This window comes from Caenimonas soli (genome assembly GCF_013155545.1).
Classification (GTDB): Bacteria; Pseudomonadota; Gammaproteobacteria; order Burkholderiales; family Burkholderiaceae_C; genus Ramlibacter; species Ramlibacter soli.
The window spans coordinates 1-57,671 of record NZ_JABJVV010000003.1 but is presented as its reverse complement, the minus strand read 5'-3'; the positions used below and the strand labels follow the sequence as shown (position 1 = coordinate 57,671).

Sequence of the window (57,671 nt, the reverse complement as noted above, 5' to 3'; positions counted from 1 at the left end):
GAGCCGAGCACGGCGAGGGCGGCCACCGCCAGCAGGTTGCCGCCCAGGCTGCCTGCCGACGTATGAACCCAGGCCGAGGTCCAGAGCGTCCAGGGCCGCAGCATCCAGCCCGCCGCGTCCCAGGCCAGCGGATGGGCGGCCAGCGACCGCTCCCCAGCGCCGACCCCCGACACCAACGCCACGGCCGCACTGCCGCCCGCGAGCAGGGCGCAGACGCCCAGCCAGGCTCTCAAGCGGCCTCGCCCTTGGGCTTGGCAGGCATCCCGCGCAGCTTGCGGGCCATGCGCCGGATGAAATGCTCCAGGTCGTCCATGTAGGTGAAAACCACCGGCACCACCAGCAGGCTCAGGACGGTGGAGGTGATGAGCCCGCCGATCACGGCGATCGACATGGGCGAGCGGAAGCTAGGATCGGCGGTGCCGATGCCGACGGCGATGGGCAGCATGCCCGCGCCCATGGCGATCGTCGTCATGATGATGGGGCGGGCGCGCTTGTGGCAGGCATCCAGCAGCGCGTCGAAGCGGCTCAGGCCGTGGTCCCTGCGCGCGACGATGGCGTACTCCACCAGCAGGATGGAGTTCTTGGTCGCGATTCCCATCAGCATGATCAGGCCGATCAGCGAGGGCATGGAGAAACTCTTCTGCGCGATCAGCAAGCCGACGAAGGCGCCACCCAGCGACAGCGGCAGCGCGGCCAGGATGGTGACGGGATGCAGGAAGTCCTTGAACAGCAGCACCAGCACGATGTAGATGCACAGCACGCCGGTGAGCATGGCCAGGCCGAAGCTCGCGAACAGTTCGCCCATCACTTCGGCGTCGCCCACCTCGATCACCTTGACGCCCGGCGGCAGGTTCTTCACCGCCGGCAACTGCTGCACCGCGGCCGCCACGTCGCCCAGCGGCAGGCCCGACAGCTCGATCTCGAAATTGACGTTGCGCGAGCGGTCGTAGCGGTCGATCACGGCCGGCCCGCCGGTCATCTCCAGCGTGGCCACCTGGCCCAGCATCACGGGCCCGCGCGTGCCGGGCACCGCCAGGCGCTCCAGCAGGCTCAGGTCCTTGCGCGCGTCTTGTTCGAGCTTGACCACGATGGGGACCTGCCGCTGCGACAGGTTCAGCTTGGGCAGGGCGATGTCGTAGTCGCCGGCGGTGGCGATGCGCAAGGTCTCGGCAATGGCGGTGCTGGTGACGCCCAGGTCGGCCGCCTTGGCGAAGTCCGGGCGCACCGCGATCTCGGGTCGGATCAGGCTGGCAGTGGATGCGACGCTGCCCAGGCCGGGAATGGTCCGCAGGTCCTTCTCCACGGCCAGTGCCGCCGTTCCCAGGGCCTGCGGATCTTCACCCGTGAGCACCAGGATGTATTTCTCGCCCGAGCCGCCCAGGCCGACCTTGCTGCGCACGCCCGGCAAGGGCTCCAGCGCCGTGCGGATCCTGTTCTCTATCCCCTGCTTGCGCGGCCGGTCGCCCCGGTCGGTCAGCAGGATGGTGAGCGTGGCCTTGCGCGCCTCGGCCGCACCCGAGGGCGCGAACGGATCGGTGCCGGCGCTGCCGCCGCCGATGGTGGTGTAGACGCTTTTCACATGCTCGACCTTGGCGATCATCAGGCGCGCCTGTTCGGCCGTGGCCTTGGTCTGCTCCAGCGTGGCGCCCGGCGGCAGTTCCAGGTACACCTGGGTCTGCGAGTTGTCGTCCGGCGGAATGAAGCCGGTGGGCAGCAGTGGGATCAGCGCCACCGAGCCGAAGAAGAACAGCGCCGACAGGATGAAGGTCGCGAGGCGATGCCGCATGCTCCAGTTGACGCAGCGCATGTAGATCTGCATCCAGCGCGCATCCTTGGCCTCGCCGGTGACGATGGGCTTGAGCATGTAGGCGGCCATCATCGGCGTCAGCACCCGCGCCACCACGAGCGATGCGAACACCGCGAGCGAGGCAGTCCAGCCGAACTGCTTGAAGAACTTGCCGGCGATGCCGCTCATGAAGGCGGTGGGCAGGAACACGGCGATCAGCGTGAAGGTGGTCGCGATCACGGCCAGGCCGATCTCGTCGGCCGCTTCCATCGCGGCCTGGTAGGGCGTCTTGCCCATGCGCAGGTGGCGCACTATGTTTTCCACCTCCACGATGGCGTCGTCGACCAGGATGCCGACCACCAGCGACAACGCCAGCAGCGTGACGACGTTGACCGAGAAGCCCAGCAGGTACATGCCGGTGAAGGCGGGGATCACTGACATCGGCAAGGCGATGGCCGAGACGAAGGTCGCGCGCCAGTCGCGCAGGAACAGCCAGACCACCAGCACCGCCAGGATGGCGCCTTCGTACAGCAGGTGCAGCGAGCCGTGGTATTCCTCTTCCACCGGCGTGACGAAGTCGAAGGCCTGCACCAGCTCGACGTCCGGGCGCTGCGCCTTGAGGTCGGCCAGGGCCTGTTGCACCGCCGCGCCGACGGCGACCTCGCTCTCGCCGCGGCTGCGCGACACCTCGAAACCGACCACCGGCTTGCCGTTGAGCAGGGCGGCGGCGCGCGGCTCGGCCACCGTGTCGCTCACCGTGGCCACCTGGTCCAGCCGGATGCGGCGGCCGTCGGTCAGCGCCAGTTCCAGGGACGCGATCTGCGCCGCCGTCTGGACGGTGGCCAGGGTGCGCACCGGCTGCTCGCTGCCGCCTATGTCGGTTCGGCCGCCCGCGCTCTCGGTCTGCACCTGGCGCAGCTGCCGGGAGATTTCGGCCGCCGTCGCGCCCAGGGCCTGCAGGCGTGCCGGGTCCAGCGCAACCCGGATCTCGCGGGTCACGCCGCCGACCCGATTGACGGCGCCGACGCCGCGCACGGCCAGCAACTTGCGCGAGATGTCGTTGTCGACGAACCAGGACAGGGCCTCTTCGTCCATGCGCGCCGAATACACGGTGAAGGCCAGCACCGGCTGGCTGGCCAGGTCCATCTTGGTGACGATGGGGTCGCGCACGTCGCCGGGCAATTCGCCGCGCACCCGCGAGACGGCCGAGCGGACATCGTCGACGGCCTCCTGCACCGGCTTCTCCAGCCGGAATTCCGCGGTGATGGTGACGGCGCCGTCCTGCACCTTGGTGTAGATGTGCTTGAGGCCCTGCAAGGTGGCGATGGCGTTCTCGATCTTGCGCGCCACGTCGGTTTCCAGCTGGGCCGGCGCCGCGCCCGGCAGCGACGCGCTGACGCTGACCGTCGGCAGGTCGATGTCGGGAAAGTTCTGCACCTTCATGGCGCTGAAGGACAGGAAGCCGGCGAACGTGAGCAGCACGAACAGCATCACGGCCGGGATCGGATTGCGGATCGACCAGGAGGAAACGTTCATCATGTGATGGCGCTCCCGTTAGCGCTTGGCGCCGGACGCGGCCACGGCCGGCGGCGGCTCGACCAGCCTCACCATGTCGCCGTCGTTGAGGAACCCCGCGCCGGCCGCCACCACGCGGGCGTCGGCGGCCAGTCCGCTGACGATCTCCAGCTGGTCCCCCATCAGCCGGCCGGTCTGCACCTTGACCTGGCTCACCCGCGAATCGGGGTTGATGCGATACACGTAGCTGAAACCATCGCGCACCACCACCGCCGCCTGCGGCACCGTGACGGCGGGGGTGGAGCCCAGATCGAACTCGCCACGCGCGAACATCCCGGCACGCGCACTCGCAGCCGTCCCGGGCAAGGGGGCGAGGTCCACGTAAACCAGGGCCGAGCGGGTCTGCGGGTCGACGGTCGGACCTATCATCCGCACCCGCCCCGCCAGCCGCGCGCCGCTGGCGGCCGTGACCTGGGCCGTCGTGCCGGTCGTGATGCGCCCCAGTTCGGCGGAAGTCACCTCGGCGCGCCACTCCAGCCGGCCTTGCCGGATCAGGCGGAACAGCTCGGCGCCATTGCCCACCACGGCACCCACCGTGGCCGTGCGCGCGGAAATGATGCCGCTGTCGGGCGCATACACCTGGGCCTGGGTCAGCCGCACCTGCTGCGCCTGCACCAATGCGCGCGCCGCCTCCACCCGCGCCTGCGCGGTCTTTTCGGCGGTGAGGTACTGGTTGATCTGTGATGCGCTGAGCGCGCCCGTGCCCTGCAAAGTGCGGGCGCGCTGGGCGTTGTTCGCCGCGTCGGCGGCGGCAGCTTCCGCTTCGGCCAGGCTGGCGCGCGACTGCGCCACTTCGGCCCGCAGCGTGTCGCCCCCCAGTGTGGCCAGCACCTGGCCCTTGCGCACGCTATCGCCCACGCCCACGTGCACCTGGGTCAAGCGCAGGCCCGCGGCCTCGGCGCCCACGATGGCTTCCTGCCAGGCCGCGATGTTGCCGTTGGCGGCCAGCTTGACCGGCATGCTGACCTGGCGCGGCGCCACCGCAGTAACGGTGAGCGCGGGCCGCACCAGCGGCTTCTCTTGTTCGGCGGCGCTGGAGCCCATCATCGAATACAGGCCGATCGCGGCGGCAAGGCCCGCCACCGCGATGGCAGTGACCGCGGCCGGTCTGAGATTTATTTTTTTCATGTTTTTGCCTGTCGCAGTTCAGGGCCGGAACGCGGTGGTGGCCGCGGTGGCGTCGGGGCGCGCCCACCCGCCGCCCAGCGCCCGGTACAAGGCGATCCAGGCCGCCACGCGTTCCCGCTGCAGGCCGACCAGCGCGGTCTCCGCCGCCAGCGCCGTGCGCCGCGCGTCCTCCAGCTCGACCAGGCTGGCCAGGCCGCTGCGATAGCGCGCCTCGGTCGCCGAGAACGAAATCCGATAGCCCTCGGCCGCCACCCGGGCGTCCTCGCCGCGCAGCCGGGCGCTTTCCAGGTTCACCAGGGCTTCCTCGACCTCGCGCACGGCCTGCCGCACTCGCGCCGCGTACAGCGCGGCGGCCTCTTCGTAGCGGGCTTGCGCGGCGTCGGCATTGGCAGCGCGGCGGCCACCGTCGAAGATCGGCAGCGTGAGCGCCAGCGGCCCGATCGACCAGGTCTGCAGGTCGGTGCTGACGCCGCCGGTACGGACACTGCCCGCCGCGATCGAACCGGACAGTGACAGCCGCGGGAACCGCTGCGCCCGGGCGCTGCCGACATCGGCGCTGGCCGCGGCGACCTCGCGCTCGGCCTGGAACACGTCGGGGCGCTGCGCCAACACCTGCGCCGGCACTGAATGCACCGTCAAGAGCGTGGCTTGCGAAGGCTCGGCCCAGGCCACGGCCAGCTTCTGCCGCAGCTGCGGCTCGGGCAGGGCACTGAGTGCGACCAGCGCTTTGACCAGGGCATCGCACGCCGCGCGCTGCTGCGTGGCTCGCGCCGAGCCCTCGGCGGCGCTCGCCCGCGCCAGCGCGGCGACGGCCGGCGCGGTGAATCCGGCCTGGGCGCTCAGTTCGGACAAGCGTGCGGTTTCGACGCGCGACTTGACATCGTTGTCGGCCACCACCAGCTGGCGCTCGCAGGTGCGCAGGCTGACATAGCTGTTCGCTGTTTCCGCGGCGACCGAGACCCGCGCCTCGTGCCAGCCGGCCTGCGCCCCGTCGAGCCGGTCCTGGGCGGCCTGAGCCGCCTGCCGGTTGGCGCCGAACAGGTCGATCTCCCAGGCGGACTGCAGGCCCACCTGCACGGTGGTGGCCAGCGGTACCGGTGGCTGGCTGTTGCCGCGTGCTGCCGATCCGACCGCGTCCAGCGAAGGCAGCAGGGCTGCGCCCGCCGCAACGCGGGTCGCGCGGGCCTGGCGGATGCGCGCAGCGGCCGATGCCACGGTGGGGCTGGCCGTTTGCGCCGCTTCAATCAGTTCGACCAGCAAGGGATCGTCGAACTGCTGCCACCATGAGGCGAGGTCGCCGAGCGTCCCGTTGTGCGCCACCGGGGCGTACCACTGGGCCGGTACCGCCGCGGCCGTCGAGCCGGAGGGGCCGGTGCCGGCGCAGCCGGCGAGCCAGAGCGCCGCAGCGACTGCAGTGATGAGTCGGAGTTTCTTCATGGCCTTTTTGCGGCCTTGCCGCGGGATGCAGCCCGCAAGCCTACCATTGCCGCAGGACAACTGCCTTGCGCGGGTTACCGTGTGAAACGGCCGGCTCGATGCGTCAGGAGAAGACCGACTGCCACAGCGCGAGCACGGCCTGCCGTTCGGCAGCGAGAGCCTCGGGCGGCAACTGCGTCGGCTCCTCGTTCAGCCGGGCCTTGTGCTGCACCCGCCGCAGCTCGCGATAGGCGCGCGCCGCGGCTTCGCCCACGCCGGGCGGAAGCAGCCGCGCCGCCTCGGCCCGCTGCAGCAAGGCGATATTGCCCACATTGGGGATCAATTCGGGATGGCTGGCGGCCTGCGACAGCACCAGGAATTGCACGGCGAATTCGGCATCGACCATGCCGCCCGGGCTGTGCTTGACGTCGAAGCGGCCGGCCTTGATCGGATGCGCGGAGCAGACCTTCTCGCGCATCGCGATGATCTCCGCGCGCAGCGCCGCGACGTCGCGCGGTGCCGTGATGACGGCGCGGCGCACGTCGTCGAAGCGCCGCGACAAATCCTCGCCGCCCAAAACGAAGCGCGCGCGCGTCATGGCCTGGTGCTCCCAGGTCCACGCGGTGTTGCTGCCGCGCCGCTGCTGGTAATTGGCGTAGGCCTCGAAGGTGGTGATGAGGAGGCCCGAGCTGCCGTTGGGCCGCAGGGCCGTGTCGATCTCGAACAGGTCGCTTTCGGCGGTCTTGGTGGTCAGCCAGTTGATCAACTTGCGAACGAAGGCGGCGTAGGCCTCCGGGGCCCGTTCGTCGTCGTCCTCGAACACGAAGACGATGTCGAGGTCGCTGCCATAACCCAGCTCCTTGCCGCCGAGTTTGCCGTAGCCGATGATGGCGAATTGCGGCGTTTCGCGGTGGCGGTTCTTCAGCCGCTGCCAGCACCAGCCGGCCGTCACCCGCAGCACGGAGTCGGCCAGTGCGCTCAGCTCGTCGGCCACCTGCTCCACCGTCAGCCGGCCCTCGATGTCCCGCGCCAGCGTACGGAACACTTCCGCATGATGTGCCCGGCGCAGCAGGTTCAAGAGGGCCTCGTCGTCGTCCTCGCCGGTGATCTGCAGCGAGCGGCGCCGGTGTTCCAGTTCGCTCTCGAAGTCTTGGGCTGAAAAGCGCTCCGACAAAAGCTGGTCGCTGGCCAGCTCGTCGATCACGCCGGGGTGCCGCAGCAGGTAGCGGGCCGGCCAGCGCGCCGCACCCAGCAGGCGCAACAGCCTCTCGTGCACGCCCGGCCGCTCGACCAGCAAGGCCAGGTAGCTTTCGCGGCGCAGCAGCGGCTCGATCCAGTCGGCCATGCGCACGGCGGCCTCTTCGGTCACCACGCCCTGCTCCAGCCACTGCACAGTGCGCGCCAGCAGCCGCGAAAGCCGGGCGCGCGCATCGTCGCGCAGCGCCATCACGCGCGGCAGCCCACGCCACAGAGCGACACGTTCGCGCAGCTGCGGCGGCAGCTGCTCCAGCAGCGTCTCGAGGTCCGGCGGCGGTGCTTTGGCGCCCCTGGGGCCGACGCAGGCCTTGCAGTCGCCGCTGCCCGCTCCGCCCAGCAAGGTATCGAACTCCTGCGCCACCAGCTCGCGGTGCGTGTCCAGTTCATGCAGGAAGGGGCAGCAGTCGGCATAGCCCATGGTTTGGGCGATCCAGCCCAGATCGTGGTCGCAGCCCATGAGCACATGGGTCTGCTGGTCGTCCAGGTACTGGATGCGGTGCTCGACCCGGCGCAGGAACTCGTAGGCGCGGGCCATGGCGTCGGCGGTCGCCTGCGACATCAGGCCCGCCGCGGCCACCCGCTGCAGGGCCTGCAGGGTCGGGCGGGTGCGCAGTTCGGGGAACTGGCCGCCGCGCACCACTTGCAGCAGCTGCACGGTGAATTCGATTTCGCGGATGCCGCCGCGCGAGAGCTTGACGTCGTTGGCGCGTTCGGGACGGCCGGCGCTGCGCTTGGCCGCGTGCTCGCGAATCTGCTTGTGCAACACGCGCAGCGAGTCGAATACGCTGTAATCGAGGTAGCGCCGGAACACGAACGGCAGCACCGCGGTGCGCAGGGCCTGGGCCGATCCGCTCTCGATGCAGCTTCGGGGCGCCACCACCCGGCTCTTGAGCCAGGCGAAGCGTTCCCACTCGCGTCCCTGCACCTGGAAGTACTCTTCCAGCGCTCCCAGCGACACCGCGGGCGGTCCCGAGTTGCCGTTGGGCCGCAGGGCCAGGTCCACGCGGAAGACGAACCCATGCTCGGTGGTGTCGCCGATCAGGCCGAAGATGATCTTGACGGCCTTGTCGAAATACTCGTGGTTGGAGATGCGGGCCCGCCCGCCCTCCACACCCGCGGTTTCGCCGTCCTCGTCATAGATGTAGACCAGGTCGATGTCGCTGGAAACGTTGAGTTCGCGCGCACCTAGTTTGCCCATGCCCACCACCCACAGCTCGGCGCGCGTGCCCCCGGGCGCGATGGGCGCGCCAAACTGGACGTCGAGGTCCGACGTTGCCTGCACGCAGGCAACGTCCAGGGCGAACTCGGCCAGTTCGGTCACGGCGCAGGTCACCAGGCCCAGGGGCGCCTGCTGGTCGCAATCGAGCGAGATCAGCCGCTCCATGACCAGCTGGCGCAGGATGCGAAGTGCGGTGCCGGTGTCGTGGCCGCGGCTGCGCAGCACATCGTAGGCGTCCGCCATCGTTTCGCGGGTGGGGGTGCCTGGCGGCAGCAAGGCCAGCTCGCCGGCATAGCGGCGGCGCAGCCGCTGGGCGAACCTCGAGTGGGAAGACAGTGGCGCCTTTTCGGGGACCGTGTCGTCCAGCGACGCCAACGCGCCGTTGTCTGACAACGAGGCGCCGCCTTGCTGCGAACCCAAGCCACCGTCGGGGGTCATAATTCCTGACACATCCAAGTTTTCATGAACGACTCGCCTCCGTCCCCGTCACGTTCGTTGAAGGTCTATGCAGCCTTCGCGCGAACGTTGATGTGGCTGCTTCTGACCGGCTGGCTGGTGCTGGTGCTGGCCTGGGGAGCGCTCCATGGCTGGATTGTGCCCCGAATCGGTGAGCTTCGCCCCGACCTGGAAATCGAAGCCGGGCGCGTCCTGGGGGTACCTGTGCGCATAGGCAGCATCAAGGCGCAGAACGAGGGCCTGATGCCATCCTTCGAGCTCATCGACGTGGTCCTGCTGGACCCGCAGGGGCGGGAAGCCTTGCGCTTGCCCCGCGTGCTGGCGGCGTTGACGCCCCGCTCGCTGTGGAACCTGGGCTTCGAACAGCTTTACATCGATAGGCCCGAGCTCGACATCCGGCGCGCCGCCGACGGCAAGCTCTTCGTCGGCGGCCTGGACTTTTCGCGCAGCAGCGACAACGAAGGGCGCGCCGCCGACTGGTTCTTCAGCCAGACCGAGTTCGTCATCCGTAACGGCACCGTGCGCTGGACCGACGAGATGCGCGGTGCGCCGCCGCTCGCGCTGGAGCAGGTTGATTTCGTGGCGCGCAACGGTGCGAGGCGCCATGCCCTGCGTCTGGACGCCACCCCGCCCGCGGCCTGGGGCGAGCGATTCAGCCTGCGCGGCCTGTTTCGCCAGCCCCTGCTGTCCAACCGCCATGGCAATTGGCAGGGATGGGAGGGGCAGTTGCACGGGGACTTCTCCAGGGTCGACGTTTCGCAGCTGCGGCGCTACGCGAATTTTGGCGTGGAAGTCAACGAAGGGCACGGGGCCGTGCGGGCCTGGGCGGATATTTCACGCGGCCAGCTGACCGGGGGCGCTGCCGACATCGTGCTGGCCGATGTGAGTACCACGCTGGGACCGCGGCTCGCTCCCCTGGCCCTGCAATCCATCTCCGGGCGGTTGGGGGGCAAGCGCCTGGACAGCGGCTTCGAAGTGCAAACCCAGGGCCTGCAGTTCCAGACCCGTGAGGGCCAGCGCTGGCCTGGCGGCAACATATTCCTGCACTGGACGCAGGGCGGGGACGGCAAGGCGGCGCAGGGAGAGCTGCGAGCCGACAAACTGGACCTGTTCGCCCTGAGCCAGATCGCCACCCGGCTGCCGCTGGGCAGTGCGACGCACCAGGCGCTGGCCGCGTATGCGCCCAAGGGGCTGGTGGAAACCTTGAATGCCAAGTGGCAGGGACCGCTCGATGCAATGAACAAGTACGAGGCCCGCGGGCGGGCCGTGGGCCTGGAGATCGCCGCGCAAGCCGGCACGCCCGGTGTTCGCGGAGCGACGGTGGACTTCGATTTCACCCAGGCCGGCGGCAAGGGCCGGGTGCGGCTGCACAACGGCGCGGTGGATGTGCCTGCGGTATTCGAGGAGCCGGTGATTCCGTTCGACGAGCTTTCGGCCGACCTGCAATGGCAGGTCAACGGCGAGGATATCTCGGCCTCGGTCGCCAATCTCAAGTTCAGCAATGCCGACGCCCAAGGCGAGGGGCAGATCGGCTGGCGCACCGGCGACGCCTCGGCACGCTTTCCGGGTGTGCTGGATTTGCAGGCGGGCATCAGCCGCGCCGACGGGGCACGGGTGCATCGCTACCTGCCGCTGGGGGTGTCCAAGGCGGCGCGCCAGTATGTGCGCGAGTCGGTGGTGCAAGGCACGGCCACGGGCGCCAGGTTCCGGGTCAAGGGCGACTTGCGCCACTTCCCTTTCAAGAATCCGCGGCAAGGCGACTTCCGCATCACGGCCGACGTGCGGGACGTGACCTATGCGTTCGTCCCCCCCAGCGTGACCAAGGGAACCGTGAGCTGGCCGGCGCTGACCCAGCTGTCCGGCGAGCTGGTCTTCGAGCGCAACGGCATGCAGGTGAAAAAGGCGGCCGGCCACTTCGCCGGGGCGCCGCACCTGCAGGTCAAGACCGAGGCGCAGATCGCCGATTTCCAGACCACCACGGTGGCGGTCACGGGCGAGGTGCGCGGGCCGCTGGCCGAGGCACTGGGCGTCGTCAGTGGCTCGCCGCTTTCCGCGATGACCGGCCACGCGCTTGCCAAGGCCAGCGGCAGCGGCAACGCCGACGTGCGGCTGAAACTGGAGCTCCCGGTCGCCAACCTCGACAAGTCAAAGCTGCAGGGCAGCGTCACGTTGGCCGGCAACGACATCCGCATCACCCCGGACAGTCCTTTGTTGTCCCGCTCGCGCGGCGCCGTAAATTTCACCGAGCGCGGCTTCAGCCTGGTCGGCACCCAGGCCCGGGCACTGGGCGGCGACGTGCGGGTGGAAGGCGGCAGCCGTGCGGTCAGTGCCGGCCCGGCCGGCAGTTCCGAGGCCACCGTCCTGATCCGGGCCCAGGGCACGGCCACGGCGGAAGGCCTGCGCCAAGCCAAAGAGCTGGGCTTTCTCTCCCGCATGGCCAAGGATGCGAGCGGCGGCGCGGCCTACAACGTCAACCTGAGTTTCCGGCGCGGAACGCCGGAGGTCGCCGTGAGCGCCAACCTGCAAGGGCTGGCGCTGAACCTGCCGGCGCCGCTGGCCAAGGCGGCCGACACGGTGCTGCCGGTGCGCTTTGAGAACACGCTGGTGCGGGAGTCGCTGGCCGCCAGCACAACGCATCTGCAGGACCAGCTCACGCTCGAAATCGGCCGGCTCGCGTCGGTGGTCTACGTGCGCGACCTGTCCGGTGCGGAACCGCGCGTGATCCGTGGCGGCATCGCCGTCGGGCTGGCGGCGGGCGAGTCGGCGCCGCTGCCCGAGCACGGCGTCATGGCCAACATCAACCTGGCCAACGTCAACCTAGATGCCTGGGAGGCCGTGCTGGGCCACGCCGCGGGGCAGGCTCCGGCTTCCGCCGCGCCGGTTGCTCCTTCGCCCGCTTCCGCCGCCGCGAGCAGCGCTGCGATGGGTTATTTGCCCACGGTCATGGCGGTGCGCGCCAAGGAGCTGACCCTGGAGGGCCGGGTGCTGCGCAACGTGGTGGTCGGTGGTTCGCGCGATGGCCAGGTCTGGCGGGCCAACGTCGATGCCGATGAACTCAACGGGTATCTGGAATACCGCCAGCCCACCGGCGCAGGCGCCGGCCGGCTGCATGCCCGGCTCGCGCGGCTGTCGATCGCCGCGTCCGCGGCCAAGGAGGTCGAAACGCTGCTGGAGCAACAGCCCGACAGCCTGCCGGCACTCGACATCGTCGTGGATGACTTCGAGCTGCGCGGCAAGAAGCTGGGACGGCTGGAGATCGACGCGGTCAACCGGGGCGCGGGCACGGTGGCGCGCGAAGGCGGCATCCGCGAATGGCGCCTGAACAAGCTCAACCTCACCATGCCTGAGGCCGCATTCAGCGCCACCGGGAACTGGGCCGCCGTGGGCGCGCAGGCGGCGGCTCCCGGCGGGCCGCGGCTGGGACCGCGCCCGGCCGGCGAGCGGCGCCGCACCGCCATGAAGTTCCGGCTCGACATCGCCGACTCGGGGCAGTTGCTGGCGCGCTTCGGCATGAAAGACGTCGTGCGGCGTGGCAAGGGCCGCATGGAAGGACAGGTGGCCTGGCTGGGCTCGCCGCTGTCGCTGAACTACCCGTCGATGGACGGGGCCTTCTACGTGAATGTCGAGGCCGGGCAATTCCTCAAGGCCGATCCGGGGCTGGCCAAGCTGCTGGGCGTGCTGAGCCTGCAATCGCTGCCGAGGCGGTTGGCGCTGGACTTTCGCGATGTCTTCAGCGATGGCTTCGCTTTCGATTTCGTGCGCGGCGACGTCACCATCGAGGACGGCATAGCCGCCACCAACAACCTGCAGATGAAGGGCGTCAACGCGGCGGTGCTGATGGAGGGCCGGGCCGACATCGCCAAGGAAACGCAGGACCTGAAAGTGGTGGTGGTGCCGGAAATCAACGCAGGCACCGCGTCGCTGGTCGCCACTGTGATCAATCCGGCCATCGGCGTGGGCACCTTCCTCGCGCAGATGTTCCTGCGCCAGCCGCTGATCCGCGCGGCGACCCAGGAGTTCCATATCGATGGCACCTGGACCGACCCGCGCGTGACACGCGTCAACCGCAAGCCCGTGCCCGAGAGCCGCACCGATGCCACGTCGGATACCCAGCGGGTCGGCGGAACCAATTAGGACCCTGCCCATGAAAGTTGCCGCAATCCAGATGGTGTCGGGCGTTTCGCTGGAGGCGAACCTGGTTCAAGCCCGCGATCTGCTGGCGCAGGCCGCCCAGGCCGGCGCGCAGCTGGCGGTGCTGCCCGAATATTTCTGCCTCATGGGCCACCGCGACAGCGACAAGCTCGCGGCGCGCGAGAGCTTCGGCGACGGCGCCGTCCAGCGCTTCCTGGCGCAGACCGCGCGCGAGCTTGGGCTGTGGATCGTCGGCGGCACCTTGCCGCTGGTCGCGGGCGACGATGCCCACGTGCGCAACACCAGCATGGTCTTTTCGCCGGCGGGCGAGCGGGTGGCCCGCTACGACAAGATCCACCTGTTCAAGTTCGACAACGGGCGCGAGCGCTACGACGAGTCACGGGTCATCGAGTGTGGGGCCGAACCCGTCACGTTCGACTTGCCGGACCGCAGCGGGCACAACTGGCGCATCGGCATGAGCGTTTGCTACGACCTGCGGTTCCCCGAGCTGTACCGAAGCCTGAAGGCCGACGTGCTGCTGGTGCCCAGCGCATTCACCTATGTGACCGGGCAGGCGCATTGGGAACTGTTGCTGCGCGCCCGCGCGGTGGAGAACCTGGCCTACGTGATCGCGCCGGCCCAGGGCGGCGTGCACGAGAACGGCCGGCGCACCTGGGGCCACAGCATGGTGGTCGATCCCTGGGGTGTGGTGCTGGCGCAGCAGAGCGAGGGACCGGGTGTCCTGACCGCGGAGCTGGACCCCGCGCGCCAGGCGCAGCTGCGCCTGCAGCTGCCCGCGCTGGAACACCGGGTGTTATGAGCGCGCTGGCGCCCGCAGCGACCGTGTTCGGCCCGCGCCGCGTTTCGGCCCGCCTGCGCTGGTCGCTCTGGGCCTTGCTGGTCGCGCTGGTCGCGGCCTTGCTCGTCACCCTGGTCTGGCTGGCCGGGCGCTATGAAGCCAGCCAGGTCCAGAGCAAGCTGGAACGGGATACGGCCGATGCGCTGAGCGATGTCCGCTCGGCCCTCACGCGCAACGTGCAAAGCCTGCAGGCCCTGCAATCAGGCCATCCCACGCCCGCGTCCTGGCGCGAACAGGCGGGTGTGCTGCTGCGCGAGCACCGCGAGTGGATGCGCATCGAATGGCGCGACAGCCATCTCGACACCCTGGCCGTCGTCGATACACCCTTTCGCGCGCCCGTGTTCGCGCGCCTGGGCCGGGGCAACGCCCAGGGCGATGTCGCTCTGGCCTGCGCCAACGGGCGCCGGGTCAGCGGGCCGGCCTATTCCGGCAGCTATTTCCTGCCGCAGCTGGATGGCCTGGGCCTGGAAGTGATGGAGCTGTGCCTGCCGCAGGTGACGGCCGGCCAGCTCACCGGCTATGTGGTGGCCACCTACTCGCTCGGCGAAATACTGGCCGGGATGATCGGCCCGCAGCTGACGCGCAGCCAGGAAGTCTCGTTCACCGAAGCGGACGGCACCCGGCTGGCCATGCATGGCGCGGCGCGTCGCGGCACCCGGGTGTTCACGTCGCAGCAGCTGCTCGATCTGCCCGGCAACACCATGGTGCTGCGCATGGACAGCTGGCGCGCCGCGCCCGACCTGTTCCCCAATGTGCTGACGGCACTGGTCACCGCCATGTCGATCGCGCTGGTGCTGGTGCTGGTGCTGCTCGGGCGCGACGCGCGCAGGCGCTTGCGCGCCGAAGAAGACCTTGCCGATGCGCTGGCGTTTCGCAAGGCGATGGAGGATTCACTGGTCACCGGCCTGCGCGCGCGGGACCTGCAGGGCCGCATCACCTACGTGAATCCCGCGTTCTGCGACATGGTGGGCTTCACGCCCGAGGAACTGCTGGGGCATGCCACACCCGCGCCCTATTGGCCGCCCGAGCTGGCCGACGAATACCAGAAGCGCCAGGAGATCCGCCTGTCGGGCCAACACGCGCCGCCGCGCGAAGGCTACGAGTCGGTGTTCATGCGCAAGGACGGCTCGCGCTTTCCGGTGCTGATCATCGAAGCACCCCTCATCAACCACGACGGCCTGCAGACCGGATGGATGAGCGCCTTCCTGGACATCAGCGAGCAGCGCCGCGTGGAAGAGCTTTCGCGCGCCAGCCAGGAGCGGCTGCAGGCCACCGCGCGGCTCGCCACGGTCGGCGAAATGGCATCGCTATTGAGCCATGAGCTGAACCAGCCGCTGGCCGCGATCTCCAGCTATGCCACCGGTTCGATGAACCTGCTGAAGTCGCCCGCGGCGCCGGGCGCGCTGCCCGACATCGAGGTCGCCATGCGGCGCATCGCCGAACAGGCGGAGCGGGCCGGCAGGGTGATCAAGAGCGTCCATGACTTCGTGCGCCGGCGCGACAAGGAGCGCGAGCCGGTCGGCGCGCAGGCCTTGCTGGACGCCATCATGCCCCTGGTCAGCCTGCAGGCGCGCAAGCTCGGCGTGCGGGTCGATACGCGGGTGAAAAGGGCCCTGCCCCCCGCGCTATGCGACCGGACCATGGTCGAACAGGTGCTGCTCAATCTCGCGCGCAATGCCATGCAGGCCATGGACCAGGCCGGCGTCGCGGATCCCTCGCTGGTGATCGAGGCGCGGCAAGCGGGCAAGGGCTGGATCGAGTTCTCGGTGACCGATGTGGGCCCGGGCATCGCCGAGGCCGTGAAGCAGCAGCTCTTCACCCCCTTCTTCACCACCAAGTCGGAAGGCATGGGCCTGGGCCTTTCGCTGTGCCGCACCGTCGTGGAGCAGCATGGGGGATTCCTCGGATTCGAGCCCAATCGGCCGCAAGGTACTATTTTCAGGTTCACCCTGCCGGTGGATCCCGCGACATGCAACCCACTCTGAATGCCACCGTCTTTATCGTCGACGACGATGCCAGCGTGCGCGAGGCCCTGGCCTGGCTGCTGCGTTCACGTCATTTGCTCAGCGAGGGCTACGCGGGCGGCGAGGAGTTCGACGCCATGCTGGCGAGCGGCTTTTCGCCCACGCAGCCTTGCTGCCTGCTGCTGGATGTGCGCATGCCCGGTGTGAGCGGCCTGGCCCTGTTCGACAAACTGGTGCAGCGCGGGCTGGTGGAAGTGATGCCCGTGATTTTCCTGACCGGCCACGCCGACGTGCCGACCGCGGTCGATATGGTCAAGCGCGGCGCTTTCGATTTTTGCGAGAAGCCGTTTTCCGACAATGCACTGGTCGACCGGATCGAGCAGGCGATCAGGCAATCGGATCGGGTGCTGGCGGCCCGGCGCGAACAGAAGCTGCTGCAAATGCGCATGGCCGAACTGACCGAGCGCGAACGCGACGTGATGCGGCTGGTGGTCGAGGGATTGCCCAACAAGCTGATCGCCGATCAGCTCGATATCAGCGTGCGCACGGTGGAGGTGCACCGGGCACGCGTGTTCGACAAGATGGAAGTGAAGTCGGCCGTGGAACTGGTCAACGTGCTGCGCAGCCTGTAGCTTCCCGCGGCAGTTTACTTTTCGGGATCTTCCCGCACCGGCTCGCCTTTTTTGCGCCCGGAAAACATCGTCCACCAGACAATCAGCACCAGCAGCACCAACGCCAGCAGCGCTTCAAGCAGAATCAGGAGCATGAGCCGTTTCCTTTGCCTGGCTATTGTAGGAATGCTGGCAGCCTGTGGCAGTGTGCCGCTGCCGCCGGCCGATGAAGTGCGGCCCCCGGTTTCCGCGCTGCCGGTGCCGTTGCCGGCCGATGCAACGCCGCTTCCCCCCGCCATCGTCCAGGGCAAGAGCCGCTGGCAGCCGGTGCGCTGGAGCGAACTGCCGGGCTTTGCCGAGGACACGCTGCATGAGGCCTGGAATGCCTGGCTCAAGAGCTGCGAGCGGCCGGGGCCGGCGTTCTCCGCCCTGTGCCCGGAAGTGCGGCGGCTGTCGATAGGTACGCCCGCTGAGCAGCGCGCCTGGATGGTGCGGCGGTTGCAGCCCTATCGCGTGGAGCCGCTGCAAGGCCCCGCCGAGGGTCTCCTGACGGGCTACTACGAGCCCCTGCTCGACGCCAGCCGCGTGGCGACCGCCACCCACAACGTGCCGCTGTACCGGCCGCCGGGCAACCTCGCCGGGCGCAGGCCCTGGTACACGCGGCAGGAAATCGACACCTTGCCGGAAGCCCGGGCGGCCTTGCGCGGGCGCGAGATCGCCTGGCTGGCCGACCCGCTGGACGCCTTGGTATTGCAGATCCAGGGCTCCGGGCGCGTGCGCATCGCCGAGCCGGACGGCAGCCAGCGGCTGGTCCGGTTGGCCTTTGCCGCCACCAACGAGCAGCCTTACCGCAGCGTCGGCAGCTGGCTGTTGCAGCAGGGGGCCATCCGCGACGCCTCCTGGCCCGGCATCAAGGCCTGGGCCGCGCAGAACCCGCAGCGAGTCAACGAGATGCTGTGGAGCAATCCGCGCACGGTGTTCTTCCGCGAAGAGTCCCTGTCCGATATGGACGCGGGCTTCGGCCCGCGCGGCGCCCAGGGCGTGCCGCTCACCCCGGGCCGCTCGATCGCCGTGGACAAGGACAGCATCCCCTACGGCACCCCCGTATGGCTGGCCTCCAGCGGGCCTGCGGTGAACTTGCAACGGCTGGTGCTGGCCCAGGACACGGGCGGCGCCATCGTCGGGGCGGTGCGGGCGGACTATTTCACAGGCTGGGGCGCCGAGGCGGGCGAGGTGGCGGGCCGGCTCAAGCAGCCGCTGCGGCTGTGGGTGCTGTGGCCGAAGTGACCCAACAGTAGGCAAGCCACACAGAAGGCGGGCCGCGCCCCACAATGGCGGGCATGAAATTTCTCGCACTCGGCCTGCTGGCCACAGGCTCGTTGTTGGGCTGCGTATCGGCGCCGCCCGCCCCGGCCTTGCCTTCCGCCCCGGCTGCGGCGCCTGCGCTTTCCGCGTCCCCTGCCGCCGGCCTGCAGCGTTATCGCTGCGACCAGAACCTCGAATTCAGCGTGCGCTTCATGGACGACTCCGCCGTGATCGACGCCGGGGCGCGCGGGAACGACGTGTTGCTGCGCGATGCCGGTGGCATGACGCCGCAGCAGACCGTCTACAGCAATCCGCGTCTGCGCGCGGAATTCGGCCTGGGCGCGGGCGGCCGCGAAGCCGTACTGCGCTATCTGGCGCCCCAGCTGGTGGTGAACTGCGTGAAGGATTGAGCGGCTTACTTGATCCGCGTTCCCAGGTGCGACAGCGGCAGGCTGCTGCTGGCCTTCACCTCGCCCAGCGAAAAACTGGTGTGCAAGTCCTTCACGTTGGGCAGGTTGATCAGCACCTTGCGCGCGAACTGCGAGAAGGTGTCGAGGTCGCGCGAGACCACCTGCAGCTCGAAGGTGCCGGCCCCGCTGATGTAGTGGCAGGAAACGATCTCGGGAATCTTGCGGATCGCCTCTTCCATCTCGCGCGTCAGCTCGCCGGTGTTGCGGTTGGCGTCCAGACGCACGAAGGCCAACACGCCCAGCCCGATCTTGTGGCGGTCGATCTCCGCGTGGTAGCCCTTGATGAAGCCGGCCTCTTCCAGCGCGCGCACGCGCCGCCAGCACGGCGCCGCCGACAGGCCGACGCGCTGGGCCAGCTCCGCGTTGGTCAGCCGGGCGTCGGCCTGCAGCTCGTTGAGTATTTGGATGTCAAACTTGTCGAGCGTTTCCATAAAGTCGATTTTAGAGCAAGGATCTTTCTCGGAAGGCCGCTATTCGGGCATAGAACGCAAAGACATATCCGGGCTGCGGGCATACACTTTGCACTCCCAAGGAGACAAGACGTCCATGAACGCACCCCTACCCGAACACATCCGCAAGGCCCTCGAGACCGTCACGCTCGACGACAAATATTCGCTCGACTACGGACGGGCCTTCATGAGCGGGGTGCAGGCCCTGGTCAAGCTGCCCATGCTGCAGCGGCTGCGCGATGCGCAGGTCGGCAAGAACACGGCGGGCTTCATCAGCGGTTACCGCGGCTCGCCGTTGGGCGGTTATGACCAGGCGCTGTGGAAAGCCGAGAAGTACCTCAAGGCCCAGAACATCGTGTTTCAACCCGGCGTGAACGAGGAACTGGCGGCCACTGCGCTGTGGGGTACCCAGCAACTGGGCTTCACGGCGCCCGAGACCCACAAGTTCGACGGCGTGTTCGGCATCTGGTACGGCAAGGGCCCGGGTGTTGATCGCACTTCCGACGTCTTCAAGCACGCCAATCTCGCGGGCACCACGCCCTGGGGCGGCGTGATCGCGGTGGCGGGTGACGACCATGTCGCCAAGAGTTCCACCGCCGCGCACCAGAGCGACCACATCTTCAAGGCCTGCGGCCTGCCGGTGTTCTTTCCGGCCAGCGTGCAGGAGATCCTCGACCTGGGCATCCACGCCTTCGCTCTGAGCCGCTACTCCGGCGTCTGGGCCGGCATGAAGACCATCCAGGAAATCGTCGAGTCCAGCGCCACGGCCATGATCGATCCCGAGCGCGTGGAGGTCCGGATTCCCACCGACTTCCAGATGCCGCCCGGTGGCGTGCATATCCGCTGGCCGGACCATGCGCTGGACCAGGAAGCGCGCCTGTTCGACTACAAGTGGTACGCGGCGTTGGCGTATATCCGCGCCAATCGCCTCAACTACAACGCCATCGAAGGGCCGAACGACCGCTTCGGCCTGATCGCCAGCGGCAAGGCCTACAACGACACGCGCCAGGCCCTGATGGACCTCGGGCTGGACGACGAAACCTGCCGCCGGCTCGGCATCCGCCTGCACAAGGTCGGTGTGGTCTGGCCGCTGGAGGCGCAGGGCACGCGCGAATTCGCCAAGGGCCTGCGCGAGATCCTGGTCGTCGAGGAAAAGCGCCAGGTCATCGAATACCAGGTGAAGGAAGAGCTCTACAACTGGCGTCCCGACGTGCGGCCCAACGTCATCGGCAAGTTCAACGAGGTCGAGGGCGACATGTCCGGCGGCGAATGGTCGCATCCCAATCCCACGGCCAATACGCTGCTGCGCGCCAATGCCGACCTGTCGCCGGCCCTGATCGCCCGCGCGATTGCGCAGCGCCTGAAGAAGATGGGCGTGGACGGCGACCTGGGCGCGCGCATCGACGCGCAATTGGCGATCCTGGAAGCCAAGGAGCGCTCCATGCAGGTGCTGGAGGTCAAGGCCGACCGCGCGCCCTGGTTCTGCTCGGGCTGCCCGCACAACACCTCCACCGTCGTGCCGGAAGGTTCGCGCGCGATGGCCGGCATCGGCTGCCATTTCATGGCGACCTGGATGGACCGGGCCACCGTCGGCTTCACCCAGATGGGCGGCGAGGGCGTGCCCTGGGTCGGCCAGCAGCCGTTCACCACCGAACAGCATGTGTTCGCCAACCTGGGCGACGGCACCTACTTCCACAGCGGCTTGCTGGCGATCCGCCAGTCCATCGCGGCGGGTGTCAACATCACCTACAAGGTCCTCTACAACGACGCCGTCGCCATGACGGGTGGCCAGCAGGTCGGCGAGCGTCCCGAAGGCCATTCGGTGATCCAGATCGCGCACAGCCTGATGGCCGAGGGCGTGACCCGCGAGGTGATCGTCACCGACGAGCCGGAGAAGTACACGGTGGCCAAGCTGCCGCAGGGCGTGGAAGTTCATCACCGCGACGAGCTCGATCGCATCCAGCGCGAGTTCCGCGAGATCAAAGGCACCACGGCCATCATCTACGACCAGACCTGCGCGACCGAGAAGCGCCGTCGGCGCAAGCGCGGCACCCTGGTCGATCCGGCCGTGCGCGTGGTCATCAACGACCTGGTGTGCGAAGGCTGCGGCGACTGCAGCGTCAAGAGCAATTGCCTGTCGGTCGAGCCGCTCGAAACCGAGTTCGGCCGCAAGCGCGTGATCAACCAGAGCACCTGCAACAAGGACACCAGCTGCCTGAAGGGCTTTTGCCCGAGCTTCGTCACCGTCGAGGGCGGCCAGCTGAAGAAGAAGTCCAAGGAAAAAGCGGTGTCGCCGTTCGAGCTGGGCGAGTTGCCCGAGCCGCGGTTGCCGGCCATCAACGGCGCCTTCGGCATCGTGGTGGCGGGCGTCGGCGGCACCGGCGTCATCACCATCGGCCAGCTGCTGGGCATGGCCGGGCACATCGAGGGCAAGGGCATCGTCACCCAGGACGCCGCGGGCCTGGCGCAAAAAGGCGGCGCCACCTGGAGCCATGTGCTGATCGGCGAACGTGCCGAGGACATCCGCACCACGCGGGTCAGCATGGCCGGTGCCGACCTCGTGATCGGCTGCGACCCCATCGTCGCCGCCGGCAAGGAGACGGTGCTGCGCATGCGCGAGGGCCGCACCCATGTGGCCTTGAACTCGCACGGCACGCCGACGGCGGCGTTCGTCACGAACGCCAGCTGGGCCAATCCGTCCGATGCCTGCGCCGCCGAGATCGTCCACGCCGTGGGTCCGGCGGGCGTGTCGGCTTTCAACGCCGACGTGGCTTCCACCAAGCTCATGGGGGACAGCATCTACACCAACCCGATGATGCTGGGCTATGCCTGGCAAAAGGGCTGGATCCCGCTGGGCCGCGAGTCGCTGATGCGCGCCATCGAACTCAACGGCGTGGCCGTGGACAACAACAAGGCCGCGTTCGAGTGGGGCCGCCGCGCGGCGCACGACTGGGCCTCGGTGGAAAAGCTGCTGGCATCGGCCCAGGTGATCGAGTTCAAGAAGCGCGAAACGCTGGACAGCATCGTCGCCCGCCGCGTCGAATTCCTCACCGCCTACCAGAACGAGGCCTATGCCGACCGCTACAAGCAGTTCGTCGACAAGGTGCGCCTCGCTGAAATCCCGCTGGGCAAGAGCGCGCTGACCGAGTCGGTGGCCCGCTACCTGTTCAAGCTGATGGCGTACAAGGACGAGTACGAGGTCGCCCGGCTGCACGCCGAAACTGGCTTCCAGGAAAAGATCGCCGCCATGTTCGAAGGCGACTACAAGGTCAACTTCCATCTGGCGCCCCCCATCATTGCCAAGCGCAACGAGAAGGGCGAACTGCAGAAGAGCAAGTTCGGGCCCGCGATGCTGATCGGCTTTCGTGTGCTGGCCAAGCTCAAGGGCCTGCGCGGCACGGCGCTGGACATTTTTGGCCGGACCGAAGAGCGTCGCACCGAACGCGCGCTCATCGGCGAGTACCGCGCGAGCGTCGAGCAGGTGTTGGGATCGCTCAACGCCGGCAACCATGCATTGGCCGTGGAGATCGCCCGCATTCCCGAGCAGATCAAGGGCTTCGGCCACGTCAAGGAGCGCAACCTGGCCGCTGCGCGCCTGCAGTGGGAGCGCTTGATGAGCCAATGGCCCCACACGCAGGCGGCCACCAAAGTTGCCCGCGTCGGCTGAGGCGTTCGCATCGCTGAGGTAGCGCAGCGCAACCGCATTCTTTTTTGACTTTTCATATAGGAACAACTATCAATGTTCCTATATGAATATTTCGCTGCGCATACCGCTGAACACTTCGCCTGAGCAGGCGGTGAAGCTGCAGCAACTGCAGTCAGCCTTTGCGCAGACCTGCAATGCCCTGGCTCCGCTGGTGCAAAAGACCCGGGTGTGGAACCGCGTTGCCCTGCATCACATGGCGTACCAGCCGCTGCGCGAGCAGTTCCCCCAGATGGGATCGCAGATGGTGTGCAACGCGATCTATTCGGTGTCGCGCCATTGCCGCCTGCTGTTCCAGAATCCGCAGAGTCCATTCAACCTTGCCAAGCTGGGCGACCGGCCGCTGCCCCTGCTGCGCTTCAACGAGCGTTGTCCGGTGTATTTCGACCGGCACACCCTGAGCCTCAAGTCGGGCCAGCTCTCCATGTACACGCTGGACGGGCGGATTCGCTTCGAGCTGGGACTGAAGCCGCAGGACGAGGCGGCCTTCCACGACAAGAAGCTGCGGGAAGTCGTGCTTTCTTCCACCACGGCCGGCCGTTTCGAACTGGCCTTCGTCTTTTCGGAGGCGGGCGACGAGGCAGCCGTTCGCCAAACCCCCGGGCCGGCGGCGCTGCCCGAATACATGGTGATGGAGAACCCGCATGGAACCTGACCTCAGGGCTGTTCTGCGTCCCGCCACCGAATTGCGAAGGGCCTTCGATTCGCTGCGCCCCTACTTCGTGCGCTGCGCCTGGTTCACGCTGGTCGCGGGCCTGCTGGTGCTGATGCCCAGCTGGTACATGCTGGAGTTGTACGACCGCGTCGTCAGCAGCCGCAACCCCTTCACGCTGCTGATGCTCACCTTGCTGGTGCTCGGCGCCTACGTCGTCATGGAAACCCTCGAGTGGGCCCATTCGGAACTCATGCATCGAGCGGGCCTGGAGCTGGACCGGAGATTGAGCGACCGGGTTTTCTCGGCCACTTTCGAAGCCAGCCTCAAACGCATGGGCGGCGCGCCGACCCAACCGCTCAACGACCTGCGGATGCTGCGCGACTTCCTGCCCTCGCCCTTGCTCCGCGCCGTGATGGAAACGCCGGTCTCGCTGGTGTTCCTGGTGCTGATGTTCGCGATCAGCCCCGTCCTGGGCTGGGCGGCTTTGGTGGGTGCAATCGTGCAGACCTCGATCGCCTGGCTGAACGAGCGCAGCACCCAGCCGCCGCTGTCGGCGGCCAATCGCAGCGCCCTGGCGGCGCAGCAGTATGCCGACGGCTCGGTGCGCAATGCACAGGTGATCCAGGCCATGGGCATGCTGGGCGACATCCACCGGCGCTGGATTCGCAAGCAGCGCGAATTCCTGGCCCTCCAGGCATTCGCGTCCGAGCGTGCCGGCCTGTACCTGACCATCTCGAAGGTGCTGCAGGTCGTGATGGGGTCGCTGCTGCTGGGACTGGGCGCGTGGCTGCTGCTGCGCAACGAGTTCAAGGGGGGCGCCGCCATGGTGATCGTGGGCTCGATCCTGGGGGGGCGCGTGCTGCAGCCGCTGGTGCAAATCGTGACGCAGTGGCGCACGGCGGTCGGGGCCCGCGATGCAAAGCAGCGGCTGGAGAAGCTGCTGGCGGCGCTGCCGGCCAGGCCCCAGGGCATGCCGCTGCCCCCGCCGCGCGGCCGCCTGGCGGCGGAGAACATCATCACCGCCGCGCCGGGCACCCAGGTTCCTATCCTGAGGGGCGTCAGTTTCGAGCTCAAACCCGGGGAAGTGCTGGCCGTGATCGGCCCCTCCGCTTCGGGCAAGACCACGCTGATACGCGCGCTGGCCGGGCTTTGGCCCTCCGTGGGCGGCAAGGTCCGGCTGGATGGTGCCGACACCCACATTTGGGACAAGACCCAGCTCGGGCCGCACGTGGGCTACCTGCCGCAGGACGTCGAGCTCTTCGATGGAACGCTGGCGGAAAACATCGCCCGCTTCGGCGAAATCGACCAGGCCAAGGTGGAGCAGGCGGCGCGTTCCGTGGGACTGCATGACTTCATCCAGGCCTTGCCTGAAGGGTATGAAACCGAAGTGGGAACTGAAGGCGCCCGTCTCTCGGGCGGGCAGCGGCAGCGCGTCGGGCTGGCCCGCGCGCTGTACGGCAAGCCGGTTTTCGTGCTGCTCGACGAACCGAATTCGAGCCTGGACGAAGTGGGCGACGCCGCGCTGGCCGCGGCGATCGCCGAGCACAAGGCCGGCGGTACCACCTTCGTGGTGGTCACGCATCGCACCAGCGTGCTCGGCGTGGTGGACAAGATCCTGCTGCTGCGGGACGGGGCGACACAGGCGTTCGGCCCGCGCGATGAAGTCCTGGCGGCGCTGAGAAAAGCCGGTGAACAGGCAGCCGCGAAAGGCCGTGCGGCCAGCTTGCAGCAACGCCCCGCCACGGGCATCACGGCGCAACCGGCCGCGGAGGCCGCTGCATGACTTCCACGTCCTTCCGGCGCAGCGACCTGAGGGCCTCGCTGTGGTCGTTCCGGCGCGAGTTCCTCATGGTGGGCCTGTTCAGCGCGGTGGCCAACCTGCTGATGCTCACGCCCACGGTCTACATGCTGCAGGTCTACGACCGCGTGCTGGTGAGCCACAACGAATTGACGCTGGCGGCGATCTCGCTGATCTGCCTGTTCCTGCTGGGAGTCATGGGTGTCTGCGAATGGACGCGGTCGCGCGTGCTGGTGCGCGCCGGCGTGCGGCTGGACGATCAGCTCGGAACGAAGGTCTTCAACGCCAGCTTCCGCGCTTGCCTCGCCGGCGCCGGCGCCGGCCCGGCCCGCGCTTTCAGCGACCTGCTGCAATTGCGGCAATTCATCACCGGCCAGGGCATCTTTGCCTTCTTCGACGCCCCCTGGGCGCCCTTCTACATCGCGGTCATCTTCCTGCTGCATCCGTTGCTGGGCGCGCTGGCAATCGTCTTTGCCATCCTGCAGGCGGGATTGGCCTGGTTCGGGCACCGCCGCACGGTGGCCCCCGCCGAAGCCGCGGGCCAGGCGGCCAGCGACCTTCATCTCTACCTGCAGGGCAAGCTGCGCAACTCGGAAGTGCTGGAGGCCATGGGCATGGTGGAGAACCTGCGCCACCGCTGGCGCGAGCGGCATCGGCTGTTCCTGGCCCGCAACGCGTCGGCGCAGGCCGTGAGCAACCGGGTGATGGCCTGGAGCAAATTCATCCGCTACAGCCAGCAATCGTTGGCACTCGGCGCCGGAGCCCTGCTGGTGATCGACGGGCAGCTCACCGTCGGCGGGATGCTCGCCGGCAGCGTGCTGATGAGCCGAGCCCTGGCGCCCATCGACCTGATGGTGGGCAGCTGGCGCGGCTTCGTCGGCGCGCGCGCCGCTTTCGCGCGGCTGGAACAGCTGCTGCGCGAGTTCCCCGACCGCGCCGACTTGCAGTCGCCGGCACCGCCCCGCGGTGAGTTGACGCTGCGCAATGTGACGGCGCAGGCGTCCGGCCGAGCGGCACCGATCCTGCACAACATCGATTTCTCGATCACGCCCGGCACGGTGGTTGCCATCCTCGGCCCTTCGGGGGCTGGCAAGTCGACGCTGGCCCGGGTGATGGTGGGCATTTGGCCCGGTGTCGCCGGCGAGGTGCTGCTGGATGGAACGCCCATCGACAGCTGGAGCCGTTTGGCGCTGGGTCCGCATCTGGGGTACCTGCCCCAGGACGTCGAGCTGTTCGATGGAACGATCGCCGAGAACATCGCGCGATTCAGCGCCATCGACGCGACCAAGGTGATCGAAGCGGCGCGCTGCGCCGGGCTGCATGACGTCATCCTGCGTTTGCCCAACGGCTATGACACCGTCATCGGCGAAGCCGGCGGCATGCTGTCGGGCGGCCTGCGGCAGCGCATCGCGTTGGCGCGTGCGGTTTACGGCTATCCCGCCCTGGTGGTGCTGGACGAGCCCAACGCCAACCTCGACGACGCAGGCGAGACAGCGCTGGCGCGAACCGTGCGCCAGCTCAAGGCCAAGGGCAAGACCGTCTTCCTGATCACGCACCGGCCGGGACTCATAGGCGCGGCCGACTGGGTGCTGCTCTTGAACGACGGCCGCCTGGTGGCGAGCGGTCCGCGCGCCGAGGTTGCTGCCACGCTGGGCCGGCGCCCGCCGACCACTGCTGCCGCGCAACCTTCCCCCTCCGAGCTGGCTCGCCAGCCAGCCTGAGCCAAGGATCCCCAGCCGCACATCGACGACGTTTCAGGAGCTTATCCCCATGGCCGATTTTTCATTGATGAAGCCGCTGGATCGCGAACTGGCCCAGCCAACCGGAACTGAATTGGCGCTGCTGGACATTCCGCTGGACACCGACACGGGCCGGGCGGGCCGCATCGGCTTGTGGGCGCTGGCTGTCGGCTTCGGCGGCTTTCTCCTGTGGGCGGCATTTGCGCCGCTGGACGAGGGCGTGGCCGCGCCCGCGCTGGTGGCGATGGACACCAAGCGCAAGGCCGTGCAACACCTGACGGGCGGCATCGTGAAGGAGGTTCTGGTGCGTGAGGGCCAGCGCGTGGCCGAAGGGCAGGTGCTGATCAAGCTGGACGAAGCGGTGGCGCGCGCCAACTTCGAAACCACCCGCCAGCGCTACCTGTCCTTCCGGGCCACGCAGGCCCGGCTGCTCACGGAACAGGCGGGCAACTCCGCCATCGCCTACCACCCCGACCTGGTCGCGGGTGGCGAGGACCCCCTGATCCGCGCCCAGATGACGACCCAGGAGCAGTTGCTGGTTTCGCGGCGGGCCGCGCTCGCGGCCGACCTGCAATCGCTCAACGAAGCCATCCAGGGGCAGGAGGGCTTGATCCAGTCGTACCAGGGAATGTTGGGGAGCCGCAGAAGCCAGCTGGCGCTGCTCCGCGAGGAATTGAAGAATACGCGGGGCCTGGTGGAGGAGGGGTATGCGCCCCGCAACCGCCAGCTGGAACTGGAGCGCGCGGTGGCCGAATCGAACACCGCGATCGCCGAGCTGCAAGGCAACACCATCCGGGCCCGGCGCGCCGTCGGCGAGCTGCGCCAGCGCGCTATCGCGCGCCAGCAGGAATACCGCAAGGAAATCCAGACGCAGATCGCCGACGTCAGCCGCGAGGCACAGGGCGACATGGAGAAATTCCGTGCCCAACAGGACGAACTGGGACGCGTGGACATCAAGGCGCCGGCCAAGGGACAGGTGGTGGGCCTCGCGGTTCAGACCCCCGGCGGCGTGGTCCAGCCGGGCCAGAAGCTGATGGACATCGTTCCCGACGACGAACCGCTGCTGCTCGAAGCCCATGTGCAGCCCCACTTCATCGACCGCGTGCATGCGGGCCTGCCGGTGGATATCCGGTTTTCCGCCTTCGCCCATTCGCCCGTCCTGGTGGTGGACGGCAAGGTGCTCTCGGTCTCCGGCGACCTGATCACCGACCCCGCGACCAACACGAGCTACTACCTGGCCCGCGTGACGGTGACGCCCGACGGATTGAAAAAACTGGGAAGACGCCAGATGCAGGCCGGCATGCCCACCGAAGTGATCTTCAAGACCGGCGAGCGTTCATTGCTGATCTACATGCTGGGCCCGTTGACCAAGCGGATCGCAGCCTCGATGAAGGAAGAATGATCATGGGCCATCTCCTCTCGGCGACAGCGGCGTTCAGTGTGGCGATGGCGTGCGCGGCGCAGCCGGCCTGGTCGCTCGACCTGGTCGAGGCCTATCGCCTGGCGCTGGAACAGGACGCGACCATCCGGGCCTCGCGTGCGGCGGCCGATGCCGGCCGCGAGCGCCTGCCGCAAGCCCGGGCCCAGTTCTTCCCGAACATTTCAGCCAGCGCTTCCCGCTACAGGAATGATCTCGAGACCACGGGGCCGGACGCCCTGGGCCGCAGCACGACCACCAACGACAACTACACCAGCAGCAACAACGCCCTCACGCTGCGCCAGCCGCTCTTTCGGAAGCAGTTGGCCGCGCAGTACCGCCAGGCGCAGGCGCAGGTGGCCGGCAGCAATGCCCAGCTGGAGCGCGACGAGCAGAACCTGCTGGTCCGCGTGACGCAGGCCTACTTCGAGACGCTGCTGGCCGAGGAGCAGCTGCTGCTGGTAGGCGCGCAGAAAGCAACGTACACCGCCCAGCTGGACGCGGCGCGCAAGGGGCTGGGCGCCGGCGCCGGCACGCGCACCGACATCGACGAGGCCCAGGCCCGCCTGGACTTGACTCTGGCGCAGGAGCTGGAGGCCCGGCAGAACGTCGACCTGGCCCGCCGGCAGTTGCAGGTGCTGATCAACCGGCCGGTCCTGGAACGGGTGGCGCCAATCGACGTGGGCAAGCTGCAGCTGGCGCCGCCGGCGCCGGACAGCATCGATGCCTGGACCGCGCAGGCCGAGGCCAGCAGCCCGGAGATCGCTGCGGCAAGGGCGCAGGTAGAGGTTGCCACGGCCGATATCGACAAGGCCCAAGCCGGCCATTACCCGACCCTGGATGCCGTGGCGCAGATCTCGCGCAGCAACAGCGATATCGTGACGCGCGTCGACAGCCGCTTCTACCAGAAGCAGATCGGCGTGCAGCTCGCCATCCCGATCTTCCAGGGCGGTTATGTCAACTCGCAGGTGCGGGAGGCCCAGGCCCTGCTCGACCGCGCGAATGGCCGGCTCGAGGAAACCCGGCGCGACCTCGGTGTTCGTGTGCACAAGGAATTTCGCGGCGTCACCGAAGGCGTGCTGCGCGTGAAGGCGCTGGAGCAGGCGGTGCGTTCGGCGGAACAGCTGGCACTGTCGAGCCGCCGCTCCTTCGAGGCGGGCGCCCGCACGCGCCTGGACATCCTGAATGCCGAGCAGCAGGCCGGGACTGCGCGCCGCGACCTGGCGCAGGCCCGCTTCAACTATGTGGTGGCCCGGGTTCGCCTGAAGGCGCTGGCGGGGAATTTCAGGGCGGACAACGTCGATGAAATCAATGGCTGGCTGCAGCGCTGACGGCGCTCGCGTTACAACTTATTACCCGGCGACGCGCCGCATACAATCGAACCCTTTCCCCGCTGCGGCACATTGTCGTGCCGGCTTGTTCGCGGGCGTTTCCGTCAAGACCATCGATCCTGGAGCCACTGTGTTCATTTCTTCCGCCTTTGCCCAAACCGCCGCCGGTGGCGACATGCAGTCCTCACTGATGAGCATGCTGCCGCTGGTGCTGATGTTTGTGGTGCTCTACTTCGTGATGATCCGGCCCCAGATGAAGCGCCAGAAAGAGCATCGCTCCATGATCGAGGCGCTGGCCAAGGGCGACGAAGTGGCGACCGCGGGCGGCGTGCTCGGCAAGGTGACGAAACTGGGCGACGTCTACATCGGCGTGGAAATCGCCCCTGGCGTCGAGGTCCAGGTGCAGCGCAGCGCCGTGGTGCAAGTCCTGCCCAAGGGAACATTTAAGTAATCCAAGTACGCGGGTGCGGCGCACCCGTGTTCTCACCTTGATGCTATGAACCGCTATCCGGTCTGGAAGTACGCGATCATCGTGATCGCGCTGTTGGTGGGGGCGATCTACACCCTGCCAAATTTCTTCGGCGAGGCGCCCGCAGTGCAGGTGTCGGCCGGCAAGGCCACCGTGAAGGTGGACAGCACCACCCAGGCCCGCGTCGAGCAGGCGCTGGCCGCGGCCGGCATCAAGGCCGAAGCCATCACGCGGGACAACAACTCGGTCAAGGTGCGCCTCGAAAACGGCGACCTGCAGCTCAGGGCCAAGGACGCGATCCAGAAGGCCCTGATTCCCGACCCCAGCGACCCTTCCTATGTGGTCGCCCTGAACTTGCTGTCGGGTTCGCCCAAGTGGCTGTCGGCGCTGCGCGCCGCGCCCATGTACCTGGGTCTGGACCTGCGTGGCGGCGTGCACTTCATGCTGCAGGTGGACATGCAGGCCGCGTTGACCAAGAAGGCCGAGTCGCTGGCGGGTGATCTGCGCACCACGCTGCGCGAGAAGAATGTCCGGCATGGCGGCATCAACCGCAACGGCCAGGCCATCGAGGTGCGGTTTCGCGACACCCCGACGCTGGAGGCGGCCAAGGCCGTGCTGGCGGACCAGTTTCCCGACCTGCAGTCGGTGGAGGTGCCCGAAGGCACCGAGTACAAGCTGACGGCGACCATCAAGCCCGAGGCGGCCCGCCGCATCCAGGACCAGGCGCTCAAGCAGAACATGGTGACCCTGCACAACCGGATCAACGAACTCGGCGTGGCCGAGCCGGTGATCCAGCAGCAGGGGCTGGACCGGATCGTCGTGCAGCTGCCCGGCGTGCAGGACACGGCCAAGGCCAAGGACATCCTGGGCCGCACCGCCACCCTGGAAGTGCGGATGGTGGACGAGAGCGCCGAAGCCCGGGCCGCCGAGATGGGCAACGGGCCCGTTCCCTTCGGCACCGAGCGCTATCTCGAGCGCAGCGGCCAGGCGGTGATCGTCAAGAAACAGGTGATCCTGACCGGCGACAACCTGACCGACGCCCAACCCGGCTTCGACAACCAGACCCAGGAAGCGGCCGTTCACCTGACCCTGGACGCCAAGGGCTCCCGCATCTTCAAGGACATCACCCGCGAGAACGTGGGCAAGCGCATGGCCATCCTGCTGTTCGAAAAGGGCAAGGGCGAGGTGGTGACGGCCCCGGTGATCCGCAGCGAGATCGGCGGCGGGCGGGTGCAGATTTCCGGCCGGATGACCACGGTGGAAGCCAACGACGTGGCGCTGTTGCTGCGGGCCGGCTCGCTGGCCGCGCCCATGGAAATCATCGAAGAGTTCACGATCGGCCCGACGCTGGGCGCCGAGAACATCACCAAGGGCTTCCACAGCGTCGCCTGGGGCTTCGCGGTCATCTGCGCCTTCATGGCGGTGTACTACATGCTGTTCGGCCTGTTCTCGGGCGTGGCCCTGGCCGTGAACCTGCTGCTGCTGGTGGCGGTGCTGTCCATGCTGCAGGCCACGCTGACCCTGCCCGGCATGGCCGCCATGGCGCTGGCGCTGGGCATGGCGATCGACTCCAACGTGCTGATCAACGAGCGGATCCGCGAGGAGTTGCGCAGCGGCGCGTCGCCGCAGGCGGCCATCAATGCGGGCTACGAGCGCGCCTGGAACACGATTTTCGATTCGAACATCACCACCCTGATCGCGGGGGTGGCGCTGCTGGCATTCGGCTCCGGGCCGGTGCGCGGCTTCGCGGTGGTGCATTGCATCGGCATCCTGACTTCGATGTTCTCCGCGGTGTTCTTCTCGCGCGGCCTCGTCAACCTCTGGTACGGGCGCAAGAAGAAACTCAAGACCGTGTCGATAGGTACGGTATGGCGCCCGGACGCCGATGGCGCTATAACCAAAGCCGAGTAGGGGAAAAGAACAATGGAATTCTTCAAGATCCGGCGCGACATTCCGTTCATGGAAAACGCGCTGGTGTTCAACATCATCTCGTTCCTGACGTTCGCCGCAGCCGTGTTTTTCCTGGTGACGCGGGGATTGCACCTGTCGGTGGAATTCACCGGCGGCACCGTGATGGAAGTGGGCTATTCGCATGCCGCCGACGTCGAGAAGGTCCGGCGCACGGTCTCCAATCTCGGATTTGCCGACGTGCAAGTGCAGAATTTCGGCACCTCCCGCGATGTGCTGATCCGCCTGCCGGCCCAGAAAGGCGTTAGTTCCGCGCAACAAAGCGACAAAGTGCTGGCCGCGCTGAAGGCCGACGATCCCGCCGTTTCGCTGCGCCGCACCGAATTCGTCGGCCCCCAGGTCGGGGAGGAGCTGGCCACCGACGGCCTCAAGGCGCTGGCCATGGTGGTGGCGGGCATCATGATCTACCTGGCGTTCCGCTTCGAGTGGAAGTTCGCCGTGGCGGCGATCATCGCCAACCTGCACGATGTGATCATCATCCTGGGCTTCTTCGCCTTCTTCCAGTGGGAGTTCTCGCTGGCGGTGCTGGCCGCGGTGCTGGCGGTGCTGGGTTATTCGGTGAATGAATCGGTGGTGATCTTCGACCGGATCCGCGAGAACTTCCGGCGCTACCGCAAGATGAGCACGGTGCAGATCATCGACAACGCGATCACCTCGACGATCAGCCGCACCATCATCACCCACGGTTCGACCCAGATCATGGTGCTGTCGATGCTGCTGTTCGGCGGCCCGACGCTGTATTACTTCGCGCTGGCGCTGACCATCGGCATCCTGTTCGGCATCTATTCCTCCGTCTTCGTCGCCGCCGCCATTGCCATGTGGCTGGGCATCAAGCGCGAGGACCTGGTCAAGTCCGCGGGCAAGAAGGACGAAGACCCCAGCGATCCCAACGCAGGCGCTACGGTCTGAGGCAAGGTTCGTGAGCGCACCCCAACTGTCACCCGAGGCCAAAGCGCGAATCGCGCGCCAGGCGCGTGAGCAGTTCGTCGCGCAGGCGCAAGCCTGCATCGCACCGATGGTCCAGGCCATCCGCAGCCGCTTTTCGGAACTGGCCCAGGCCGGTGCCAGTTCGCGCGAGATGCAGGACCGCCGCGATGCGATGATGGACTTTGATCGCAAGGGCGCGGACTGGGCACAGGCCACCACCAAGGCATGGCGGAAGGCGCTGGTGCCTCCCGCCGCCACGGCTCGCGTCAGGCCCCAATCCGCGAGCCTGGAGCTGATTGGCGACGAAGTGGTCGAGCGCAAGATTCTTTCATCGCGCCTGGCGCTGGCGATCCAGGAAAAGGCCTCCTGGGAACTCAACGACCTGCGCGTGCGGATGCAGTACCTCGAAGGCGGCGACGAGTTTGGCGAGGTGGACGTGCTGCGGCCCGAAACGTTTTCGCAGCTGCTGGTGGAGCAATGGGGCAGCGCCGGGCTCGCGCCCGAAGCTTGGGCCCTGATCCAGGACGTGGTCCAGCGCAGCATCATGGAGCATGTGCCCCAGGCTTATCGGCTGACCAACGAATTCCTGGTCGGCCAGGGGATCATGCGCGACATCGACCTGAGCTCCCGGGTCAAGCGCGGCGTCTCCTCACCCGGCGGCAAGAAGACCGATGCCGGCGCCGTCGACAGCCAACCCGATGGCAACGAAACCGGCGGCGGCGGCGGCAGTGGCGGCGGCAGTTCATACGGCGGCTCCTCTGGCGGCGCCAGATCGCATGGTTCCGGCGGCGGCGCGGGCGGCAGCCAGGGCCGTGCGCAGGACTCGCAAGGTCCCAATGGCCAGTCAGGCCCGCCGGATTCGGGCCCGCGAGGGCGCGGCCCCGGCGTCGCTGACGAGACCCGCCTGATGACATCCAGTCCGCCGCTGGCGCGGGCACGGATGCGCGCCACCGGCGTGCTCGGCCAGCTCAAGCGCCTGCTGACGGAGCGAGTGGCCGGCTTTGATGCCCCCGCCACCCGCCCATCCCCGGCGCTTGCCGAGGCTTTTTCGCAGCACGTGACCCAGATCGAGCCCATCGACACGCAGCACGGCGCGGCGGGCGATGGCATGGTCTACGACGACGCAGCGGTCCAGCAGGCCGCAGGCGACCTGCGCCGGCGCACTGGCGAGCTGAAGAAAAAGGCGGAGACCTCCAACGAGAAGGCCACGATCGAGATCGTCGCCCTGATGTTCCAGAGCATCCTGGCCGAGGAGCGCATACCGCCGGCCATCCGGGTCTGGTTCGCCCGGCTGCAAATGCCGGTACTGCGCGTGGCGCTTTCCGAGCCGGAGTTCTTCGGCTCGCTCGAGCATCCGGCGCGACAGCTGATCGACCGCATGGGGTCGTGCGTGATGGGTTTCGACACCGCCGCGATCGGCGGCAGCACGCTCGAGATCGAGATCAAGCGGGTGGTCCAGGTGATCGAGCAGTACCCCGAGACCGGCCGCCGGGTTTTCCAGCTGGTCTATGACGAGTTCCAGAAGTTCCTGTCCAGGTTCCTCACGGAGAAAGCCCCGACGCAGCGGCTGGTGACGGTGGCCCAGCAGGTGGAGCAAAAGGAAACGCTGGCGATCCAGTACACCATCGAGATGCGCAGCATGCTCGCCGAGATGCCGGTGCGCGACGAGATCCGCGAGTTCCTGTTCAAGGTATGGGCGGAGGTGCTGGCGCTGGCGGGGGTCAAGAATGGCCCGCAGCACCAGGATACGCTGGCACTGAAGAAGTCGGCGTCCGACCTGGTTTGGGCCGCCAGCGCCAAGCCCAATCGCAATGAGCGCGGCCGGGTGATCCAGGAGCTTCCTCAGCTGCTGCAGCGGCTGCGCCAGGGTATGACGCTGGTGGGCATCGAGGGCAAGGCACAGGAGGCGCACATCAAGGTCATCGGCGACACGCTGGCCGATGCCTTCCTGTCCAAGACCGAGTCCATCTCGCCCGCCCGGATCGAGGCCATGGCCAAGCGGCTGGCCAACCTGGAAGATTTCGTCGCCAAGGACCCGGAAACGGACTTGCCGCTGGATGCGCAGAGCATCGAGCTGATGCTGGGCATCGATGCCTCGATGATCGAGGTGGTGGCCGACGGCGGTTCCCGTCCCAACGCAGCCATGCTCGGCTGGGCAGCCGAATTGCAGCTGGGCAACTGGTTCGCACTGGACCACAACGGCGCCGTCACCCAGGTTCAATACGCGTGGCGCAGCGAGCGCAAGCAGTTGCATCTTTTCGCGGCGCCGGGCGGCCGCAGCTACCTGATCCAGGCGCGCCGCCTCGCAGCCTATTTGCAGGCCGGCCTGCTGCTGCCGACGGAAGAGGAAGCGCTCACGGTGCGTGCCACGCGCGATGCACTGGCCAAGCTCGATGCGAACCCGGAGAGATTGCTAAGCTGAGCTTGGGCGGCGCCAAGCGTCACCTGACGTCAATGCGCCAAGCGGCCGTCGCCCGGGTCGCAGAGCTCATCGAGCACCAGGGCATCCGGCTCCTGGCCGAAGCTCCAGTACACCATCAGCACGATGATCTTGAGGTCGTCCACCGACACCGGATCGCCCGGGGCGGCCATGGCGCGGTCGATAACGATCTCGCGCATGGCGGCGGGCAACACACCCGAAGATTCCAGGAAGGAAACGAAGCCCAGGCATTGAGCGCCCAGGTGGTCTTGCTCGGCCACCGAATACACCCGCATGCTGCCGGCCGACTGGGCTGCGGCCGCATGCACGGCGCTGTCTTGCGATTCGGCTGGGTCGAGTGAGGTGCTTTGGGCGGCAAGGGTCAGGCCGTCCAGCCAGACCAGGGCATCGTGGATCTCATCGGGCTCGAACCCGTGCGCGCTGAGCCTGCGCCCCAGCTGCTGCAGTTCAGGGCAAGCATCGCCGCGCCAGTAGTGTTCGTACACGAAAACGAGCACTTCAAACATGCCCCAATATAGCCCAGAACCCAGAGGCCGGTGGCAACAGGTAAGGAAGTTGTGTTGCGAGTCTGCGTCAGCCCGTGCCAACGCGTTGGAACAGGCCGCCGGGAAGGCGGGCCAGGTCGCCGTGCAGTTCGAGTTCCAGCAGCTTCGCTTGCAGATGCGATGCTGCGACGCCGGTGCGCGCCACCAGCGCATCCAGGCTCACGGGGTCGAACCCCAGCGCCGCAAGGAGGCCATCTTCGCGGGCGCGGGGCTCTTCGGGCAGTGGCGCAGCGCTTGGCGCCGGGTGTGGAACGGACAACTCTTCCAGCACGTCCTGGGCGGTTTCGACCAGCTTGGCGCCCTGCTTGAGTAGCGCATGGCAGCCGCGTGACTGCGGCGAATGGATGGACCCGGGGATCGCAAAAACATCCTTGCCCTGCTCCGCGGCTTGATGGGCGGTGATCAGGGAGCCGGACTTGAGCGCCGCCTCCACCACCACGGTGCCCTGGCTCAGCGCCGCGATGATCCGATTGCGCTTGGGGAAATTCTGCGCCAGCGGCGGCGTGCCCAGCGGGTATTCGCTCACGAACAAACCGTTGTGCGCAATGCGATGGGCAAGCTCCAGGTGTTGGCGCGGATAGACACGATCGAGGCCAGTGCCCACCACGGCGATGGTGGCCAGCTCGCCCGGCGGCGCCGCCTCGAGCGCGCCCTCATGCGCCGCCGCGTCCACCCCCAGCGCCAGCCCGGACACCACGGTGAGCCCGGCCTGCGCGAAACAGCGCGAGAACTGCCGCGCATTGGCCAGCCCCTGGGGCGTGGGGTTGCGGCTGCCGACGACGGCGATGGCGGCAGGCCAGGGCGCTGTCACCTGCCCCATGAGGTACAGCATCAGGGGCGGGTCTTCGGTGTTGAGCAGTGAGGCGGGATAGTCGGCGTCCGCGAGCGTGAGGATGCGCCGGCCCACGGAGCCCTCGGCGCCTTGCAGCCATTCATGGGTCGCCTCCAGCAGCGCCTGCAGTTGCGCCGGCTCGGCGCACAGCGCCTGTGCCTGCGTCGGTGAGACGATCTGCTCGAGCGCCGCAGCGGTCTGGCGGAACACGTTGCCGGGCAAGCCGAACCCGGCCAAGAGGCGCCGTACCGCGGTGTTGCCCAGTCCCGGGGTGAGGACCAGGCGCAGCCATCCCGCCAGTTCCTCGCGCTCCATATTCAGCCGCCTTCGGCTAGCGAGGGTTCTCGACCCGGTCGCCAACCTTGACCGTGTCGTTGATCTCGAGAATCAGGGCGTAGGATAGTTTCTCGAAGGGACGGAACACCATCAGCAGGCCGTTGCGCTCGTCGGGCAGCTTCATTGCGGTGCGCTCGCCGGCTTGCGACTTGTCGATGCGCCTCTCGCCATCCTTCAGGATCGCCAGCACATGGCCATTCTGGACGCCATCGGCGGTGCCCTTGTTGATCACCACGACCTGGTTCTGTCCGGCCACCGACACGGCATCGCCGTACACCGAAACGATGGTGCCCGTCATGGGACCCGCCGGGGCATGGGGAACGTAGCTCTGGAACTCGCGCGGTGGCACGGGCAGCAGCCGGTCGCCGACGCGCATTTCTTCCTTGGCCGACAGAATGTCGATGGTCGCGGGCACCACGGCGCCCTTCTTTCCATCCGTCGCCGTGGCCTCGATCGTTTCGTCCCGAACCAGGGAGGCCTTGCCCAGGTACTGCGCCTCATAGCCCAGGATGGCGCGAGTCTGCGGATCTTTCAAAGGCTTGGCCTCGCGAAATACCCGGTACTCGTCGCTGCGGCCTGCTACCTGTTGCTTGAGCGGCGTTGCGGCCGCGCCGCGGGCATAGGCCCGGTCGCCGCGGGTGATCAGCACGCGGCTGTCGCCGGCGGCCACGATACGCGGCGCCTTCAGCAGGGCCTGCTCGTCGACGATTACCGGCTCGGACAGGAAGGGCTCTATCAGGTGCGTTTTGAGCGTCGGCAGGGCCGTGTCGGCCAGAAGCTCGACGCGGGCGCGCGGCGAGACACGAATGGTTTCGCTGGGCTGCTCGCCGTCGGCCAACTGGCGCATCCTGAGCCTGGCCCGGCCATCCGATTTTTCCAGTACCAGCTGCTGGCCCGGGTAGATGCGGTGCGGGTTGCTCACTTCTTCCATGTTCATGCCCCACAGCTCCGGCCAGCGCCAGGGCCGGGTGAGGAAGAGGCCCGAGATGCCCCACAGGGTATCGCCGCGCTTGACCGTGTATTCCTCGGGCGCGTTCGGGGCCAGTTCCGACAGCGGCACGCCCGCCTGAGCTACCTGTTCGGCCGTTGAGCGTTGTCCCGGCGTAATGGGGAAGTTCTGCGCGAGGGCGGGGGTGGCTATCAGCCCGGCCAGTACGGCGAGTGCGGCCAGGGCCTGGGAGGTGGGTGCGAACGTCGGGATCATGCGGTGTTTTTGCATTTGTTGGCTGCGACCGTCGGCAGGGGCCAAGGCAGTCGAAAGTCTTGACAAAGTACTGGCAATTCTGCGCTCAAGCCCTTGATTGGGCAACGTTTATGGCGTGCAGCCTGTGCCGGAAAAGCCAAAAGTAGCGAAAATAGCGACACCGCAGCCCTTTTTTCGCCGGTTTTATTCCATGGCACTTCTTCCGATTCTCTGTTTTCCCGATCCCAAGCTGCATACGGTAGCCAAGCCTGTGCAGGCAGTGGATGCCCGCATCAAAAATCTTGTGGCCGACATGCTCGAAACCATGTACGAGGCCGATGGCATCGGCCTTGCAGCGACCCAGGTCGATGTGCACGAGCGGGTGGTGGTCATCGATATCTCCGAGCAGCGCAACCAGCCGCTGGTGCTGATCAACCCCGAGATCATTTGGGCCAGTCCCGAAAAGCAGGTCAGTGACGAGGGCTGCCTGTCGGTGCCGGGCGTCTATGACGGCGTGGAGCGGTCCGCGGCGATCAAGGCCACCGCGCTGGACGCCGAGGGCAAGTCCCGCACGATCGAGGCGACGGGGATCCTGGCGGTTTGCATCCAGCACGAGATGGACCATCTGCTGGGCAAGGTGTTCGTGGAGTACCTGTCACCGCTCAAACGCAATCGCATCAAGACCAAGATGCTGAAGGCGCGGCGCGAGGCGGTCCGGGCCTGAGGTCCATCCATCGGAGGACATCACCGTGCGCAAGATCCTGTCGCTACTGATCGCCATCCTGTTGGCCGGCTGCGCCGGCAATCCCTTCAATGGCGCCAACGTCCCGCCCGGCACGCCGCGCCAGGCCGTGATCGAGCGCATGGGGCAGCCGGGGCGCATCGTCAGCCTGCCCACGGGCGAGCGGCTCCAGTACTCGCTGCAACCCGTCGGCCATTACGCCTGGATGGTGGACCTGGACGCGAGCGGCCGGGTGGTGCAGTCCCGGCAGGTACTCACCGACAACAACTTCCACCGGATCGAAGTGGGCAAGTGGACCCGTGACGACGTCGAGCGCGAATTTGGCCGGCCGGCCTGGATCGACAGAGTGGTCAGCTGGCGGGGCCCGATCATGACTTACCGCTGGAGGGATCTGCAGAATAGCGACATGTTCTACTGGGTCTACCTGGACGAGCGCAACGTGGTGCAGCGCGCCCACCCCGGCATGGAGTTCGTCAACGCGCCCGACGATCGTCGTCACTGATGCGTGTCATCTTCGCCGGCACGCCGGACTTCGCCCGCGTCGCATTCGAGCGCCTGCACGCTGCGGGTTTCGTCATCCCCCTGGTCCTGACCCAGCCGGACCGGCCCGCCGGCCGCGGGATGAAGCTGCAAGCCTCGCCGGTCAAGCGGTTCGCCCTGGAGCAAGGCCTGCCCGTCGCGCAGCCCCGCAGCCTGCGGCTGGACGGCAAATATCCTGAAGACGCGGCTGCGGCGAAGGCTGTGATCGACGAAGCGCGGGCCGACGTGATGGTGGTGGCGGCATACGGCCTCATCCTGCCGCAATGGGTGCTCGACGCGCCTCGCCTTGGCTGCCTGAACATCCATGCCTCGCTGCTGCCACGCTGGCGCGGCGCGGCGCCGATCCATCGGGCGATCGAAGCGGGCGACCGCGAGACCGGCGTGACCATCATGCAGATGGACGCCGGCCTCGACACAGGCGACATGCTGCTGGTCGCGCCGGTTCCCATCGAGGAATCCGACACCACCGGGGCCCTTCACGACAAGCTGGCGGTTCTCGGTGGCCGCCTGGTCGTGGAGGCGCTGGAGCTGGCAGCCTGCGGCGGCCTGCGGCCGGTCAAGCAGCCACAGGCGGGCGTCACCTACGCCCACAAGATAGACAAGACCGAGGCCGCGATCGACTGGTCGCAGCCGGCCGAGGTGATCGCCCGGCGCATTCGCGCCTTCGATCCTTTTCCGGGCGCCAGCAGCGTTCTGGGTGGCGAGACGCTGAAGCTGTGGTCCGCCGAGGCCGTCAGCGGCCCGGCCGACGGGCGGGAACCGGCGGGCGTCATCACCGCGGTCTCGCCCGCCGCGGTGGACGTGCGTTGCGGCCGGGGTTTGCTGCGCGTGACGCAGCTGCAGCGCGCAGGCGGGAAACGGCTGGCTGTGGCAGACTTCCTGCCCGGCTTCGACATGAAGCCGGGCATGACGTTCGTTTCGCCATCTTCCTAGTGTTCTTCCTCCGCTCCAACTACAGCCACCCGGCGTTCCGCCGGGGCGCGCTTGAAATGGCGCCGATGGCCACCGGCATCGCCGCCTGGGGCCTGATGACCGGCGTGGCCATGGTGAAGTCGGGCATGAGCGTGACCGAGGCGCTGGCCATGACCTTCCTGGTTTATGCGGGCAGTTCCCAGCTCGCCTCGATCCCGCTGATCGTCGCGGCCGCGCCGGCCTGGGTGATCCTGGCGACCGGCTTTTGCGTGAACCTGCGTTTCGTGGTGTTCAGCCTGCACCTGAGGCCCTACCTGATGCACCTGCCGCGCTGGCGCCGCCTGGTCAACGGCTATCTCACCGCCGACTTGAGCTACGCCCTTTTCACCCGGCGCTTTCCGCACCCCGGCGCAACAGCCGCCGAGCACCACGAACAGGAGGCCTACCTGTCCGGCAACTATTTCGTGACCTGGTGTAGCTGGATGCTGGCCAGCGTCATCGGCATCGGCCTGGGCAACCTGATCCCGACGGCCTGGGGCCTGGGATTCGCCGGCGTGCTGTGCCTGGTCGGCATCCTGTGCTCGCTGGCCAACACACCGCTGCGCCTGCTCTCGGCCCTCATCGCGAGCGCAGCCGCGGTTGCCGCCTACGCGCTGCCGCTGAAGCTGAACATCGTGGTGGCGATCACCCTCGCCGTGCTCGTGAGCTTCTGGCTGGAAAAGAAAATGCCACTGGCGGCGGAGCATCCGGCATGACAGGACGTACCGACCTGTGGACCCTGGCCGTGATCGTGGGCCTGGCGGGCATGACCGTGCTCACTCGCTGCTTCTTCTTCATCCTGGACCGGCCCTGGACGCTGCCCCCATGGGCCGAGCGCGCCCTGCAGTACGCGCCGGTGGCCGCCTTGGCGGGCGTGGTCGCGCCCGAGGTCGTGATGCTGGGCGGCCAGCTGGTCGGGACCTGGCAGGACGCGCGCCTGTTTGCCGCCCCGGCCGGCGCGCTGGCGTACTTCTGGCGGCGCAGCGTGCTGCTGACCATCGTGGCCGGCATGGCCGTGTACCTGCCCCTGCATCTCGGACTCGGTTGGTAACCTCGCCCCGACCCGCGCTTTTAGAATCGCAGGATTTGTCCGAAGCGATATCGCCATGAACGTCCTGCGCTTTTCCGATCTCTGTGCCCAAGGCAAGGCCGCCGGCCAACGCGTCTTCATCCGCGCCGACCTGAACGTGCCCCAGGACGACGCGGGGAACATCACCGAAGACACCCGGGTGCGCGCCTCCGTGCCCTGCATCCGCATGGCGCTCGAGGCCGGCGCCGCTGTGATGGTGACGTCGCACCTGGGCCGTCCGACCGAGGGCGTATTCAAGCCCGAGGATTCGCTGGCGCCGGTGGCCAGCCGGCTGGGCGAACTGCTGGGACGGGAAGTGCCGCTGGTGCGCGACTGGGTCGACGGCGTCCAAGTCGCGCCGGGCCAGGTCGTGCTGCTGGAGAACTGCCGCGTCAACAAGGGCGAAAAGAAGAACAGCCCCGAGCTGGCGAAGAAGATGGCGGCGCTGTGCGACATCTTCGTCCACGATGCTTTCGGCACCGCCCATCGGGCCGAGGCCTCCACCTATGGCATCGCCCAGTACGCCAAGATCGCCTGCGCCGGCCCCTTGCTGGCCGCCGAGATCGACGCCATAGCCGCGGCACTGGCCAATCCCAGGCGGCCGCTGGCGGCCATCGTGGCGGGCTCCAAGGTCTCGACCAAGCTCACCATCCTGAAATCGCTGTCCGCGAACGTGGACCAGCTGATCGTGGGTGGCGGCATCGCCAATACCTTCATGCTGGCGGCCGGCTTGAAGATCGGCAAGTCGCTGGCCGAGGCCGATCTGGTGGGCGAAGCCAAGGCCGTGATCGAGGCCATGAAGGCGCGCGGCGCCGCGGTGCCCATCCCCACCGACGTGGTGACGGCGAAGACCTTCGCTGCCGACGCGCCGGCCACAGTGAAGGCCGCCACCGAGGTCGCGGACGACGACCTGATCCTGGACATCGGTCCGCAGACCGCGCGCCAGTTGGCCGAACAGCTCATGTCGGCCGGCACCATCGTCTGGAACGGCCCGGTCGGCGTGTTCGAGTTCGACGCTTTCGCCCATGGCACGGAGACCATCGCACGGGCCATCGCGAAATCCTCGGCGTTCAGCATCGCCGGCGGCGGCGACACGCTGGCCGCCATCGCCAAGTACGGCATCGAGAAGGACGTGAGCTATATCTCGACCGGCGGCGGCGCCTTCCTGGAAGTGCTGGAAGGCAAGACCCTGCCGGCCTTCGAAATCCTGCAAAAGCGCGCGAACGGGTGAAACACTTTTACCTTCGTTTGCCGCGCGCCTTGTCTTTCGTACCTGACATGTAACGGCTTCTCGGCGAGAATCCGAAACTTAATTACAGAACCGGAGACTCCATGGCCCGTCGCGCCACCAAGATCGTTGCCACCCTCGGCCCCGCCTCCAGCGATCCCGCGCTCCTCGAGCAGATGATCCGCGCCGGCGTGAACGTGGTGCGGCTGAATTTCAGCCACGGCAAGGCCCAGGACCATATCGACCGGGCCAACCTGGTGCGGGAAGCGGCGCAGCGCGCCGGCCGCGAAGTGGCGATCATGGCCGACCTGCAGGGCCCCAAGATCCGCGTCGGCAAGTTCGCCGAGGGCAAGGTGTTCCTCGAGCCCGGCATGAAGTTCGTGCTGGATGCGTCGCGCGCCGAGCCGGGCGACCTGAAGGGCGTGGGCCTGGACTACAAGGAACTGCCGCGCGACGTGAAGCCCGGCGATCTGCTGCTGCTCAACGACGGGCTCATCGTGCTGACGGTGGATTCGGTGCGCGGCGAGCAGGTGCGCACCACCGTCAAGCTGGGCGGCGAGCTGTCCAACAACAAGGGCATCAACAAGCAGGGCGGCGGCCTCACGGCGCCGGCGCTGACGGCCAAGGACATGGAGGACATCCGCACCGCGATGAGCTTCCAGGCCGACTATGTGGCCGTGAGCTTTCCCAAGAACGCCACCGACATGGAGATGGCGCGCCAGCTGTGCAACGTGGCGGGCGCGGAGTATCGCCACAAGCCGGGCCTGATCGCCAAGATCGAGCGGGCCGAAGCGATTCCCAACCTCGAGTCCATCCTCAAGGCCAGCGACGGCATCATGGTGGCGCGCGGCGACTTGGCGGTGGAGGTGGGCAATGCCGCCGTGCCGGCGCTGCAAAAGCGCATGATCCGCATGGCCCGTGAGCACGACAAGGTGGTGATCACGGCAACCCAGATGATGGAGTCCATGATCACCAACCCGGTGCCGACCCGCGCCGAGGTGAGCGACGTCGCCAACGCCGTGCTGGACGGCACCGACGCGGTGATGCTGAGCGCCGAAACGGCGGCCGGCAAGTTCCCGCTGGAGACCATCGTCGAGATGGCCAACATCTGCTCCGAAGCCGAGAAAGCCGAGGACGTCAAGCTGGACGCCGACTTCACCGGCATGACCTTTGCCCGCATCGATCAGTCCATCGCCATGGGCGCACTGTTTACCGCGCATCATCTGGGCTGCAAGGCGATCGTGGCACTGACCGACTCGGGCTCGACGCCGCTGTGGATGAGCCGGCACCGCATCCACATCCCGATCTACGCACTCACGCCCAAGCTGGTCACGCAGCGCAAGATGGCGCTGTACCGCAACGTAAGGCCGCTGCTGATGGACCAGAGCGCCGAGCGCGACAGGGCGTTGGGCGAGGCCGAGGCCCACCTCAAGAAGCGAGGCATCGTGGCCACTGGCGACATCTATGCCATCACCTGCGGCGAACCCATGGGCGCCCCGGGCGGCACCAATATGCTGAAGATCTGCCGGGTCGGCTGAAACCAACCACGCGGCAGCCGCGTATGGCCGCTGTGGACCGCCCCGGCATCGCCTTCCCGAATCGCCGCGCCAGCTTGCTGGCGCTGCTGGCGGCGCCGCTGGCGGGCTGTTCGGCGGCCGGCCTGCTCGACGCGCTGGTGCCGCGCAGCAGCTATCGGGGCCGCGAAGGCGTGGCCTACGGACCCGACCCGCGGCAAAAGCTCGACATTTTCCAGCCGTTGAATGGTGGCAAGTCGCCGCCGTTGGTGGTCTTCTTCTATGGCGGCAGCTGGACCCGCGGCGAGCGAGCCGACTACCGATTCGTGGGCGAAGCGCTGGCCGCGCACGCGGTCGTGACCCTGGTGGCCGACTATCGACTGAGTCCGCAGGTGCGCTACCCCCAGTTCCTGGAAGATTGCGCGCGGGCAACCAAGTGGGCTTTCGATCATGCCGGCGAACTGGGGGCCGACGTCCGCCGGATTCATCTCATGGGGCACAGCGCGGGCGCCTACAACGCCGCGATGCTGGCGCTGGATGCCCGCTGGCTGGCCCAGGTCGGGCTGGCGCCGCAACGCCTGGCCGGCTGGATCGGCCTGGCCGGCCCCTACGACTTCCTGCCGATCCGCGATCCCGAAGCCCAGGTGGCCTTCGGCTGGCCCAACACCTTGCCGGACACCCAGCCCCTGGCCCACGCGTCGGGCCGGGCCCCGCGCTCGCTGCTGCTTGCCGCGGCCGAGGACGACAGCGTCAATCCGCAGCGCAGCACCGTCGGGCTGGCGCAGCGCCTGCGCGCCGCGGGTGCGCCGGTGCAGCACCGCCTGTACGCCGGCCTGAACCACACCACGATCCTGGCGGCCGTCGCCCGCCCGCTCAACTGGCTGGCGCCGGTACTGCCGCAGGTGCTGTCGTTCCTCGACTCCTCTGCTCATCCTTAGTGCCGCCCAGCCTCACGACCCGGGGCAGCGGGTAAAATTCGGCTGAGTTACCACGCGGTTACCAACTTGCCGCGCCGCCGTTTTTTCAATCATCGGGACTATCACCATGCCACTCGTTTCCATGCGCGAACTGCTGGACCATGCCGCCGTAAACGGCTATGGCATCCCGGCCTATAACGTCAACAACCTCGAACAGGTGCAGGCCGTGATGGAAGCGGCCAAGGAAACCGGCGCCCCCGTCATCCTGCAGGCCAGCGCCGGCGCACGCAAGTACGCGGGCGAATCCTTCATCAAGCACCTGATCCAGGCCGCCGTCGAGGCGTATCCGCAAATCCCGCTGGTGATGCACCAGGACCACGGCCAGAGCCCCGACGTCTGCAAGGGCGCCATCAACCTCGGCTTCTCCTCGGTGATGATGGACGGCTCGCTGGAAGCCGACGGCAAGTCCATCGCCAGCTACGACTACAACGTGGACGTGACGCGCAAGGTCGTCGACATGGCCCACAAGCTGGGCGTCACGGTGGAAGGCGAACTCGGCTGCCTGGGCAGCCTGGAGACCATGAAGGGCGACAAGGAAGACGGCCACGGCACCGATGCCACCATGACCCGCGAGCAGCTGCTGACCGACCCCGAGCAGGCCGCCGATTTCGTCAAGCGAACCCAGCTCGACGCCCTGGCCATCGCCATCGGCACCAGCCACGGCGCCTACAAGTTCACCCGCAAGCCCACCGGCGACATCCTGGCCATCGACCGCATCAAGGAGATCCACCGCCGCATCCCCAACACCCACCTGGTGATGCACGGCAGCTCCAGCGTGCCGCAAGAGCTCCTGACGATCATCCGCCAGTACGGCGGCGCCATGAAGGAAACCTATGGCGTGCCGGTCGAGGAGATCCAGCACGCCATCAAGTTCGGCGTGCGCAAGATCAACATCGACACCGACATCCGCCTGGCCATGACCGGCGCGGTGCGCAAGTTCCTGGCCGAGAACCCGGACAAGTTCGATGCCCGCGAATGGCTCAAGCCGGCCCGTGAAGCGGCCAAGCAGATCTGCAAGCAGCGCTACATCGAGTTCGGCTGCGAAGGCCAGGCCGGCAAGATCAAGGGCGAGACGCTGCAGGTGGTGGCGAGCAAGTACGCCAAGGGCGAGCTGGCGCAAGTCGTCCGCTAAAGTCTCCACTTGCGATAATCAGGGCCCGTTGCCGCAACGGGCCCTTTGCTTTTTACCCCCCCGCCCATGACCTCTGCACTGCACACCTCCGCCCTCACCTCGCTGCCGCTGCTTGCCCGCGGCAAGGTGCGCGACAACTACGCCGTCGGCAACGACCGCATCTTGATGGTGGCCAGCGACCGGCTGTCGGCCTTCGACGTGATCATGGGCGAGCCCATCCCGGGCAAGGGCGAATTGCTGACGCAGATGGCGCTGTTCTGGTTCGGCAAGCTGGGCCACCTGTGCCCCAACCACCTGACCGGCGAGGCGCCGGAAAGCGTGGTCGCACCGCAGGAAGTGCCGCAGGTCACGCGCCGCGCCATGCTGGTCAAGCGCCTCAAGCCGATTCCAGTGGAGGCCGTGGTGCGCGGCTACCTGGCCGGCAGCGGCTGGACGGAGTACCAGGCGACGCAGTCGGTCTGCGGCGTGGCGTTGCCGGCCGGCCTGAAGAACGCCGGCAAGCTGCCCGAGCCGATCTTCACGCCCGCCGCCAAGGCGGCCGCGGGCGAGCATGACGAGAACATCACGTACGAGCGGGTGGTGGAAATGGTCGGGGCCGATCTGGCCGCGAAAATCCGCGACATCAGCATCGCGATCTACAAGGAAGCCGCCGCGATCGCGCTGGCCAAGGGCATGATCATCGCCGACACGAAATTCGAGTTCGGCCTGGACGACGCCGGCACGCTGGTGCTGATGGACGAAGTGCTGACGCCGGACTCCTCGCGCTACTGGCCGGTCGAAGGCTACGACGCGGCGTATCGCGCCGGCGCCAACCCGCCCAGTTACGACAAGCAGTTCGTGCGCGACTGGCTGGAGGCGGTGCGCATCAACGGCAAGCCCTGGGACAAGACGCCGCCCGCGCCGCGCCTGCCGCAGGACGTGATCGAGAAGACCGCCGCCAAGTACCGCGAAGCCATGCAGCGCCTGACGGCCTGAACACGCGGTTGCTCTTTTTGCGCGCCGGGCTTACGTCCGGCCGCCACCGGGCGCTATGCTGGGGCACACCCCTCACCCGGAGACTCGCATGACATCCCTTCGCATCGCATTGGCCTGCGGCTTCGCGCTTGCCGCCGCCACTTCCTCGTTCGCCCAGGGCGCCGGCGACAACAGCTGCATCCTGGCCGGCCGTCTATCGGATGAAGCCCGCTGGGCACCGCGCCTGGCCGGCGTCGAACTGCTGGGGCAGGATGGGCGCGCCGTCACGTCCGCCGACAAGCAGGCATTGTCGGGTGTCCGGCAGGTTCGCCTGGCGGCGCCGGCGCTGCTGTCACGTTGCGATGGCAATGGGCAGTTGGCACTGGGCCCGGACTCGCCGGGCGCCAAGGCGCCGGTCCCGGCCGTCGGGCCCGGCGTGGTGCCGGTGGAGTCGGTGAGTTTCCCGAAGCTGCGGCGCGGCGGCGAGATGGTGGAGCTCAAGCTCAACGTTCCCGCCGAGCGGGTGACCATGGTCACCAGATGACGCACTTCGCGCGTCAACTCAGCACAACGCTGGAGAGGCGGCGCCGGTAGGTCGCCACCGTCGGATCGTCCGGCGGGATCTGGCCTTCGGCCACCTTGGGCTTGGGCGGCTCGATGACGTCGAGGATGGCGATGTAGGTCTTGCGCGCCAGGTCCTCGTTCCAGGCCTTGTCGCGCATCAGGATCTCCAGCAGTTCGTCCATGGCCTCGGTCCAGCGCTGTTGCGCCATCAGCAGGCGGGCCTTGGCAAAGCGCGCATCGAAGTCGCGCTTGTTGGCGGCGATGCGCTGGTCGTACTCCGCAACCGGTTTCGCCGTGTCGGCGAAGTCCAGGGCGTCCATCCATTTCTGCAGCGAATCGAAGCGCCGCACCTGGGCGGCCTTGTCGATCACCGGCGCGAACGCCACCTTGGCGTCGTCGCTGCGGCCCGCCAGCAGGAGGGCCTTCACGTAGTCGAAGCGCGCATCGTCGTTGGCCGGGTCGGTGGCGACCGTGTGCTGCAGCTTTTCCAGCTGCGCGCCGGCGTCCAGGATCGGCTCTTCCTCCTCGATCGCCTCTTCCGGCTCTTCCTCGCCGGCGGGCGGCACATGCTTGTCGAGGAATTCGCGGATCTTTCCTTCGGGCAGGGCGCCCATGAAGCCGTCCACCGGCTGGCCGTTCATCAGAAGGATGCAGGTCGGGATGCTGCGGACGCCAAAAGCGCCCGCCAGCTGCTGCTCCTGGTCCGAGTCGATCTTGACCAGCTTGAAGCGGCCGGCGTAGTCGGCCTCGAGTTTTTCCAGCAGCGGGCCAATGACTTTGCAGGGTCCGCACCAGGGGGCCCAGAAGTCCACCAGCACGGGCTGCGACATCGAGGCGGCGATGACCTCGGATTCAAAGTTTTCTATCGTGACGTCGATCATTGGGGCGATTTCCGGCTAAACCTTAAAATTCAACCTTTAGGAGCACGAATGCCCCCCGTACAGGTTGGCGTGGTGATGGGTTCCAGCAGCGACTGGGATACCTTGCAGCACGCAGTTGCGATTCTCCAGGAATTCGGCATCGCCCATGAGGCCCGCGTGGTCTCGGCCCATCGCATGCCCGACGATATGTTCGCTTATGCGCAAGGGGCAGCCGCGCGCGGCCTCAAGGCCATCATTGCCGGCGCGGGCGGGGCCGCCCACCTGCCGGGCATGCTGGCGGCCAAGACCACGGTGCCGGTGCTGGGCGTGCCGGTGGCCGGCAAGCACTTGCAGGGCGTGGATTCGCTGCACAGCATCGTCCAGATGCCCAAGGGCATCCCTGTCGCCACCTTCGCCATCGGCACGGCCGGGGCTGCCAACGCCGCCCTGTTCGCCGTCGCCATGCTGGCCAACGAGAACCCCGCGCTGCGGGCGCAACTGGAGGCCTTCCGGGCGCGGCAGACCGAAGCTGCCCGCAACATGAGCCTGCCGCCCGCGCCATGACGGGTCCGGCAATCCTTCCAGGCGCCACGCTGGGCGTGATGGGCGGCGGCCAGCTCGGCCGCATGTTCGTGCACGCCGCCCAGCGCATGGGCTATTCCACGGCCGTGCTGGACCCGGACCCGGCCAGCCCGGCGGGCCTGGTGAGCCATCGCCACATCCAGACTGATTACCTCGACGAGGACGGGCTGGCGCAGCTGGCCCAGTGCAGCGCTGCCGTGACGACCGAGTTCGAGAACGTGCCGGCACCGGCGCTGGCCAAGCTGGCCGCCCGGCGGCCGGTCGCGCCCGGTGCCGAGGCCGTCGCCATTGCGCAGGACCGGGCGCGCGAGAAGGCGCATTTCGTGCGCTGCGGCGTGCCCTGCGCGCCCTACGCCGTGATCGAGACCCCGGCGCAACTGGCGGCGGTGGACGGTGCGCTGCTGCCGGGCGTGCTGAAAACCGCGCGCCTGGGCTACGACGGCAAGGGCCAGCTGCGCGTCAAGACGCGCGATGAGCTTGCCGCGGCCTGGGCTGACCTCAAGCAGGTGCCCTGCGTGCTGGAAAAGCTGATGCCGCTGGCCGCGGAATGCTCGGTCATCGTCGCGCGCGGGCGCGATGGCAGTATGGTCAACCTGCCGGCGCAATTGAACCTGCACCGCGGCGGCATCCTCGCCGTGACCGAGGTCTATCCGGGCAGCGTCCCGGCCGCCGCGGCCGGCGAGGCCATCGCGGCCACCCGGGCCATCGCGCAGGGGCTGGACTACGTGGGCGTGCTTTGCGTCGAATTCTTCCTGCTCGAAGGCGGCGGCTGGGTGGTCAACGAGATGGCGCCGCGGCCGCACAACAGCGGCCACTACAGCATGGACGCCTGCGACTTGTCGCAGTTCGACCTGCAGGTGCGGGCCCTCGCCGGCCTGCCGCTGCCGCAACCGCGCCAGCACAGCCCGGCGATCATGCTCAACCTCCTGGGCGACCTGTGGTTCGCCGGGGGCGAAACCGAGGCCGCTCCGTCCTGGCAGCGGGTGCTGGCGCTCCCCGGCACGCACCTGCACCTGTATGGCAAGCAAAGCGCGCGCCGTGGCCGCAAGATGGGACATCTCAACATCACTGGGCCGACGGTGGAGGCCGCACGCGACACCGCGCTGAAGGCGGCCGGCTTGCTCGGCATGGAAGCCTTCTGAACAGATGATCATCGATGGCACGTCCGCCGCGGCAATTGCGCAAGCCGCCCGAGCCTTGGCCGGCGGCCAGCTGGTGGCTTTCCCGACGGAAACGGTGTATGGGCTGGGCGCCGACGCGGGCAGCGACCGGGCCGTGGCCGGCATCTTCGCCGCCAAGGGCCGGCCCAGCGACCACCCGCTGATCGTGCATGTGGCCGACGCGTCGTCGGTACCCCTGTTCGCCTCCGACGTTCCCGCCTTCGCGCAGAAGCTCATGCAGGCGTTCTGGCCCGGGCCGCTGACGCTGATCCTGCCGCGCCGCCCCGAAATGGCCACGGCTGCCGCCGGCGGCCAGGCTTCGATCGGGCTGCGCTGCCCGGCCCATCCCGTCGCGCATGCGCTGCTGGTGGCCTGCGCCCAGGCGCAGCCGCCGGTTGCCGGCGTGGCGGGACCCAGCGCCAACCAGTTCGGCCGCGTGAGCCCGACGACGGCGCAGCATGTAGCCGCCGAATTCGGCGACGCACTGCTGGTGCTGGATGGCGGGCCTTGCCGGGTGGGCATCGAATCGACGATCGTCGATTGCACCCGCGGCGTGCCCGTGTTGCTGCGCCCTGGAACGCTCACGCGCGAACAGGTCGAGGCCGCCTGCGGCGAGCGGCTGCGCTCGGTGCAAGAGCTGCAGGGAGAGGCGCCCCGCGCTTCCGGGACCCTGGAATCGCACTACGCGCCACAGGCACGCGTGCGGCTCATGGACGCCAAGGCGCTGCAGACGGCGCTCGATGTGCTCGGTCCCGACGCCAGGGGGATCGCCATCTACGCGCGCGCCATCCTGCAGACAAGATCGGCCCATGTGCTGCGCCGGCGCATGCCCGACGACGCAGCCGAGACGGCGCGCCAGCTCTTTGCCGTGCTGCGCGAATTCGACGCGCAGGGCGTGCGGCTGATCTGGGTCGAGACGCCGCCCGACGAGCCGGAATGGGAAGGCGTGCGCGACCGCCTGCAACGGGCCGCGGCGGGCTGAGGCCCACGGGGCCTCGTTAAACTAGCGCCCAGTCCCTTTTGGAGATTCTTCATGTCATGTAATTGGAAGCGCCGCGCTCTGCTGGCGCTGGCGTCCGCTTCGGTCCTGCTGGTGGCCGCCTGCGGTTCGGGAACCATCGAGTCGCAGCTGCAGCCTTCGCGCATCGTCGCGTTCGGCGACGCCATGAGCGACCTGGGCCAGGTCGCCTCGCGCCGCTACACCGTGAATGACGGCAGCGTGAACATCTGGACGCAGGACATGGCATCCAGATTCGGCATGGCGCTGGGCGCTGCGGCGGGCGGCGGCAATTCCTTCGCCACCGGCAATGCCCGCGTCACCAGCAGGCCCGATGCAGCCGGCGACGCCACGACGCTGCCGGTCAAAGAGCAGATCGATGCTTTCCTGGCCGCCAGCGGCGTCGGCGCCAATGACCTGCTGGTCGTCAGCGGCGGTACCGCCGACATCGTGGCCGAAATGGCGCGCGTGACGGCTGGAACGCAGACCGGCGCGCAGATGGTGGCCAACGCCGGCCAGGCCGGCCGCGATCTCGCGGCTCAGGTGCGGCGGCTCGTGGGCGCCGGCGGCAAGCATGTGGTGGTGGTTGGCCCGTACAACCTGGGCCGGACGCCCTGGGCCATCGGCATCGGGCAAGGCGGCTTGCTGACACAAGCCAGCACCAAATTCAACGAGGAGTTGCTGGTGGCGCTGGTGGACCAGGGTGCCAACGTGCTCTATATCGATTCGGCGCTGTTATTCAACCTGATGGTGGCCAACCCGGGGTCGTACGACCTCTCCAACACCACTGAGGCCGTCTGCACTTCGGTGGACCCGGGGCCGGGCATCGGTACCGGCAACGGCCAGGTCAATTCGGCGCTGTGCAACACCGGCACGCTGCGTTCCGGCGACTACAACCGCTTCCTGTTCGCCGACGGGATCTATCCCACCCCCCAGGGCCACCGCAAGTTCGGGCAACACGCATTCGACAAGATCCGGGCTCGCTGGTAGACGCCGATCACACCCATCCGGCTGCGCGCATCTGGGCAATGACATGGTTCGCCAGCAGCTGGTAGCCCAGCGGCGTCAGGTGGCCGCTGCTGTCGGCGAATAGAAATCCGCTGGTGTCGCCCGGGATGAGGCTGGCCTGCGTGCAGGTGATCGAAGAGCCCGCCAGCGGGTTGGCCGGTGAGGTGGTGCTGCACGCGGGGGTCGTGATGTTGGTCAGGCCGAACTGCGCGGGATTGGCGGTTTGCACCCGGCCCTGCGTGTAGGCATCGACATACAGAACGCTGGTTCCGCTCAGGCCGGCTTGCAGCTGGCCGTTGAACGTGGTCACCATCGTATTGATCAGGCCCCGTGTTTGCGCGTCCTGCACCAGCGCGGATGGCGACTGGCTGGCGTCGGGCAAGTTGATCACCACCACGAAGCGGGCACCCTTGGCCAGCACTTGCGTCTTGACCAGGTTGGCCAGCTCCGTGCCGGCCTGGGCCATGCTGGTGAGCGCTGCGTTCACGGCGGCGTCGGTGGCGGCCGCTCCGCCGGCGGCCACCGCTGCCTGGACAGTTGGCGCCCAGCCCGCGGCCGCCGCGGCTCCGGCTGCAGCCGTACCGCCGCCCGCCGCGGCGGCGATGCCGTTGAAGTTCATGAACAAGTCGTTGCCGCCGGCCATGACGGTGACCAGCTCCCTGCCTGTGTAGCTGCCACCGGAATTCGCCAGGTGATTGCTCAGCTGCGTCGTGATGGGGATGGCCATCAGGCCCAGGGTGACCTGGTTGAACGGCGCGGCCTGGAGGGCGGCGGCGTTCGGTCCCAGCGGATTGCTCACGCGCGAGCTGCCCTGGGCATAGTTGCGGCAGCCCGGCACGTTGGTGACGGGGGCGCCCACGATGCCGGGGATGTTGGGCAGCAGGCCCGTCTGCGCCGCGCAGGGCGCGCTGGTGCGGGCGCTGGCCGCGACCAGTTCCGTCCAGTTCTGCGCGGTACTGCTGTTCACCGTCCACTTGCCGCCGCCGATCGCGGCGATGGTGCCCACCTTGTAACTCCCCACGTCGCTCAGGCTGTCGCCGAACGACACCGTGGAGTCGAAATGGACGCCACCGTTGCCGCCGCCGCCGCAAGCGGCCAATACGACGGCCGCACCCAGCGCCGCCAGCTTCAGTTTGATTTGTCTCATCCAATGCTCCCGTGAAAAAGAACGACCGTTCGATTTTGGATTCGGGATGTTAGACCCGCCCGCGCCGCAGGCCCAGGGGGTTATCACCAAGCGAATTTGGAGACCTGACTCCAGCGCAGGCCGCTAGGCCTAGAGGTCGCGTGCTGTCCAGTCGATCAATGCTTCCAGGGCCGGGCGCGCCGCCGCTGCCTGCGGGTGGTTGGCGATGGCCACCAGCACGTAGCGTTTGCCGCTGGCCGCATGCACGTAGCCCGCAACGCCCCACACGTCGCGCAGGCTGCCGGTTTTCAGGTGGGCCAGGCCCGCCCCCTTGGCGCGCGATCGCTTGAGCGTCCCGTCGATGCCGGTGACCGGCAGCGAGGACACCAGCTCGGGCATCAGGGGCGAGGCCCAGGCGGCCTGCAGCAGGCGCGCCAGTTGCTGGGCCGTGATGCGTTCCTCGCGCGACAGCCCCGAGCCGTTGTCGAACAGCGGTGTGTCGCCGGCGCCGATACGCTCCCGCCACCATTGGCGCATGACTTCGCGCGAACCTTCCAGCGTGCCGGTTCCGTTCTGCTGCAGGCTGAGCGTCAGGAACAGCTGCTGCGCCATCACGTTGTTGCTGAACTTGTTGATGTCACGAATGATTTCCGCGAGCGACGGCGATTGGGCTTCGAAAGCCGGCGCCAAGCCGGCGGGGACCCGCCCCTCGCGGACTTGGCCGGTCAGCGCCCCGCCCATCTGCTGCCAAAGGCCTGCCACCGCGCGCGCCGCGTAGCTGCGCGGGTCGGCGTAGGCGATGGGCCAGTTGCGCTCGCCACAGGCGACCGGGTAGCCGCCGGCAAGGCGGATGCGTGACGGATCGCTGAAGTCGGCTTTGAGCCCGCCGCGCCAGTCGCCGCATTCGCCCGCCGTCAAGGGCACGGCCGGCGGCAATTGCAGGCCCGCGAGCGGTGGCTCCAAGTGGATCTGCGCCAACCCGCCCTGGGGAGTGAAGGTCATGGTCAGGGCGGCGAAATTCAGCAGCAGCGCATCCGGGGCTGCGTTGTAGGGACGCAGGGGCTCGCCGTCGAAGGCGCCGGGATTGGATGCCGCTGTCTCGAAGGTGCTGCGGTCGAGCACGATATCGCCGTTGATCGAGCGTATGCCCAACCCCTGGATGCGGCGCAGCAGCAGCCACAGTCGCTCGGCCACCAGCTTGGGATCGCCTTGGCCCTTGATGTACAGGTTGCCGTGCAGCGTACCGTCGCGCACGCTGCCCTCCAGGTAGACCGGCGTGGCCCAAGTGAACGCGGGCCCCAGGAGTTCCAGCGCCGCGAAGGTCGTGGCGAGCTTGGCGATGGAGGCGGGATTGACTGGCACACCGGCCCTGTGGCTCAACCGTGGCGGGGCTTTGCCATCGGCTTCCACGACCAGCAGACTCACGGCGTCGCGCGGTAGCTTGACGCGCGCCAGTGCCGCCTCCACTTCCGCCGGCAGGGCTTGAGCCAGCGCAGGCAGCGCGGCCATGAACAGTGCCCAGCAGGCAAGCAAGCGTAGAACAGGCATGCGCCGATTATCCCGGGCCAGGATAATGTCGGGTTGCCTTGAAAGATATTCGCTTGAATCTGCTCGCCTTCGACACCAGCACCGAAATCCTGCACGTGGCCGTGCAGTGCGGTGGGGAGGGCTCGCACGCGCCGCTGGAGTACACGGGCGCGGGCGGCGCGCAGGCTTCGGCCACGCTGATCCCCGCCATCCACACCCTGATGGCGCAAGCCGGCCTGGTCCTGGCCGACCTGGACGCCATCGTGTTCGGCCGCGGGCCCGGCTCCTTCACCGGGCTGCGCACCGCCTGCTCGGTCGCCCAGGGGCTGTCGTTCGGCAGCGGCGTTCCGGTGCTTGCCGTCGATACCTTGCTGGCTGTGGCCGAGGAGGCGTACCACCGCGAAGGCGTGCAGCAAGTGGTGGCCCTGCTCGATGCGCGCATGGACGAGGTCTATTCCGCTTCTTACGCCCGTGAATCCGGCGGCTGGCGCCGGCAGGGTGAGTTCGGCCTGGGGCGGCCGGAAACCGTTGCGGTCGCGCCGGGCTGGTCCCTCGCGGGCAATGCATTTGCCGCTTATGGCGAGCGCCTGCCGCCTGCCGCCGCCCGCATCGAAGCCATGCCGACGGCGCGCGCGCTCTTGCGCCTGGCGCCCGCACTCATGGCCGCTGGTCAGGCCGGGCCCGCCGCTGGCGCCATGCCGCTCTATATTCGCGATAAAGTGGCTCAAACTACCGAGGAGCGCGCCGCATCGCGGGCCGCGCCAACGACCAGACCATGAGCGCCGTTTTCAAGAGCATGGAAGCCGAGTTCGAGCCGCTGAGCGAGGAGCGGCTGGACGAGGTCGTGGCCGTCGAACGCGCTGCCTACGACCATCCGTGGACACGCGGCAATTTCGTGGATTCGCTGCGCTCGGGCTACCAGGCCCAGATGCTGGGCGCCAACGGCGTGCTGCTGGGCTATTTCGTCGCCATGAAGGGCGTGGACGAGGTCCATCTGCTCAATCTCACTGTCGCGCCGGATCACCAGCGCCAGGGATGGGGCCGGGTGATGCTCGATGCGCTGGCGCTCTGGGCGCGCGGCCAGGGAGCGCAATGGCTTTGGCTGGAAGTGCGCATCAGCAATGCGCGAGCCCAGCGGATGTATGAGCGCCACGGCTACCGGCGCGTCGGCGAACGCAAGAGCTACTACCCCGCCGCCCATGGCCAGCGCGAAGACGCGGTCGTGATGAGCCTCAAGCTATGAGCCTTCAGCTCGACGCCCGGCAGCGGGCCATCCTCGGCGCAATGGGGCTGCGCCTGTACGAGGCCGTGCCGCCGGCGCAGGCAGCGGCCAGCGTTCCATCGGTGCGTGTGGCGCAAACAAAACCCATGCCGGTTGCCAAAGCGCCGGCGGCCCCGATTGCGCCAATGGGGTCGGGCGCCATCGAACTCATGGAATGGGACGCCCTGGCCCAAGCCGTGGCGCAATGCCAGGCGTGCAAGCTTTGCTCCGGCCGGACCAATACCGTGTTCGGCGTGGGCGACACCCAGGCCGATTGGCTGATCGTGGGTGACGCGCCTGGCGAGGCCGAAGACCTGCAGGGCGAGCCTTTCATCGGGCCAGCCGGCAAGCTCCTGGACAACATGCTCAAGGCTCTGGGGCTGGACCGCAACAACAAGGTCTACATCACCAACGTGCTGAAGTGCCGGCCCCCTGGTGACCGCAATCCCGAGCCCGAGGAATTGGCGCAGTGCGAGCCTTTCCTGCGCAGGCAGGTGCAGCTGTTGCAGCCCAAGATCGTGCTGGCCATGGGGCGCTTCGCGGTGCAGGCGCTGCTGGGGACCACCGAGCCCATCGGCAAGCTGCGCGGGCGAGCTCACGAATACCTCGGTATCCCGCTGGTAGTGACCTACCACCCGAGCTATCTGCTGCGCAACCTGCCCGACAAGGCCAAGGCCTGGGCCGATCTGTGCCTGGCGCAGCAGCTGGTGCGCGCTCAAGGCTGAGTTACCTGCGGCTTCGTGATATTTGCCGCATAACTGACCTTCGCAAAGAGGGAACAGTGGCTTTTGTCATGTTGCGAGTTGTCTCGGTTGTAACCCTGTGCCACGATGCTGAGCCGTGAGTACGGAAGCCACAACAGCGGCTTTCTGGAGGAAGACCGTGAACAAGCCCAACACCAAAATCCCGCCTGCCCTGGCCGCCAGCCCGGCTGCCGCCGGGTTTCGCCCGGCCAGTGCCGCCATTGCGATCGCCGCTGTCTTCGTCGGCTCGCCCGAGCTCGCCCTGGCCCAACCCAGCGGCGCTCAGGCCATCCACGGCCAAGCCAGCCTGAGCCGGCAAGGCGCCAACCTGCTGGTGACCACGCAAAACGGCGCCGGAACCAGCCATTCGGCCATCAACTGGCAGAGCTTTTCGGTCCCTGGGGGCAGCACCACCCATTTCCAGCAGCCCGGCGCGGCCAGCCTGTCGATCAACCGGGTGGTGGGCAACAACCCCTCGGCCATCTTCGGCACCCTGAGCTCCAACGGCCGGCTGGTGCTGGTCAACCCCTCGGGCATTGCCGTGGGCGCCGGCGCGGTGGTGGACACCGCCGGCTTCACCGCCTCGACGCTGCGCATGAGCGATGCCGATGCGCTGGCCGGGCGGCTGGTGTTCGGCGGCGATGGGCTGGCGAGTGGCACGCTCAGCGTGGACGGCAAGATCCTGGCGCGCAGCGGCGACGTGGTGCTGATCGCCCCGAACGTTCAGGTGGGCACCGGCGCGCTGGTGCAGTCGCCCAGCGGCGCCA

Annotated in this window: 47 protein-coding genes (1 of these 47 running past the window's edge); 35 read left to right on the top strand and 12 right to left on the bottom strand. The window is 67.9% G+C overall.

The genetic code is table 11. The annotated features are described in order from the left end of the window. From HNE04_RS05400 to glnE, 5 genes are all read right to left on the bottom strand, one after another. Positions 1 to 233, bottom strand: the beginning of a protein-coding gene (locus tag HNE04_RS05400) for a rhomboid family protein (RefSeq protein WP_172217499.1). It extends 385 nt beyond the left edge of the window; 233 of the gene's 618 nt are visible here — the first part of the coding sequence; the start codon lies at positions 231 to 233; its stop codon lies beyond the left edge, outside the window. Then, positions 230 to 3,322, bottom strand: a complete 3,093-nt coding sequence (locus tag HNE04_RS05395) for an efflux RND transporter permease subunit (protein WP_172217781.1) — start codon at positions 3,320 to 3,322, stop codon at positions 230 to 232. The genes HNE04_RS05400 and HNE04_RS05395 overlap by 4 nt, the downstream gene beginning before the upstream one ends. Positions 3,323 to 3,340: 18 nt before the next feature. Further along, positions 3,341 to 4,489 carry an efflux RND transporter periplasmic adaptor subunit gene (locus HNE04_RS05390; protein WP_172217498.1) on the bottom strand — a complete coding sequence of 383 codons (1,149 nt, stop codon included), beginning with the start codon at positions 4,487 to 4,489 and terminating at the stop codon, positions 3,341 to 3,343. An 18-nt stretch (positions 4,490 to 4,507) separates the two neighbouring features. Next, on the bottom strand, positions 4,508 to 5,926 hold the full coding sequence (locus HNE04_RS05385; RefSeq protein ID WP_172217497.1) for an efflux transporter outer membrane subunit: 1,419 nt from the start codon (positions 5,924 to 5,926) through the stop codon (positions 4,508 to 4,510). A 103-nt stretch (positions 5,927 to 6,029) separates the two neighbouring features. Next, positions 6,030 to 8,819: a bifunctional [glutamate--ammonia ligase]-adenylyl-L-tyrosine phosphorylase/[glutamate--ammonia-ligase] adenylyltransferase gene (gene glnE / locus HNE04_RS05380; RefSeq protein ID WP_172217496.1), complete on the bottom strand. Its 2,790-nt coding sequence runs from the start codon at positions 8,817 to 8,819 to the stop codon at positions 6,030 to 6,032. A gap of 24 nt (positions 8,820 to 8,843) precedes the next feature. On the opposite strand from glnE, the gene HNE04_RS05375 reads away from it, so the two are divergent. The 6 genes from HNE04_RS05375 (at position 8,844) to HNE04_RS27955 (ending at position 18,117) form a co-directional block, all read left to right on the top strand. Beyond that, the gene (locus HNE04_RS05375) at positions 8,844 to 12,971 is read left to right on the top strand and encodes a YhdP family protein (RefSeq protein ID WP_172217495.1); all 4,128 of its coding nucleotides are present in this window, start codon (positions 8,844 to 8,846) and stop codon (positions 12,969 to 12,971) included. Positions 12,972 to 12,981: 10 nt separating this feature from the next. After that, positions 12,982 to 13,788, top strand: a complete 807-nt coding sequence (locus HNE04_RS05370; RefSeq protein ID WP_172217494.1) for a carbon-nitrogen hydrolase family protein — start codon at positions 12,982 to 12,984, stop codon at positions 13,786 to 13,788. Next, complete coding sequence (locus tag HNE04_RS05365; protein WP_172217493.1) at positions 13,785 to 15,812, top strand: two-component system sensor histidine kinase NtrB; 2,028 nt, start codon at positions 13,785 to 13,787, stop codon at positions 15,810 to 15,812. The genes HNE04_RS05370 and HNE04_RS05365 overlap by 4 nt, the downstream gene beginning before the upstream one ends. Beyond that, a complete protein-coding gene (locus HNE04_RS05360) occupies positions 15,797 to 16,423 on the top strand; it encodes a response regulator transcription factor (protein WP_172217492.1) in 627 nt (208 codons plus the stop codon). The genes HNE04_RS05365 and HNE04_RS05360 overlap by 16 nt, the downstream gene beginning before the upstream one ends. Before the next feature lie 132 nt (positions 16,424 to 16,555). Further along, a complete protein-coding gene (mltA, locus tag HNE04_RS05355) occupies positions 16,556 to 17,689 on the top strand; it encodes a murein transglycosylase A (protein ID WP_172217491.1) in 1,134 nt (377 codons plus the stop codon). A 53-nt stretch (positions 17,690 to 17,742) separates the two neighbouring features. Further along, on the top strand, positions 17,743 to 18,117 hold the full coding sequence (locus HNE04_RS27955) for a hypothetical protein (RefSeq protein ID WP_235964814.1): 375 nt from the start codon (positions 17,743 to 17,745) through the stop codon (positions 18,115 to 18,117). A gap of 5 nt (positions 18,118 to 18,122) precedes the next feature. Here HNE04_RS27955 and HNE04_RS05345 read toward each other — a convergent pair whose 3' ends face one another. Next, a complete protein-coding gene (locus HNE04_RS05345) occupies positions 18,123 to 18,608 on the bottom strand; it encodes an Lrp/AsnC family transcriptional regulator (protein WP_172217490.1) in 486 nt (161 codons plus the stop codon). A 115-nt stretch (positions 18,609 to 18,723) separates the two neighbouring features. Between HNE04_RS05345 and HNE04_RS05340 the strand changes: the two genes are divergently transcribed. From HNE04_RS05340 to HNE04_RS05295, 10 genes are all read left to right on the top strand, one after another. After that, complete coding sequence (locus HNE04_RS05340; RefSeq protein WP_172217489.1) at positions 18,724 to 22,293, top strand: indolepyruvate ferredoxin oxidoreductase family protein; 3,570 nt, start codon at positions 18,724 to 18,726, stop codon at positions 22,291 to 22,293. A gap of 82 nt (positions 22,294 to 22,375) precedes the next feature. Next, complete coding sequence (locus tag HNE04_RS05335) at positions 22,376 to 22,984, top strand: hypothetical protein (protein ID WP_235964813.1); 609 nt, start codon at positions 22,376 to 22,378, stop codon at positions 22,982 to 22,984. Then, positions 22,974 to 24,767: a type I secretion system permease/ATPase gene (locus HNE04_RS05330; protein ID WP_172217488.1), complete on the top strand. Its 1,794-nt coding sequence runs from the start codon at positions 22,974 to 22,976 to the stop codon at positions 24,765 to 24,767. The genes HNE04_RS05335 and HNE04_RS05330 overlap by 11 nt, the downstream gene beginning before the upstream one ends. Further along, on the top strand, positions 24,764 to 26,503 hold the full coding sequence (locus HNE04_RS05325; protein WP_172217486.1) for a type I secretion system permease/ATPase: 1,740 nt from the start codon (positions 24,764 to 24,766) through the stop codon (positions 26,501 to 26,503). Before HNE04_RS05330 ends, HNE04_RS05325 begins: the two co-directional genes overlap by 4 nt. Positions 26,504 to 26,552: 49 nt before the next feature. Then, the gene (locus tag HNE04_RS05320; RefSeq protein WP_235964812.1) at positions 26,553 to 27,923 is read left to right on the top strand and encodes an HlyD family type I secretion periplasmic adaptor subunit; all 1,371 of its coding nucleotides are present in this window, start codon (positions 26,553 to 26,555) and stop codon (positions 27,921 to 27,923) included. Positions 27,924 to 27,925: 2 nt separating this feature from the next. Further along, a complete protein-coding gene (locus HNE04_RS05315) occupies positions 27,926 to 29,269 on the top strand; it encodes a TolC family outer membrane protein (RefSeq protein WP_172217484.1) in 1,344 nt (447 codons plus the stop codon). Between the two features lie 130 nt (positions 29,270 to 29,399). Then, positions 29,400 to 29,720, top strand: a complete 321-nt coding sequence (yajC, locus tag HNE04_RS05310) for a preprotein translocase subunit YajC (protein WP_172217482.1) — start codon at positions 29,400 to 29,402, stop codon at positions 29,718 to 29,720. 45 nt (positions 29,721 to 29,765) lie between these two features. Next, entirely contained in the window at positions 29,766 to 31,649 is a 1,884-nt protein-coding gene (gene secD / locus HNE04_RS05305; RefSeq protein ID WP_172217480.1) for a protein translocase subunit SecD, read from the top strand. 12 nt (positions 31,650 to 31,661) lie between these two features. Next, positions 31,662 to 32,615, top strand: coding sequence for a protein translocase subunit SecF (secF, locus tag HNE04_RS05300; RefSeq protein WP_172217478.1), 954 nt, complete (start codon positions 31,662 to 31,664; stop codon positions 32,613 to 32,615). A gap of 10 nt (positions 32,616 to 32,625) precedes the next feature. Continuing rightward, positions 32,626 to 35,055 (top strand): DUF1631 domain-containing protein, encoded by a 2,430-nt coding sequence (locus HNE04_RS05295; RefSeq protein WP_328700263.1) that lies wholly within the window; start codon positions 32,626 to 32,628, stop codon positions 35,053 to 35,055. Between the two features lie 29 nt (positions 35,056 to 35,084). Here HNE04_RS05295 and HNE04_RS05290 read toward each other — a convergent pair whose 3' ends face one another. From HNE04_RS05290 to HNE04_RS05280, 3 genes are all read right to left on the bottom strand, one after another. After that, the gene (locus HNE04_RS05290; protein WP_172217476.1) at positions 35,085 to 35,579 is read right to left on the bottom strand and encodes a DUF494 family protein; all 495 of its coding nucleotides are present in this window, start codon (positions 35,577 to 35,579) and stop codon (positions 35,085 to 35,087) included. Positions 35,580 to 35,646: 67 nt separating this feature from the next. Further along, a complete protein-coding gene (gene dprA, locus HNE04_RS05285; protein WP_172217474.1) occupies positions 35,647 to 36,765 on the bottom strand; it encodes a DNA-processing protein DprA in 1,119 nt (372 codons plus the stop codon). 16 nt (positions 36,766 to 36,781) lie between these two features. Next, positions 36,782 to 37,990 carry a LysM peptidoglycan-binding domain-containing protein gene (locus tag HNE04_RS05280; RefSeq protein WP_235964811.1) on the bottom strand — a complete coding sequence of 403 codons (1,209 nt, stop codon included), beginning with the start codon at positions 37,988 to 37,990 and terminating at the stop codon, positions 36,782 to 36,784. Between the two features lie 190 nt (positions 37,991 to 38,180). Here HNE04_RS05280 and def point away from each other — a divergent pair, with 190 nt between their 5' ends. The 11 genes from def (at position 38,181) to HNE04_RS05225 (ending at position 47,620) form a co-directional block, all read left to right on the top strand. Beyond that, complete coding sequence (gene def, locus HNE04_RS05275; protein ID WP_172217464.1) at positions 38,181 to 38,693, top strand: peptide deformylase; 513 nt, start codon at positions 38,181 to 38,183, stop codon at positions 38,691 to 38,693. A 25-nt stretch (positions 38,694 to 38,718) separates the two neighbouring features. Then, entirely contained in the window at positions 38,719 to 39,213 is a 495-nt protein-coding gene (locus HNE04_RS05270; RefSeq protein WP_172217462.1) for a hypothetical protein, read from the top strand. Further along, on the top strand, positions 39,213 to 40,184 hold the full coding sequence (gene fmt / locus HNE04_RS05265) for a methionyl-tRNA formyltransferase (protein WP_172217460.1): 972 nt from the start codon (positions 39,213 to 39,215) through the stop codon (positions 40,182 to 40,184). The genes HNE04_RS05270 and fmt overlap by 1 nt, the downstream gene beginning before the upstream one ends. 56 nt (positions 40,185 to 40,240) lie before the next feature. Further along, positions 40,241 to 40,918, top strand: a complete 678-nt coding sequence (locus HNE04_RS05260; RefSeq protein WP_172217778.1) for an AzlC family ABC transporter permease — start codon at positions 40,241 to 40,243, stop codon at positions 40,916 to 40,918. Then, complete coding sequence (locus HNE04_RS05255) at positions 40,915 to 41,253, top strand: AzlD domain-containing protein (protein ID WP_172217458.1); 339 nt, start codon at positions 40,915 to 40,917, stop codon at positions 41,251 to 41,253. The genes HNE04_RS05260 and HNE04_RS05255 overlap by 4 nt, the downstream gene beginning before the upstream one ends. Before the next feature lie 55 nt (positions 41,254 to 41,308). Next, entirely contained in the window at positions 41,309 to 42,502 is a 1,194-nt protein-coding gene (locus HNE04_RS05250; RefSeq protein WP_172217456.1) for a phosphoglycerate kinase, read from the top strand. A gap of 101 nt (positions 42,503 to 42,603) precedes the next feature. Next, on the top strand, positions 42,604 to 44,037 hold the full coding sequence (pyk, locus tag HNE04_RS05245; protein WP_172217454.1) for a pyruvate kinase: 1,434 nt from the start codon (positions 42,604 to 42,606) through the stop codon (positions 44,035 to 44,037). Between the two features lie 23 nt (positions 44,038 to 44,060). Further along, positions 44,061 to 44,951: an alpha/beta hydrolase gene (locus HNE04_RS05240; protein WP_172217452.1), complete on the top strand. Its 891-nt coding sequence runs from the start codon at positions 44,061 to 44,063 to the stop codon at positions 44,949 to 44,951. Between the two features lie 106 nt (positions 44,952 to 45,057). Further along, a complete protein-coding gene (gene fba / locus HNE04_RS05235; RefSeq protein WP_172217450.1) occupies positions 45,058 to 46,122 on the top strand; it encodes a class II fructose-bisphosphate aldolase in 1,065 nt (354 codons plus the stop codon). A gap of 66 nt (positions 46,123 to 46,188) precedes the next feature. Then, positions 46,189 to 47,097, top strand: coding sequence for a phosphoribosylaminoimidazolesuccinocarboxamide synthase (locus HNE04_RS05230; protein ID WP_172217448.1), 909 nt, complete (start codon positions 46,189 to 46,191; stop codon positions 47,095 to 47,097). Between the two features lie 88 nt (positions 47,098 to 47,185). After that, entirely contained in the window at positions 47,186 to 47,620 is a 435-nt protein-coding gene (locus HNE04_RS05225; RefSeq protein WP_172217446.1) for a hypothetical protein, read from the top strand. Positions 47,621 to 47,633: 13 nt separating this feature from the next. Here HNE04_RS05225 and trxA read toward each other — a convergent pair whose 3' ends face one another. Then, complete coding sequence (gene trxA / locus HNE04_RS05220; protein ID WP_172217444.1) at positions 47,634 to 48,521, bottom strand: thioredoxin; 888 nt, start codon at positions 48,519 to 48,521, stop codon at positions 47,634 to 47,636. Positions 48,522 to 48,569: 48 nt separating this feature from the next. Between trxA and purE the strand changes: the two genes are divergently transcribed. The 4 genes from purE to HNE04_RS05200 are packed head-to-tail and all read left to right on the top strand — an operon-like array spanning position 48,570 to position 52,229. Then, positions 48,570 to 49,064 (top strand): 5-(carboxyamino)imidazole ribonucleotide mutase, encoded by a 495-nt coding sequence (gene purE / locus HNE04_RS05215; protein WP_172217442.1) that lies wholly within the window; start codon positions 48,570 to 48,572, stop codon positions 49,062 to 49,064. Next, entirely contained in the window at positions 49,061 to 50,224 is a 1,164-nt protein-coding gene (locus HNE04_RS05210) for a 5-(carboxyamino)imidazole ribonucleotide synthase (protein WP_172217440.1), read from the top strand. Before purE ends, HNE04_RS05210 begins: the two co-directional genes overlap by 4 nt. Before the next feature lie 4 nt (positions 50,225 to 50,228). Beyond that, positions 50,229 to 51,224, top strand: a complete 996-nt coding sequence (locus tag HNE04_RS05205) for an L-threonylcarbamoyladenylate synthase (RefSeq protein WP_172217438.1) — start codon at positions 50,229 to 50,231, stop codon at positions 51,222 to 51,224. Between the two features lie 51 nt (positions 51,225 to 51,275). After that, positions 51,276 to 52,229, top strand: a complete 954-nt coding sequence (locus tag HNE04_RS05200) for an SGNH/GDSL hydrolase family protein (RefSeq protein WP_172217436.1) — start codon at positions 51,276 to 51,278, stop codon at positions 52,227 to 52,229. A 7-nt stretch (positions 52,230 to 52,236) separates the two neighbouring features. Here HNE04_RS05200 and HNE04_RS05195 read toward each other — a convergent pair whose 3' ends face one another. Together HNE04_RS05195 and dacB are read right to left on the bottom strand one after the other, a co-directional pair. Beyond that, positions 52,237 to 53,394, bottom strand: a complete 1,158-nt coding sequence (locus HNE04_RS05195; protein WP_172217434.1) for an SGNH/GDSL hydrolase family protein — start codon at positions 53,392 to 53,394, stop codon at positions 52,237 to 52,239. Positions 53,395 to 53,523: 129 nt separating this feature from the next. Next, positions 53,524 to 54,921, bottom strand: coding sequence for a D-alanyl-D-alanine carboxypeptidase/D-alanyl-D-alanine endopeptidase (dacB, locus tag HNE04_RS05190; protein WP_172217432.1), 1,398 nt, complete (start codon positions 54,919 to 54,921; stop codon positions 53,524 to 53,526). Between the two features lie 53 nt (positions 54,922 to 54,974). Here dacB and tsaB point away from each other — a divergent pair, with 53 nt between their 5' ends. The 4 genes from tsaB to HNE04_RS05170 form a co-directional block, all read left to right on the top strand. Further along, positions 54,975 to 55,679 carry a tRNA (adenosine(37)-N6)-threonylcarbamoyltransferase complex dimerization subunit type 1 TsaB gene (gene tsaB / locus HNE04_RS05185; protein WP_172217430.1) on the top strand — a complete coding sequence of 235 codons (705 nt, stop codon included), beginning with the start codon at positions 54,975 to 54,977 and terminating at the stop codon, positions 55,677 to 55,679. Beyond that, positions 55,676 to 56,143 carry a ribosomal protein S18-alanine N-acetyltransferase gene (gene rimI / locus HNE04_RS05180; protein WP_172217428.1) on the top strand — a complete coding sequence of 156 codons (468 nt, stop codon included), beginning with the start codon at positions 55,676 to 55,678 and terminating at the stop codon, positions 56,141 to 56,143. The genes tsaB and rimI overlap by 4 nt, the downstream gene beginning before the upstream one ends. Next, the gene (locus HNE04_RS05175) at positions 56,140 to 56,886 is read left to right on the top strand and encodes a uracil-DNA glycosylase (RefSeq protein WP_172217426.1); all 747 of its coding nucleotides are present in this window, start codon (positions 56,140 to 56,142) and stop codon (positions 56,884 to 56,886) included. The genes rimI and HNE04_RS05175 overlap by 4 nt, the downstream gene beginning before the upstream one ends. Positions 56,887 to 57,043: 157 nt before the next feature. Next, positions 57,044 to 57,671, top strand: a 628-nt coding sequence (locus HNE04_RS05170; protein WP_172217424.1) for a two-partner secretion domain-containing protein, incomplete at its 3' end; no start/stop codon positions are given.

Coding starts and splice junctions, on each gene's coding strand:
- HNE04_RS05395 (WP_172217781.1), bottom strand. CDS start 3,322: ATGAACGTTTCCTCCTGGTCGATCCGCAATCCGATCCCGGCCGTGATG.
- HNE04_RS05390 (WP_172217498.1), bottom strand. CDS start 4,489: ATGAAAAAAATAAATCTCAGACCGGCCGCGGTCACTGCCATCGCGGTG.
- HNE04_RS05385 (WP_172217497.1), bottom strand. CDS start 5,926: ATGAAGAAACTCCGACTCATCACTGCAGTCGCTGCGGCGCTCTGGCTC.
- glnE (WP_172217496.1), bottom strand. CDS start 8,819: ATGACCCCCGACGGTGGCTTGGGTTCGCAGCAAGGCGGCGCCTCGTTG.
- HNE04_RS05375 (WP_172217495.1), top strand. CDS start 8,844: ATGAACGACTCGCCTCCGTCCCCGTCACGTTCGTTGAAGGTCTATGCA.
- HNE04_RS05370 (WP_172217494.1), top strand. CDS start 12,982: ATGAAAGTTGCCGCAATCCAGATGGTGTCGGGCGTTTCGCTGGAGGCG.
- HNE04_RS05365 (WP_172217493.1), top strand. CDS start 13,785: ATGAGCGCGCTGGCGCCCGCAGCGACCGTGTTCGGCCCGCGCCGCGTT.
- HNE04_RS05360 (WP_172217492.1), top strand. CDS start 15,797: ATGCAACCCACTCTGAATGCCACCGTCTTTATCGTCGACGACGATGCC.
- mltA (WP_172217491.1), top strand. CDS start 16,556: ATGAGCCGTTTCCTTTGCCTGGCTATTGTAGGAATGCTGGCAGCCTGT.
- HNE04_RS27955 (WP_235964814.1), top strand. CDS start 17,743: ATGAAATTTCTCGCACTCGGCCTGCTGGCCACAGGCTCGTTGTTGGGC.
- HNE04_RS05345 (WP_172217490.1), bottom strand. CDS start 18,608: ATGGAAACGCTCGACAAGTTTGACATCCAAATACTCAACGAGCTGCAG.
- HNE04_RS05340 (WP_172217489.1), top strand. CDS start 18,724: ATGAACGCACCCCTACCCGAACACATCCGCAAGGCCCTCGAGACCGTC.
- HNE04_RS05335 (WP_235964813.1), top strand. CDS start 22,376: ATGAATATTTCGCTGCGCATACCGCTGAACACTTCGCCTGAGCAGGCG.
- HNE04_RS05330 (WP_172217488.1), top strand. CDS start 22,974: ATGGAACCTGACCTCAGGGCTGTTCTGCGTCCCGCCACCGAATTGCGA.
- HNE04_RS05325 (WP_172217486.1), top strand. CDS start 24,764: ATGACTTCCACGTCCTTCCGGCGCAGCGACCTGAGGGCCTCGCTGTGG.
- HNE04_RS05320 (WP_235964812.1), top strand. CDS start 26,553: ATGGCCGATTTTTCATTGATGAAGCCGCTGGATCGCGAACTGGCCCAG.
- HNE04_RS05315 (WP_172217484.1), top strand. CDS start 27,926: ATGGGCCATCTCCTCTCGGCGACAGCGGCGTTCAGTGTGGCGATGGCG.
- secD (WP_172217480.1), top strand. CDS start 29,766: ATGAACCGCTATCCGGTCTGGAAGTACGCGATCATCGTGATCGCGCTG.
- secF (WP_172217478.1), top strand. CDS start 31,662: ATGGAATTCTTCAAGATCCGGCGCGACATTCCGTTCATGGAAAACGCG.
- HNE04_RS05290 (WP_172217476.1), bottom strand. CDS start 35,579: ATGTTTGAAGTGCTCGTTTTCGTGTACGAACACTACTGGCGCGGCGAT.
- dprA (WP_172217474.1), bottom strand. CDS start 36,765: ATGGAGCGCGAGGAACTGGCGGGATGGCTGCGCCTGGTCCTCACCCCG.
- HNE04_RS05280 (WP_235964811.1), bottom strand. CDS start 37,990: ATGATCCCGACGTTCGCACCCACCTCCCAGGCCCTGGCCGCACTCGCC.
- def (WP_172217464.1), top strand. CDS start 38,181: ATGGCACTTCTTCCGATTCTCTGTTTTCCCGATCCCAAGCTGCATACG.
- fmt (WP_172217460.1), top strand. CDS start 39,213: ATGCGTGTCATCTTCGCCGGCACGCCGGACTTCGCCCGCGTCGCATTC.
- HNE04_RS05260 (WP_172217778.1), top strand. CDS start 40,241: ATGGCGCCGATGGCCACCGGCATCGCCGCCTGGGGCCTGATGACCGGC.
- HNE04_RS05255 (WP_172217458.1), top strand. CDS start 40,915: ATGACAGGACGTACCGACCTGTGGACCCTGGCCGTGATCGTGGGCCTG.
- HNE04_RS05250 (WP_172217456.1), top strand. CDS start 41,309: ATGAACGTCCTGCGCTTTTCCGATCTCTGTGCCCAAGGCAAGGCCGCC.
- pyk (WP_172217454.1), top strand. CDS start 42,604: ATGGCCCGTCGCGCCACCAAGATCGTTGCCACCCTCGGCCCCGCCTCC.
- HNE04_RS05240 (WP_172217452.1), top strand. CDS start 44,061: ATGGCCGCTGTGGACCGCCCCGGCATCGCCTTCCCGAATCGCCGCGCC.
- fba (WP_172217450.1), top strand. CDS start 45,058: ATGCCACTCGTTTCCATGCGCGAACTGCTGGACCATGCCGCCGTAAAC.
- HNE04_RS05230 (WP_172217448.1), top strand. CDS start 46,189: ATGACCTCTGCACTGCACACCTCCGCCCTCACCTCGCTGCCGCTGCTT.
- HNE04_RS05225 (WP_172217446.1), top strand. CDS start 47,186: ATGACATCCCTTCGCATCGCATTGGCCTGCGGCTTCGCGCTTGCCGCC.
- trxA (WP_172217444.1), bottom strand. CDS start 48,521: ATGATCGACGTCACGATAGAAAACTTTGAATCCGAGGTCATCGCCGCC.
- purE (WP_172217442.1), top strand. CDS start 48,570: ATGCCCCCCGTACAGGTTGGCGTGGTGATGGGTTCCAGCAGCGACTGG.
- HNE04_RS05210 (WP_172217440.1), top strand. CDS start 49,061: ATGACGGGTCCGGCAATCCTTCCAGGCGCCACGCTGGGCGTGATGGGC.
- HNE04_RS05205 (WP_172217438.1), top strand. CDS start 50,229: ATGATCATCGATGGCACGTCCGCCGCGGCAATTGCGCAAGCCGCCCGA.
- HNE04_RS05200 (WP_172217436.1), top strand. CDS start 51,276: ATGTCATGTAATTGGAAGCGCCGCGCTCTGCTGGCGCTGGCGTCCGCT.
- HNE04_RS05195 (WP_172217434.1), bottom strand. CDS start 53,394: ATGAGACAAATCAAACTGAAGCTGGCGGCGCTGGGTGCGGCCGTCGTA.
- dacB (WP_172217432.1), bottom strand. CDS start 54,921: ATGCCTGTTCTACGCTTGCTTGCCTGCTGGGCACTGTTCATGGCCGCG.
- rimI (WP_172217428.1), top strand. CDS start 55,676: ATGAGCGCCGTTTTCAAGAGCATGGAAGCCGAGTTCGAGCCGCTGAGC.
- HNE04_RS05175 (WP_172217426.1), top strand. CDS start 56,140: ATGAGCCTTCAGCTCGACGCCCGGCAGCGGGCCATCCTCGGCGCAATG.